We start from the raw sequence: 56346 nt of genomic DNA, 5'->3' as shown, positions 1-56346 counted from the left end.
GGTCGAGGGCCGCCAGGAACATCGTCAGCATCAGGCTGATGACGATGGTGCGGACCTCGTCCTGCGACAGCGGCACCGGCGGCGCGATGGAGGGCGCATCATCGACGCTGATGACTTCGCTCGGAAGCCGGGACAGCTCCTCGGCGATATCGTCAGGCAAAGTCTGGATATCGGCAGAACCGCTCTGCCGGTCGAACTTGTTCATCTCGCTCGGACGTCGTGGGGCGGCGCAACGCCGCAAAGGATTCGTTCTATGCAGCCCAATGTAGACAGCAAAGTTCTTCCCAGGCAGACGCCGCGGCGCATGGGTGCATCCCGCCCCCGGGCCATCCCGAAGACGTGATCGCCGCGCAAGACCTGACGGCGGTTCAGTCCTTCGGACGTCGCTTCAGGCGAGCCCGCTTCGGCAGCAGGGCCGGCCATTGCACGATGTGGTCCTCGAGCTCCTCGTCCGGGATCTCGTCCTCGCTGCCTTCGACCCGGCCGCGCACGGAGACGCCGGCGTCATGCACGGTGTTGGGATCACCGGAGACCAGCGGATGCCACCAATAGAGATCGCGCCCTTCGGCGACGAGCTTGTAGCCGCAGCTCGGCGGCAGCCAGTTCAGGGTGCGGACATTGGCCGGGGTCAGGCGGACGCAGTCAGGAACCTTGTCGGAGCGATTCGGATAGTCCTTGCAGGCACAGCTCATCCCATCGAGCAGCTTGCAGCCGATATGGGTGAAATAGATCTGCCCGGTGTCCTCGTCCTCGAGCTTGTTCAGGCAGCAGCGCCCGCAACCGTCGCACAGGCTCTCCCATTCGCCCGCCGACATCTCTTCCAACGTCTTGGTTTTCCAGAAGAATCCCTCCTGGCCTGAAGGTCGTTTGGGAACTGCGGTCATGCGCCTCAACAAAGGTTCGAAAGAGCTACGGCTTAAGCCATCTAGGGCGTGCGGCCGGGGTGGTGCAAGCAAGGCGCCTTTGAGGCCCGTAATGACCCGGGGTCAATTAGGCCTGTTGTTCAAAATCGCGAGCCTGACCATTGGTTTATGGGCCCCGCTCGGCTAGAAGGAACAGCAAGTCCCTCGGATGCTGGCCGGGCGCCTTGGGTTTGCCGCAACATTCCCTCAAGACGTCTCGATGCCGCCCCCGGCCGGGTGCTTGAACGCTTTCGAACCAAGCCTCAAGGGTTCTAGGTGCGCCAGATCATACCACCGCATTGGAAGCAGAAGGTCCGGAATTTCTTCCTGGACCTCGATGCGCGCATCGACTCCTCGCTGTTCTCCTCGGCCAAGGGCATCCGCGAGCTCTACGAGCGCTACTCGACCTTCATGGACCGCTTCTATGTCGGACGCTGGAAGCGCTGGGTGTTCATCGAGCCGCTGTCGGAGGCCGCCACCCTCGGCCTCGGCGGCCTGGTCGTGATGCTCACCCTCGCCATCCCCGCCTTCCGCGAGACCGCGGACGAGGACTGGCTGAAGAAATCCGATCTCGCCGTGAGCTTCCTCGACCGCTACGGCAACCCGATCGGCAGCCGCGGCATCAAGCACAACGACTCGATTCCGCTGGAAGACTTTCCGGACGTGCTGATCAAGGCGACGCTGGCGACCGAGGACCGCCGCTTCTACGAGCATTTCGGCATCGATATCGCCGGCACCGCGCGCGCGCTCGTCACCAACGCGCAAGCCGGCGGCGTCCGCCAGGGCGGCTCGTCGATCACCCAGCAGCTCGCCAAGAACCTGTTCCTGAGCAACGAGCGCACCATCGAGCGCAAGGTCAACGAAGCCTTCCTCGCGGTCTGGCTGGAATGGCGCCTGACCAAAAACGAGATCCTCAAGCTGTATCTGGACCGCGCCTATATGGGCGGCGGCACTTTCGGCGTCGACGGCGCGGCGCATTTCTACTTCAACAAATCCGCGCGCGACGTGACCTTGGCGGAAGCCGCGATGCTCGCCGGCCTGTTCAAGGCCCCGACCAAATACGCACCGCACATCAACCTGCCCGCCGCCCGCGCCCGCGCCAACGTCGTGCTCGACAACCTCGTCGATGCCGGCTTCATGACCGAGGGCCAGGTGTTCGGCGCCCGCCGCAACCCGGCCTTCGCGGTCGACCGCCGCGACGAGGCTTCGCCGAACTACTATCTCGACTACGCCTTCGACGAGATGCGCAAGCTGGTCGACACTTTCCCGAAGTCCTACACCGAGCGCGTCTTCGTGGTGCGCCTCGCCATCGACACCAACGTGCAGAAGGCCGCGGAAGACGCGGTCGAGAACCAGCTGCGCCAGTTCGGCCGCGATTATCACGCGACGCAGGCCGCGACCGTGGTCTCCGACCTCGACGGCGGCATCCGCGCCATGGTCGGCGGCCGCGACTACGGCGCCAGCCAGTTCAACCGCGCCACCGACGCCTACCGCCAGCCGGGCTCGTCGTTCAAGCCTTACGTCTACACTACCGCGCTGCTGAACGGTTTTACGCCGAACTCGATCGTGGTCGACGGCCCGGTCTGCATCGGCAATTGGTGCCCGCAGAACTATGGCCATTCCTATTCCGGCTCGGTGACCCTGACGCAGGCGATCACGCGCTCGATCAACGTCGTGCCGGTGAAGCTGTCGATCGCGATCGGCCAGAAGGAGCAGCCGAAGGCGCCGAACCCGGCCAAGATCGGCCGCGCCAAGATCGTCGAGGTCGCGCGCCGCTTCGGCCTCAAGGCGCCGCTGCCCGACACGCCGTCGCTGCCGATCGGCTCGGACGAAGTCACCGTGCTCGAGCACGCGGTCGCCTACGCGACCTTCCCCAACCGCGGCAAGGCGGTGACGCCGCATTCGGTGCTCGAAGTGCGCACCGGCGCCGGCGACCTCGTCTGGCGCTGGGACCGCGACGGCCCGAAGCCGCGGCAGGCGATCCCCGCCTCCGTCGCCGCCGACATGGCCGGCATGATGAGCCACGTCGTCAGCGAAGGCACCGCGCGCCGCGCCGCGCTCGACGGCATTCCGACCGCGGGCAAGACCGGCACGACCAATGCGTATCGCGACGCCTGGTTCGTCGGCTACACCGGCAATTTCACCTGCGCGGTCTGGTACGGCAACGACGACTACTCGCCGACCAACCGCATGACCGGCGGCTCGCTGCCGGCGCAGACCTGGCACGACATCATGCTCGCGGCGCATCAGGGCGTCGAGGTCCGGGAAATCCCCGGCATCGGCATGGGCCAGAAGCTGCCGCCGCAGCACGTGAGCAACGCGCAGGCCAATGCGGCGCCGAAGGTGCTGGAGACCAAGCCGGGTCCGCCGCCGGTGCTGACCAAGCGCGGCGCCGACATTTTGGTGCGCGTCGAGAAGCTGCTGGATGACGCCGCCAAGACGGCAAAGAAATCGGCGGATGCCGACACCAAGGCGGCCAGGCCGCCCTCGGCGACGAGCGCGCTCGCCTTCCCGCAGAACTATGCGGAAGAGAATGCCAACGCCTCCGCCCCGCGCAAGAACTGATCGAAACAAGTGCGGCTGATCCTGATCACATTGACGGCCCTTCTGCTCGCGACGGTGGTGGGCCTCGGCGCAACCTGGATGACGACGACGCGCGGCACCGAGATCGGCGCGCTGACCATCGGCGCCTGGACCGCACGGCCGCGCACCGGCACCGCCGACGTCGATCCCTATTCGCGTGCCACCATCGTGCGCAACGGCGAGCTGCCGATCGGCACCGGCGACGGCGTCGCCTTCACCGCCACCACCGACGACAAGAAGAAGGCGCTCGACGGCCGCTGCGACGTGATCGTCTCCGGCGTGACGCCGCCGGCGCGGTTCTGGACGCTGACGCTGTACGACCGCAAGGGCCACCTCGTCGCCAACTCGCTGGCCCGCTACGGTTTCACCAGCCAGGAGATCGTGCGCCAGTCCGACGGCTCGTTCGAGATCCGCATCGCTTCGCGCTCGCGCGCCGGCAACTGGCTGCCGACCGGCGGCATCGAGCGTTACGCCCTGATGCTGCGCCTCTACGACACGCCGGTGGGCGTTGCGACGCGCACCCAGCGCGATGCGCCGATGCCGACGATTTCGACGGTGGGCTGCTCATGATCCGCCTCCTGTTCACCGTCGTTGCCGGCGTGGTGCTGGGCCTCGTGGTCCACCTCGTCAGCGTGCTGGCGCTGCCGCGGATCGCGACGCAGGATGCCTATTCGCGACTGACGCCGATGACGAAGCTCAACGGCGTCAGCCAGCTTCCCCTCGCCGATCCCAACACTTCACCCATGCCGTTCATGGACCCGGCCTTTGCGCTGGCGATCTGCCGCTACGACCTCACAAGCGGACCGATCAAGCTGACGGTGCCGGTGAGCCAGGCCTACACCTCGGTGTCGTTCTACACCCGCAACGAGATCGCCTATTACGCCATCAACGACCGCTCGGCGGGCCGCAAGGTGATCGAGCTCGACCTGATGACGGAAGCGCAGCACAACGAGCTGCCCGAGGACGAAGAGGTCACTGCGGCCGACCGCCTGATCATCGACTCCCCCAGCACCACCGGCCTGATCGTGATGAAAGCGCTCGCCCCCGAGCCCGGCCTGATGCAGCAGGCGCAGGCAACGCTTGCAGCCGCGAGCTGCGGCCCGCAGACCGAACAGCCCACCAAGGCCGAGGCCCCGCGCGGCCGGCGCTGAGCGCGGCTGGTTCGGCGGCCCTCAAAACAAAAATCTGAAAAACAACCCCATGCACAGTAGGGACGTTGAGATCATCGGGCTTGTGCGTGGGCTCCTAAGCGCGCCCGGCGCCCAAATGTCGGCTCAGTGTCCAACAGCGGCGCGAAAGTGGCCGCGACTGAACTGCCACTTCCGGGACGCCCGCATTGCAACAGGAAACCCTATGCGGTCTTCAGCGGCGCGGTGAGCGCCAGCGCCGCCACGGCATCCGCTATTCCCGGCGAATCTGCATAGGTAACCATGTGACCGGCATCCTCCACCAAGTGTAGCATGGAGCGGGGCAACGCCTCGTGCAGGCGGCGCGACTGGTCGGCCTCGATGAGCCGGTCACTCTTCCCATGCACGATCCTGACGGGACACCGGATACCCTGATACTGAAGCTGCAATTGCGCAGCAGCGGGAATAAGGAACGCGCTCTCCTCGGCTGCCGCCCTCAACTGCTTGGGCCGGAGAGCCAACGAGATCGGAAATTCATTCTTGAATTCCGGCGGAATGGCACGCGGCGCGAACAGCGTGCGCATCAGCTTCGGCGCGATAGCCCACGATATGATCGGCGAGATCGTGTAGCGCATAAGATCGCCCAGCAGCGGCAGTGCCGGACCTGACATGAGCCAAAAGTCCATCCGAGAGGTTGGAAAATAGTAGCCGGACACAAGCACCAGCCCGCTCACGGCATAACCGCTTCTCAGCGCCAGCGCGATTGCCACCAGCGTTCCCCAGGAGTGGCCGAGCACCACGGGATTGCGCACTCCGAGCTGATCAAGGGCCTTCGCGAACAAGGAAGCTTGCGTTGTGGGCGTCCAGATGCGCGTGCGCGGACGGTCGCTGTAGCCAAACCCTGGCCGGTCGAAGCAAACAACGCGATAGTTGCGGGCCAGGCGGTCGACCAACCCGCTGAGGACGAGATCCTGAACCATGGTGCCATTTCCGTGGAGCAGTACCACGCAAGGCGCGGCGGCATCGCCCCGTTCGATATAGTGAAGGCGCACTCCGTCGCACACGGTGAAGATGCCGATAGGCGGATTCCTTCGCTCCGCTGTCACCTGAAACGTGATGTTGCAGAGGATAAGAAAGACAAGTCCTGCCAAAACGATCAGCAGAACGGCTTCAGTTGTCGACATGGTGTCAACCTCCATTCCCGATCGCGGGTCCCTCGGATTGGCGGCATCGCGCCCTCTAAGGGCTGCTGATTCCGCTCCCTTCTAGCCAAAAGAACCGTGATCGACCCGTGCGTGATCCGCGTTGCGTCCATCCTTTGCCGCAGCGGGCACGGCTTGCAGTTATCGTCCCGGCAGAGCCGTGAGCTCTCGGAGCGGCTCGATGCGCCAGAACGGATATGCCGCCAATTCTTTCGAGTGCTGCCCGAACATATCGACCCGTCTGGTTGTAAACTCCATAATGACGGGGAAAAATTCAGTTGGTGACCTGATCGTCGCAAGTCTCAGGCCGAAATCGAAAGCAAATTGCACGTTGGCCTGAGCTATCTCGAGAAGCTTTGCTTGGTACGCCTGCATGTTTGCCGTGGCTAAGGCAAAGCCTTTCATTGGATCGCTATTAATCATTCTCCGACTGAGGTCATCTGGCAGGGCATCCACCCGAGACTCAATGACAGGAACCTCGGGTCTAGGATCGTCATGAAGTTTAAGAGGTGGTTCAATCGAGGCTGCCGCAACAGAGCGAGGTCCATTCTCTTTCGAGCTTTTAACAATGGCCTGCTTGTTCCGTTGGGCCCGCGCGGCCGTTTTCGGATTGGGGGCGCGCTTTGACGCTGGTGGCGGTTTGCGTTTGCTCATCTGACGCTCCAAAGAATATGGGGGGCGACCACACAGTCATTTCTGAACGGACAACAGGCTTTGTGATGTGGCGTTCCAAACCCGCGAATTGTTGGAGTTCCGCATGAACTGAGACACGCAGGTTCTGCGACGTGGGCGTTGATTTCAGGTAGCAACTCCAACCAACAAACGTCTAGCTGGCGATCTTCCAGACTATGCTCAATGGGCGTCGGCCTGAGAACAATTAGCTCTCCGCTCGTTGTGCTTTGCGGCGACTACGCAAACATTCATGCCTTGATCGCGAGGCCTCCTCGTATCGAACCTTCGGAGAGCAGCATCGGTTGCGGCTGTTGATGGGCCGCATCGCTGCAGCAATTTGAATGTTCTCGCCACTAGCAGTTCGTGGTGGAGGCTTTGCGAGATCGTCCGGAGGACATTGTTGGTTCCGGTAGCTTCGGATCGGGCGGAGGCGTCGCCTTGACCAATCGAGCATGGGCGCTCAAAGGTTCTAGATCTCTCGAAAAATCTGCGGCCCCTATCGAGTTGAAAGCCTGAAAGGTGACTTCATCCCGCAGGCACATGGCGCGCCGCGCTGGCGGATAGAGGCGGCAAGCTGATCCGGAAGCTCGGCGACGTGCTCGAGGACAACCTGAGCGCCCTTGCAATAGGCCAAGTGGCCTAGTCATGAAGGGGAGCGAGGGTAAACTGGAAGACGGCGCCCCGCGGTGTATTCAGGGTGACCCACAATCGTCCGCCATGAGCCGCAATGATCGACCGACAGATGGCAAGCCCCATGCCTAGGCCGTTGGGCTTGGTCGTGTAAAACGCGTCGAAAGCACGTTCCGCATTCGTCGGCTCGAGCCCCGGGCCTGAATCCCGTACAGCGACGAGCACGCCGCCTGCAACATCCCTTTCGGTACTGATCTGCAACTCCCGCTTGCCATCCTCAAGGCTGTTCATGGCTTCCACGGCATTGAGGATCAGATTAAGGAGCACCTGCTGCAGCTGAATGCGCTCACCTTCGATTTGCGGCAGGTCCTCAGCGAGTTGTATCTGTACCGAGATTCCATGCCTCACCGCCTCGCTCCGGACCATGGCGATGACGTCCAGAACGGCTGCGTTGACGTCGAGCCGACTTTTGGGCAACGGCGCTTTCCTGACCATAGCGCGGATCCGGTGGACGATGTCGCCGGCTCGTTGGCAATCTGTGACAATGTGGTGGAGGGACTCGCGGCCCTTGTCCAGGTTTGGTGGGTCCGCGGCGAGCCAGTTCAAGGCGGCGTCGGCGTTAGTAAGCGCAGCCGAGATCGGCTGATTGATCTCATGGGCAATCGAGGCCGTCAGCTGCCCCATTGTGGCTACGCGACTGACATGAGCGAGCTCGACCTGTGTCTTCTGGCGTTCGATAATGCCTTTCTTGAAAACATTGACCGCGGCCGCCATTGCGCCGATTTCGTCACGCCGATCAATTCCAGGCACGTCGATGCTCGTGTCTCCCTTGGCAAGCGCCGCCATAGCCCCGGTCATGCCTGTGATCGGCCGCGCGATCGCGCGTGTGAGTAGTATGCCCATCAACACTGCGATCATGAGCGAGGCTGCGGCGCCCATCACGGTTGCCGTATATGCAGTAGCGTATGCCAACTTCTGGACGGCGTCACGCCTTGCCAACAGATCGCGCTCAACCTGCTCGATTTCCCTCGCCTTGCCGCGGATTGCGTCCATGGCAGCTTTGCCGGTCGCCCCCTCCAACGTGCGCGCCTGCTCCCGAGTCGTGGGATGCGCCATCAGCGCGATCTCCCGCTCAGCGGTCTCGACGCGCCAAGTCATCGCCAGCTTGTTCAATTCATCTAGACGACCTTGCTGGTCTGGGTTATCCGAAGTCTGTTCTTTCAATTTTCGGATTGCCGCGCTGAAGTCGGCGCCGCCTCTGCGGTACGGGTCCAAGAACTTCTCGTCGCCGCTGATCAAATAGCCGCGTAAACTAGTTTGTTGATCCAGCGCTGCGGCTACTGCCGCCTCTAACGTGTCCAACACGTCAGTGGTATGGACCCGCCGGTTTTTGGCCTCTTCGATCAGGCTAAGTCTGTCGTAGACTATTGCGCCGCTCACGAATATGACCGCTACCACGGCGGCAAATGCCGCCATCAATTTGTGCAAAATCAGTAAACTCGAAAACTGGGGCACTTGACCCTCAAGGCCGAAGTCCGCGACCGACCAGACAGCTAGCTCAAGCTTGCTCCCAAGCGATGGCATTCGCAAGAATTGGTATGGGACCGGGACGGGGCAAAGCGGCGCAGCCTCCGGAGTGGAGCGCAGTCAGTGTGTCTCGTCGGGCGTCGCCCAGGCGCCGAAGAAAGCCGTCGCTTCTCCTGCCTTGCAGAAGGAATTCGATGGCTTCATCGAGAAGTTTCGTGCGGCGCTGCCTAGCCGGCCAGCATGAGCTTGGTCGGGTCACCTGTCGGAAGCAGGCGTCTTCGTTGCTCTGGGGGGTAACGGCAGCCACGGGCCAATTCCGGGCTCGGCATCGCGGCAAATCCTCTTCTATTCGATTACTTCGTCAACGCGGGTCAAGGCCGAGGCCCCGCGCGGCCGGCGCTGAGCGGGGCTGTTTAGGCGTTCGCAAAACAAAAGCGAGAAAACAACCCCATGCACAGTAGCAGGGGCATCTCCCTCAGACGCCGGAACTCGCCGTTTCGGCTCTCATCGCCGCCTGATGCATATCGATGACCGCCACCGCGATGAACGTAATCGCGACGCAGGAAGCGATGACGGCGAAGAACACGGTCGCACCGTAGTTGAGCGCGAATGTCCCGACATAAGCGCTGACAATGGCCCCCGCCCGGCCGAAGCCGGCTGCCGCACCGACACCGGTCGACCGGACGTTGGTCGGATAGATGTGGGCCGCCAGCGCATAGAGAGAGCCCTGCGCGCCGAGCAGACAGAAGCCTTCGATGCACAAGAGAGCCATGAGCAACGGCTGGGTTTCGGTCGATAGCGGTATCGATGCCAGGATCATCGCGCCGATGGTTGCCGCGCCGGCAACAGTCAGGATCGCAACGCGCGTCCCATACCTGCCGATCGCCCAACCGGTGACGATGCAGCCACCGACACCGCCGAAGTTGAACAGTGCCAGACCGAAGCTCGCCGTCTGCACGTCAAAACCCTTGCCGGTCAAAAGAGTGGGAGTCCACGCGTAGAGGACGTAGACCGGCAACAAACAGAAGAAGAACGCGATCCAGAGCGCGGTCGTCGTACGACGAAATCCGGCAGCGAACAATGCGGTGAGCGAAGCACGTTCGACGCCGACGTCGCGCCGGTCGATGAAGGCTTTGGAAGCGGCAGCGGTCTCGTCCAGGATCCGAACGGATTTCGCCACCCTTTCCATGTCGGCGCCACGCGCCAACAGATATTGCGGCGATTCCGGCAGTGCGAATGTCAGGATCGCGGCGACGATCACCGGCAACACGCCGCTGACCACGAAGAGCATGCGCCAACCATATTCGGGCTGCAGCTGAGCGGCGATCAGGCCGCCAATCATGCCTCCGATGGGGATGCAGACAATGCCCAGCATCACGGAAAGACTGCGATTTCGCCTAGGCGTGAATTCCGCGATCAACGCGGTCGCCGCCGGAAGGGCACCGCCAAGTCCAAGGCCCGCCAGGAAACGATACAGGCCGACCTCGCCGACACCATGAGCGACCGCAATCGCGAAGGTCGCCGCACCAAACAGGAAGACGGATGCGATGAGGGCAACCTTGCGTCCGAGCCAGTCGCCGACGACACCCCCGATCGGGGTGCCGATCGTCATGCCCACGAAGCCCAACGCGAGGGCCGGAGCGAAATCGCTGCGCGTGACGCTCCACTCCTTGATCATCGATGGTATGGCGAAGCCGAGAATTTGATTGTCCAGACCGTCGAGGACGATAGCGAGAGCGCAGAGGAGCAGCACCTGCTTTCGCGAGGCGTTCCACGTCCCCTCCTCTGCGAGCGAACCGATGTCGATAACCCGCTGCTGCGGCGTATCCAGGACCTGTGTCGTCATGTTCGCTCTCCCCCTTTTGTAAACGCTTTCGAATATCTCTGCTCGGGCGGCCGCAACTCGGCCGCCCGATTCTCGCCAGGCACGTTCGTCCGCGGTTGCAGTCAGGCAGCCGTCGTCACGTCCGCCTCATTCGCCTTCGACCGGGCGGCTTCCATTCGGGCCGCGGCCAACGTGTTGGCGAGCAGACACGCGATGGTCATCGGCCCGACGCCACCCGGGACGGGCGTGATCGCGCCGGCGACCTCAATTGCCTCGTCGAAAGCGACATCGCCGACAAGCTTCTCGGCTCCTGAACCGGACTTGATGCGAGTGATGCCGACGTCGATGACCGTCGCGCCCGGCTTGATGAAATGACCGCGGATCAGGCCCGGAACGCCGGTTGCGACAACGAGGATGTCGGCTTCCCTGCAGCGCCGTTCCAGATCGGTGGTCCGAACGTGCGCGATGGAGACCGTGCACATCTCTTGCAACAGCAACCGCGCCATCGGCCGGCCCACGACGTTCGATGCTCCGACGACCAGTGCTCCGAAGCCGGCGATGTCGTCGTGCACCGATTTGATCAAACGCAGGATGCCTAGAGGCGTGCACGGAACCAGGGCACCTTCCATTCCGGCGGCCGTCCGCCCCACGTTCAACGGATTGAATCCATCGACATCCTTGTCGGGCCGGATAGCCGTCACGACGCGTGCGGCATCGATCTGCGAGGGCAACGGAAACTGAACCAATATCCCGCTCACCGCGGGATCGCGGTTCAACTGCTCGATCAGGTCGAGCAACAGTCGCTCCGGCGTGTCCGCAGCGAGCACGAACCGGCGTGATCGCATGCCAACAGCTTCGGTCTGCCGCACCTTGTTCGAGACATAGACGTGGCTGGCGGGGTCGTCGCCGATCAGCACGACGGCCAACTCCGGGACCGCCGCGCCGCCGGCAACCAGGGCGGCGACGCCTTTGGCCACGTCATTCCGGACCTCGGCAGCGAGCGCCCTTCCATCGATGATGCGCGCGGACATGGGCAGGTCAGACCTTGGAGAGATCAGCGCGCCGGTTGTCCTTCTTGTAGGGCGCCGGCGCCACCTTGGCGCGGATCTGCTTTTGCCGACGTCCGGGCTCGCCCCAGACAACGACGACCTCATTGCCAATCTCGGAATGATCGACGTCGATGGTGCAGAGCGACAACATTTCGCGGAAGAAGTAGCTATATCCCCGCGACGTCGTCACGCCGACGTCCTTTCCGCCACTCAGCACGCGGTCGGCGTACATGAAGCCGCGCTGGTCGCGAGGCATCTCCATGTACTGGTACGGCTCATGCTCCTTCTGAAAGAGGGAGGCGTGCACGTCGGCCACGTCGTCTCCGTTCCAGACGAGCGTGCGGATCACGCGCTTTGGATGGGCAACTTCGTCCTTGAGCGCCGCGCGTCCGATGAAGTCATGATCGAACTTGATGTTCTTGGCCCAGCCCAGCTCGACCGGGCTCCGGTACCAGTCGCGGACGTCGTCCGATTGGAAGCTGCCTGCGATGTTGAAGGTCGAGGCGAACCCCGGCATCGCTGCGCGGAACTCATCCTGATACTCCTTCATGTCCTCGTCGAAGATCGCGGGCATGTAGTCGGTGACGATCGTCGGGAAGCAGGCCTCGAGGTGGTTGATGAAGATCGCGCGGCCGCCGATCCGGCGCAGGCCGAACTCCTGGCCGGCAGCGACGATGGCGTCGTAGACGGCCGCCGCCTGCCCCATCGGCCCTTGAAGCTCGAAGCCGATCTCGCCGGACATGCCCTGCCGCAGCGCGAGCATCTTGCAGCCGGCAATCTCGATCTCGCCCGAATGCATGAACTTGACGTCTCGCAGCGATTGCTTCGCGACCTTTTCAAGGAGCGCGAGCGATGTCGGCCCCTGGACCTGGAAATTGAACCAGTCATCGGCTGCGGACGTCACCTTGTAGTCGCCGTGCCGGCGGATGTAGTCGACCCAGAATGTGCCGCGCCCGAACAACATGAACTCGTCTTCGGACAACCGCGTGAGGATGCCCTCGGCGATGACTTTTCCCTGCTTTGTCGTATGGACGACGTGCTTGGACTGACGGATGTCGAACTTCTGGAAGCTGTTGACGGAAGTATCCGAGAAAAGCTTCAGGGCATCGGGTCCCTTGAAGCGCCGCTCCCAGAGGAACGACCAGTCGCCGATGGCGCAGGTCTCCTTCCACGACATGCTCTCGTCGATCCAGTCGGTGTATTCGGGAAGGCCCCAACGCGAGGTGAAATAGCCTTCGGGGGTCTTGCGCATACCCTTGGGGGTCAACATTGTCGTGCTCCGTTTCTCAATTGGAGAAGACGATCGTTCGATCGCCGTTGATGATGACGCGGTCCTCGAGGAAGAGATGGACCGCGCGCGAGAGGACGCGCCGTTCGATGTCGCGCCCCTTCCGGACCAGATCGTCCGGCGTATCGCGGTGGCTGACGCGCTCGACGTCCTGTTCGATGATCGGACCTTCGTCCAGATCGCTCGTCGCGAAGTGCGCGGTCGCTCCGATGAGCTTCACGCCACGCGCGTGCGCCTGGTGGTAGGGTTTTGCGCCCTTGAACCCCGGCAGGAAGCTGTGGTGGATGTTGATGCAACGGCCATGGAGATGGCGCGAGAGATCGTCCGAGAGGATCTGCATGTAACGCGCGAGAACGACGAGATCGGCATTCGTCGTCGCGACAAGTGCCTTGATCTGCGCTTCCTGCTCCATCTTCGTTTCCTTCGTAACCGGAAGGTGATGGAAAGGGATGTCGCCGACGAGGCTCACGGCAAGGGCCGAACGCGGATGGTTGGAAACGATCCCGACGACGTCCATCTGGAGCTCGCCGAGCCTGTGGCGATAGAGGAGATCGCCCAGGCAATGATCGAATTTGGAGACGAACAGAAGCACGCGCTTGCGTTCGGCCTGGGATCGGAGCTTCCACTCCATGCCGAACCTTCGGGCGATGATCTCAAGGCCTGCTCGCGCCTTCTGCGCGCCCTCGTCCGACAGTGTGACACCGACTCTCATGAAGAAGCGTTCGCTCATGATCTCGTCGACCTGCGCCGCCTCGATGATGTTGCCGCCGTTCTCGAACAGACAGCGCGAAACGTCGGCCACGATCCCGGGCACATCGCGGCATGACAGGGTCAGGATGTATTGAGAGCTTCCAGCAAGTTCAGGCTGCATCTGCGGACGATTCCTCGCGCCACGCGCGGTCGTGGTCCGACGCACCGACGGGTGAGCGGATGTGGGAAAGGTTGAGAGGCGGACTGAGGAAGGGAACCGGACCAGCCTGTGCGGCCGGCGACCTACGGCTTTGATTTCACTCCCGAAGTCACCCCTGCGGGTGTTGGAGGAGACCATCGCGCATAAAGCCGTCATTGAAAATCCGGTATTATTCAATACAAGCTATCAATGTGATGGATATCAGACGGCTGGACCTGAACCTTCTTCTGCTGCTCGACGGGCTCTTCCGCACCCAGAACCTGTCGGCGCTCTCGCGTGAGCTCGGAATGAGCCAGCCTATGGCCAGCACCGGTCTGCGCAAGCTGCGGGATTTCTTTGGCGATCCGCTGTTTCTCTCGACCGGGCGCGGCATGCGGCCAACGCCCTTCGCGGAATCAATTGCCGAAGCCGTGCGGACAGTGCTGTCCACCGTCGATCAGCAGATACTCCGCAAGCCGCGTTTCGTGCCGGAAGACAGCGACCGCGTGTTCACGGTCACAACCTCGGATATCGGCGTCCTGATTTTCATCCCGCCGATTCTCCAACGCATTCGCAGCATGGCTCCCGGAGCGAGCTTGCGGTGCCTGCCGACGTCGCACGAGGACCTCGAAGACGCGCTCGAAAGCGGCGAGATCGATCTGGCGATAGGCTATTTTCCGGACCTCGTCGGTCCGAACATCGTGACAGAGGATCTGTTCGATCATCCCTTCACCAGCATCGTCCGAAAGGATCATCCAACGATCGGTGACACCCTCTCGCTCGAACAGTTTCTCGCCGCGGACCATATCGTCGTAAACCAGCAGGGGCGCAGTCAGGAGATCTTCGAAAGGCGCGTTCGCGAGCTCAAGCTGCAACGCCGCGTCGTGCTGCACCTGCCGCATTTCATGAGCGTGCCGCAATTGATTGCGACGAGCGACATGATCTCCACCGTGCCGTTCTCGCTCGGGGCCTGGTACGCGAACGCGGGGCTGAAGCTGCTGCCCCCGCCGGTCTCGATACCTCTCATCGAGTTGAAGCAGCACTGGCACCGGCGGATGGACAACGAACCCGCCGTGCGATGGCTTCAAACGATCGTGGCCGAGGAGCTCCGGGACCGCGACCCCGCGCTGGCGATGTCGGCCGATTATGCCAAGTCGCGCGCCAAAGCCGCGGCACCCATCGCCGGGCGGTCTGCGGCAACGACGGCGTCACGGCGGCGGTAAGCGCGCGTCACGAAGAGTTCACCATTTGGAGGAAACCGCGCCAGTCCGCGCGTACCGGCTACATCAGCGGGGAAAGTGTAGTGAACGCGGTCTTGGCATTTAACGCTGCTGGAAAGATCAAGACCCTGAGCTGTGGTCCGCCAGCACCAACTCATGCGTCATGTCGTCTTTGACGCGGTGCCTTTCAATGAGGGGCGCCGGCGACCATTTCATCCATATTCCGGTGCCAGACGCCAGCTCGCGGCGCGGGTGGCCGGCTCGTCGACCCAGGCTTCCCGCGCGAACCATGCGTGATCGGTGCGGCAGATCGGACACCGGGTGCGGGAGAAAAACACCGCGCGGCGTCCAAAGCTCTCGCGATCGGTCTTGATGCCGGTGGGAATCGCGTGTCCGGTTTGTGGACATTTGACCATGACCATTCCCATGTTGCCCTCCCTTGCGATTTGTCTTTGTTGTGGTTTGCAGAAAGACACCGGCCGGCTGGAATGCGCCTCTCGTCGGTGTGAGGCCTGAGAGGCATCGCGCACCTTGTTGGTCGAGCATGGGGCAGTGGGGCGTGCTCGCTCAGTTGGGCGTGTTCCAACCAGCCGGATCTCCTCCTCAGACGAATCCGAATGTGAAATTGAACGCGCTTTTAGCCGCCTGGGTGGAGGACCCTGGTGAAATGCTTCCTGATCGGCTCACCCGTTTCCGTCGCGAGCTTCTGGGCAAGCGCCCACAATTCCCTGTTCTGGTCAGAGGCGGTGTCGAAAGCCTTGCGCGCTTGCGCCGCCGACAATGTATAGGCATCGGTCGCGGACTTGCTGCCGAACAGATCGACGAAGAAATCGAGCGCAGAAGCGGCATTGGCGTTTGAGATTTCGAACACCTTGAGCCCGTAGTCGGTCGTGCATCTCGCATTGCTCGAATAGGTCTCACGCAGCGCCTGCGTCATCTCTTCCGATGCGGCCTTGATCTTCTCGCAGCCTTCCCGTGCGCGGGCGAGGCCCTGCTCGGCAAGCTCGCGCCCCACGCCGGGCAACACGACCTTCGAGAAATCCAACCATGGCATCGCGAAAACGTTCGTTCCGTTCGGCGGCAGTTTCGTTTGGCTTTCAGTCACGCAACATTTCCTTTCTCAAGCGAAAGCACTCCTCGCAACGCTCGCTTGCGTCACGAGAGCTCACGCTCTGTGTTCGATCAGATTTTGGATGAGCCTTGATCTAGCCCCGACCCGCCACGACTTTGTGCTGCGAGAAGCGGGAAGTCGGTTCGGTTTGTGACTCTCGCTCAAACTTTTTTTGAGATTGTCAACACAGACGAAGGTATGTCGGGCGAATGACTGTGCACAACAGGGATATCGCGAGGGGCAGGAAGTTCCTTCCTTAGCGCAAGCCTTGCAAAGGAGCCCCGCGCTGGCTGCGTTGGGATGCGCTACGTTGCGCAAGAACGGACATCACGCGACGTGCCTGCAACGGGAGCCTCAAGCCGCCTGCCCTTCTGCTTCACCCTGCCTATCGCTCACTTTCGGACAAACGAAACCGGCGGAGTGTGCTGGCGGAGTTCCTGAACGGCCCTTTCAGTAGCTTGTGCTCATCATCGCGTAGATCGCGCCGATCGCGGTGAAAGGCATGGTTCGCCCAACTCTCTCACCGCTGCGTTTGCCGCGCTCCGGAAATTGGAACCCCTTATGGTGTTACCCATACGCATTTTGCAATTGTGCCACATAGCGCTTGAATCTAAGTCCTGAATGATGGCGTAAGGCAAAACGCGCCTCGCGGTCGCGTGTGTTCGGAGTTTTATTTTTGAAATTGAGAGCTTCCGCAGCTGAATTGGATTTCGGAGCGCGAAGCGTACGCGGTTTCAAACAAAGTTCGAGTTTGCCGTCCTATGCCGCTCGAAATGCGGTTCGCGGTGGGCTACCGTGACGCATCCCAGCGGAATTGGTAACCGACTTCTCGCCGCCCTACCGGCGGCAGATCTCGGTCTGCTAGCACCCGAGCTGGAGATGGTCGCGCTCGATCGGGACGCGGTCATCTCGCGGGCGGGTGACCAGACCGAGCACGTCCTCTTCCCTCATAGTGGGGCCATTTCGGTGATGATCGACATGGCGAACGGGGAGACGGTCGCCAGCGCTGCGATAGGGCGCGAGGGAGCAGTAGGCACCCTTTCCGTGCTGGGGCCGTCCCCTGCGGCCCTTACCGCCATCGTTCGTGCCGCCGGCACCGCCTCGCGGATCCCCGTATCGCGATTCCACGCGGCTTTTAGCCGTAGCCCCGCGATCCGCCACGCTGTCCAGCTTCACTTCAAGGCAATGCTGATACAGCTACAAATCGGTGGAGCCTGCAATGCGCTGCATCCGGTCCAAGCCCGCATGGCACGCTGGCTGCTCCATCTTCACGACCGCGTCGACCACGACGTCCTCCCGCTCACGCAGGAGACGCTTTCGCAAATACTGGGTGTGCGACGGACGACGGTGACGCTCCTGATGCGCAATCTGCGTGCTTCCGGAGCGATCAGATCTGAGCGGCGAGGCGAAATCGAGATCGACCCATCTCGGCTCGCAGAGGTGGCGTGCGAATGCCGCGACACCATGCGTCTCGAAGTCGACGATATCTTTTCTATCGATCCAGCCTGAACTCGCGTTTGGTTCTGCCGAGGCAGATTTGACCGTGACGATGACCGGTTTAGCCCGAAGAGCCGACGCCAGAGCGAGGAACGACATCCGGCGCTAGGGGCCAGAGGTCGACAAGGCGCGCGGGCTGTTGTCGTCGCAGCGCTTGATTACCGCTCCTCGGTCGGATGCACCCATTTGTAGGGCGTGATGCTTTGCGTGGCTGTCAGCTTGATCATGTGGACGGGCGGCGCGGAACGTCCCTTTCGGCACGACCGGCACTTGAGCGAAGCTTCCAGCTTCCAGATCGGCGTATCGCGGGGACGGCGGATTGCGTCGAGCGGCAGGCTCGCGCGCGCCTTGCACCTGTTGCACTCGACCTCGAGCCAGCCCATGCCGCCGTTCAGGCATTGGCCGATCGTCGGCGAGGGTTGTGAGGGACCACCGTAACCTTCCATGCGGACCGACCAGGCTTCGGCTTCGGCCCGATCAGCCTCGCGAACCGCCTTCCTGGCCTCCTCGCGCGCGTGCTTGGCCGAAATTTCCGCACCCAGAATCCGGCCGCCCCAGATGACCTCGCGTGATTTGGTGCTCATGCCGTCATCAAAGCTGCGCCCGACGGCGCTGGCAAATTATCGATCGCTAGTAGGTTGGATCCGCAATTCGATACTGCGGGTCGTGGGTGTGGAAAACCGAGGCTGAAGATCCCGTGGCGAAGCCGCGGCGCCGAGGGCTTGGCGTGGCACCGAAGGCCTGGCATGGCAGCAGCTGTCAGGCAACAGTAGGACGCAACTTCAAATCGCTTGCGCCGTTGAAGCCGCGCGTCTCGCGAGTTATCGATCCACCAAACCCGCCTTCCATCGGAGGAATGCATGAGCACCATCACCGGCGGCTGTCACTGCGGCGCAATCCGTTACGAGGTCGAGGGCGAGGCGATCGTGCATGCGCTGTGCCATTGCCGCGATTGCCGGCTCCACGCCGGCGCTCCGGTGGTCGGCTGGACGATGTATGCGGAGAGCGCGCTCAAGGTGACCAAGGGCGAGCCGAAGGTGTACCGCTCCTCTGAACATGTCCGGCGGCACTTTTGCGCCAATTGCGGCACCGGCCTGTTCTACGACAATGCCAGCCTGATGCCCGGGATCATCGATATCCAGAGCGCGACCTATGACGATCCCGAGGCCGTGCCGCCGACGATGCACATCCAGGTCGCCGAGCGCCTGCGCTGGATGGAGCACGCGCACGAACTGCCGACGTTCGACCGCTTTCCGCCGCAGCCGTAAGCGCGAGACATCATCGACGGCTCGGCCTCGCCGTCAGCCTTTCGTGCTTGCAGTCTTGTCCAGCGCGGCGCGCAGGCCGTTCGCGAGCTTGACCGCGTCGTCGTTGGCCCAGAAGTGCATGAAGAACAGCCGCGGCTGCTCGTCCAGCATGTGGCTATGCAGCGCCGTGACCTCGATGCCGTGCGTGCGCAGCGCCACGATCACCGGATTCACCTCGTCGCTGGTCAGCACGAAATCGCCGGTGATGGCAGCCTTGCCTGCTCCGGTCGGCTGGAAGTTGATGGCGATCGCAACGCCCATCGCACCGACGGGGGTCAGCAGCATGCCGTCCTCCGTGATCGGGTCGCGCCGCTTGACGTTGAACTGGTAGACGCCGCCGTTGGCCTGCCCCTTGACGCCGATGACCTGATCGAGCTTTGCGGTGTCGAGGTCGATGGCAGGCGGCGGGCCCGCCGGCGCCGCGACCGTCAAGGGGGTTTTGCTTTCGGCCAGCGCATCGTGGATCGCCGAGGCCAGCTTGACGGGATCGCCGTGTCCGGCGACGTGCATGTAAAACGTCGCCGGGCTCGCGCGCAGCAGATGATTGTGCACGGCGGTGATCTCCAGACCGCTCGCGATCATCTTCGCCATCACGGGATTGATCTCGGTCTCGAGGAGCACGAGGTCGCCCATGACCATGGCACCGCCATGCGCGGGCTTGAACGCGAGCCAGCCCCCGAGCGCCAGCGCCGGCTTGATCGTCACCCCGTCCAAGGTCACGGTGAGATCGGTGCGGGGAAAGCTGTAGCGGTGGACATCGTCCGCAACGGCGGGCTTGCGGCCCAGCGTCTCGTCGACCTTCTTCCAGTCGGGATCCTGCGCATGAGCGCCCGCGATGAAGCAGGCACCGACGCCGATCAGCGCCAAAATTGTCTTTCGCATTGAACTGCTCCCTAAGCTTGGATTTCAGGCTCCTGTGCCCCGGGGTTCACTTCTGCTCCTTGATCTGGCCGCTGCTATCCATGACAAGCCGCACCTCCTTGCCGTTCTTCACGGCTTTTGCGGTCGTGCCCTCGGCTGTCGATTTGATGTCGCTGACCTGCGTGTAGCCGGCCGCCTGGATTTTGGCGACGACCTCCTCTTGTGTCAGAGCGCGTGCACTCGACAGCCCGCTGGCGATCGCCAGAAAGAGGATTGTGTGAAAGATGACCTTTGTCCGCATGACATTCTCCTGGCGTCTCCTGCCCCAGGTGAAGTCGTTCGGCGCGGCGCGACGAGATGATGCCAACGCGCTTCGGCGCGGCCGCCGTGCACGAATGAAAAATCCCGATTTGTCTGATGAGATTGGGAAACGATGACATGCTGCGTCCTTGGTGATCAGGACGCGATGCTTGGGCATGTCGCCTCGCGGGGAGATCGCAAATCCCCGTCGCGACGAATAGAAACCCGGGTGGCCCAGCTGTCAACCGGCGCATCGCCGAGGCGCGTCACGAAGAGTTCACTCGGAACGGAACCGCGCCAACCGGCATCTTGAAACGACCGGACGATCTCATTAGGGTTCGTCACGTGGGGACGAAGCAGACTCCCCGTGAGACCCCGGTCCAAGCTCTGCGCAGCACGCCATTCGTGGAGCTTGCGCATGGACACCGACTTCTCTTCCCGCAATGTTATCGCCATCCTCTCACGCGGAGACGCCGCCGCCCGCCAGGATGCAACGCCGCACAACAGCCGCTTCGTCCGCGTCTTCGAAGCGCTCGCCGCCGTCGGCATCGACGCGCGTCCCGTGATCTACGACGAGAGCTTTGCCGACGCAGTCCGCGATCAACTGCTGGCGGCCGAGGGCGTGCTGGTCTGGGTCGATCCGATCCACCAGGGCAAGACGCGCGCCGAGCTCGATGCCCTGCTGCGCGACGTCGCCGCGCAGGGACCGTGGGTGAGCGCCCATCCCGACGTAATCCAGAAGATGGGCGTCAAGGAGGTGCTTTACCGAACGCGCCACCTGGGCTGGGGGACCGATACGCATCGCTATGACACCGCCGCTGCGTTCCGCGCCGAATTTCCCCCGCGCCTTCGGGCGGACGGCCCCCGCGTGCTCAAGCAAAATCGCGGCAATGGCGGCCAAGGCGTCTGGAAGGTCGAAGCGCTTCCGCACACGACCGAGACGGTTCGCGTGCTCCATGCCCAGCGCGGGAGCCGGCCCGAGGACATCAGGTTCGACGATCTGGTGGCGCGCTGCGCACCGTATTTCGGCTGGGGCGGCTGCATCATCGACCAGGCGTTTCAACCTCGCCTGCCCGACGGAATGATCCGCTGCTACATGAGCGGCGCCAGCGTCGCGGGCTTTGGGCACCAACTGATCAAGGCCTTGATCCCACCGCCTCCGGAAGGCCCCGACGCGCCCGAGGCGCAGCCGGGCCCGCGGATCATGCACGGCCCTGATGCCCCGCCGTTCCGGGCGCTGCGAAGGTCGATGGAGGATGAATGGACGCCGCAGATGGTGGAAACGCTCGGCATCGATGAATCGTCCCTGCCGGTGATCTGGGATGCGGATTTCCTGTACGGGCCGCGCGATGCGGCGGGCGCCGACACCTACGTGCTGTGCGAGATCAACGCGAGCTCCTGCTTTGCGATCCCCGAGGAGGCGCCGGCGGCGATCGCACGAACGGTGACGCACCGCCTGCTGCGGAGCCAGGAGACACGGTCCGGCTGAGCCAAAGCCCGGGAAGCCGGACAACGTCTAGCGATCCTATTCGGCCGCTTGCGGAGCGCGCATGCCGTTTTCCGTTTCAACGGCATATTCGTCAACGAGCGCCGGTTGCTCGCCATCAGGCAGCCCCCGCCCCTTCACCAGCCCGAAAATCGCCGGGATCACGATCAGCGTCAGCAGTGTCGAGGAGATCATCCCGCCGATCATCGGCAGCGCGATGCGCTGCATGATCTCCGAGCCAGCACCGGTGCTCCACATGATCGGCAGCAGGCCCGCCATGATGGCGACAACCGTCATCATCTTGGGCCGGACGCGCTCGACCGCGCCCACCATGATGGCGTCATGGAGATCGCGCCGGGTGAAGACCCCGCCCTCGGCCTCGCGCCTCGCCTTCATCTCGGCCAGCGCGTGATCGAGGTAGATCAGCATCACGACGCCGGTCTCGGCGGCAACGCCGGCGAGCGCGATGAAGCCGACGGCGACCGCGACGGACAGATTGAAGCCGAACCACCACATCATCCAGATGCCGCCGACCAGCGCGAACGGCAGCGACAGCATCACGATCAGCGTCTCGGTCAGCGCCCTGAAGTTCAGATACAGCAGCAGGAAGATGATCGTCAGCGTCACCGGCACGACGATCTTCAGGCGCGCGGCCGCGCGCTGGAGATATTCGTACTGGCCGCTCCAGACGACATAGGTGCCGGCGGGAAACTGGATGCTCTCCGTCACCGCGCGTTGCGCGTCCGCGACGTAGCTGCCGATGTCGCGATCGCGGATGTCGACGTAGATGTAGGTCGCCAGCTGGCCGTTCTCGGTGCGGATCGACGTCGGCCCGCGCGCCGGCTCGACCTTCGCCACCTCGCCGAGCGGCACGGCGCCGCCCGCCGGCATCGGCACCAGGATATCGCCAGCGATCGCCTTGGGATTGTCGCGCAGGTCACGCGGATAGCGCATGTTCACCGTGAACCGCTGCCGGCCCTCCACGGTCGTCGTCACCGTCTGCCCGCCGAGCGCGGCCGCGATGGTGTCCTGAACGTCCTGGATCAAAATGCCGTAGCGGGCGAGCGCCTCGCGGTCCGGAACGATCTCGAGATAGTAGCCGCCGATGCCGCGCTCGGCGTAAGCCGAGGACGTGCCCGGAACGGTCTTGATCACCCGCTCGACCTGCCGCGCCAGCCGGTCGATCTCGACGAGGTCGGTGCCCATGACCTTGACGCCGACAGGCGTGCGGATGCCGGTGGAGAGCATGTCGATGCGCGCCTTGATCGGCATGGTCCAGGCGTTGGAGACACCGGGAAACTGCAGCGCCTTGTCCATCTCCGCAATCAGACTGTCGACGGTGACGCCGGAGCGCCACTGCTCCTTCGGCTTCAGATTGACCACCGTCTCGAACATTTCGGTCGGCGCCGGATCGGTCGCGGTCGCCGCCCGTCCGGCCTTGCCGTAGACGGAGGCGACTTCGGGGAACGACTTGATGATGCGGTCCTGAATCTGCATCAGCTCGGCCGCCTTGGTGACGGAGATGCCGGGCAGCGTCGTCGGCATGTAGAGCAGCGTGCCCTCGTACAGCGCCGGCATGAACTCGGTGCCGAGCTGCCGCGCCGGCCATGTCGTGACGGCAAGGACTGCGACCGAGGCCAGGATCACCAGCGTCCTGGCGCGAAGCACGCCCTTGATCACGGGCCGGTAGATCCAGATCAGGAAACGATTGATGACATTTTTGCTCTCCGGCACGATCCGGCCGCGGACGAAGATCACCATCAGCGCCGGCACCAGGGTGACCGACAAGAGGGCCGCGGCCGCCATCGAGAACGTCTTGGTGAACGCCAGCGGGCTGAACAGCCGTCCCTCCTGCGATTCCAGCGTGAAGATCGGCATGAACGACACGGTGATGATCAGCAGGCTGAAGAACAGCGCGGGGCCGACCTCGGACGCGGCGTCGATCAGGATCTGCACGCGCGATTGGCCGGGCCCGGCGCGTTCGAGATGCTTGTGGGCGTTCTCGATCATGACGATCGCGGCATCAACCATGGCGCCGATCGCAATCGCGATGCCACCGAGACTCATGATGTTGGAGCCGAGACCGAGCAGCTTCATGGCACCGAACGCCATCAGCACACCGACCGGCAGCATCAGGATCGCGACCAGCGCGCTGCGGACGTGCAGCAGGAACACGATGCAGACCAGCGCGACGACGACGCTCTCCTCGAACAGCGTGTGCTTGAGCGTGTCGATGGCCGCGTAGATCAGGTTGGAGCGATCGTAGACCGGCACGATCTCGATCGATTTCGGCAGGCTGCTCGCGATCTCCTTGAAGCGCTTCTTGACGTTCTCGATGACGTCGAGCGCATTGACGCCGAAGCGCTGCAGCACGATGCCGCTGGCGACCTCGCCCTCACCATTCAGCTCGGTGATGCCCCTGCGCTCGTCCGGTCCAAGCTCGACATTGGCGACGTCGTGCAGCAGCACCGGCGTTCCGCCGGAGGTCTTCAGCACGATGTTGCCGAGATCGTTGATGCTCTTGATATAGCCCTTGCCACGGATGACATATTCGAACTCGGCGAGCTCGACGGTGCGTCCGCCGACGTCGGCGTTGCTGGCGCGGATCGCCTCACGAATTTTCTGCATGCTGATGCCGCGGTCGCGCATCCGCTGCGGGTCGAGCACCACATTGTACTGCTTGACGAAGCCGCCGATGCTGGCGACCTCGGCGACGCCTTCGGCCTTGGCCAGCGCGAATTTCAGATTCCAGTCCTGGATTGTGCGGGTGTCTGCCAAGTTCAATTCCTTCGACAGGACCGCATACTGGTAGACCCAGCCGACGCCGGTGGCGTCGGGGCCGATGGTCGGGGTGACGCCGGCGGGCAGTCGCGACGAGGCGCCGTTGAGGAATTCCAGCACGCGTGAGCGCGCCCAATAGATGTCGGTGCCGTCCTCGAAGATCACATAGACGAACGAGGCGCCGAAGAAGGAGAAGCCGCGCACCACTTTCGATTTCGGCACGGTCAGCATCGCCGTGGTCAGGGGATAGGTGACCTGGTCCTCGATCACCTGCGGCGCCTGACCGGGATATTCGGTGTAGACGATGACCTGGGTGTCGGAGAGATCCGGGATTGCATCCAGCGGCAGATGGATCAGCGCATAGAGACCGGCGGCAGCCGCAAAGCCGGTGCCGAACAGCACCAGCAGCAAATTGCGCGCCGACCAGGCGATGATGCGGGCGATCATTTGTGCTCTCCCGTCGCATGGCCCGCATCTGACGGCTGAGGCGCTCCCTCCGCAAACCCCTTGAGCGCGGCCTTCAGATTGCTTTCCGCATCGATCAGGAAGGTGGCGGATGTGACCACCGCCTCGCCATCGGCAAGTCCGTCGCGCACCTCGATGTAGCCGCCGCCGCGCCGGCCGAGCTTCACCTCCCGCGGCTCGAAGCGCCCTTCGCCCTTGTCGACGAGGACGGCCTGCCGCGTGCCGGTGTCGAGCACCGAACTATCCTGGATCGCCAGCACGGGCGCGCTATCGGCCGTGTCGATCTCGGCATCGACATACATGTCCGGCAGCAGCGCCGCATCGGGATTGGCGAGCTCGATCCGGACGCGAACCGTCCTGGTGTCGCGGTTCACCTGCGGATAGACCACGGCGATCTTGCCGCTGAAGATACGGCCGGGAAAGCTGCGCGCGCGCACCGCCACGGACTGCCCTACCGCGATGTTGCCGAGATCGCGCTCGGCGACGTCGGCCAACGCCCAGACCTGCGAGATATCGGCGATCCTGAACAGCACGTCGCCGGGATTGGCGCGCATGCCGTCGATCGCGCTGCGCTCGAGCACGATGCCGTCGCGCGGCGCCGACCAATGCACGGTGAGGGGCGCAACGCGCGTCCGCTCCATCTCGGCGATGACCTGTTCGGGTACGTCGAGATTGACCAGCCGTTGCCGCGAGCCGCGGCCGTACATCTCGACGCCGCCCACCGTCTTCGAGGTGATGGTCGCGAGATATTCCGCCGCGGCGGACGCCACCGCCGAACTGTAGATCTCCATCAGCGGCTGGCCCGCCTTCACCCGCGTGCCGGTGGTGACGTCGGCGACTTTCTGCACGAAGCTTTCGGCACGCATCGCGATGACAGAGACGCGGCGCTCGTCGAGCTGGATCGTGCCGGGCGCCCTCACCGCGACGCGGATCGCGCGCCGCCGGACGGGCTCGGACTTGACGCCGGTGCGCTGGATCTTGCCCGGCGACAGCTTCACCGTGCCGTCGTCGGTCTCGTCGCCTTCGTAGACGGGGATATAGTTCATCCCCATCGGGTCCTTCTTCGGCACCGGCGAGGTGTCGGGCAGGCCCATGGGGTTGCGGTAATAGAGGATTTTTCGCGCGGAAGCGGCTTGCGCTGGCTTCGGTGCCACTGCAGTCGCCTCACCGTCCTCATAGACCGGCAGATAGTCCCGGCCGCGGTCGTCCCGCTTCGGAGTGGCAGACCAGAGCGGCGCGCCGCTGGGATCGCGATAGTAGAGCGGGGTCCGGTCCGCCTGGGCCGCAGCCGGGGTCGCCTCGGCATGAACGGACCAGCGACCGTGGTTCGAGAACCAGTACGCACCCAAAACCAGGCCGCCGCCCAGCGCGAGTGTTGTCAGGAGACGCAGCGTCTTCATGGTGTGCCTTCGCGCGGCGTGCGCGCATCCATGTGAATGGGACAGAGGAGTTCGGACGCCGCGCGCGGCGTCCGCACGCTCACTTGGTCGCCGTGACGATCACCTTGCCGGTGACGGTCTCGGACTCGCCCTGGACCTTGGCCGACAGCGTCACCTGGTAGCGGCCGGCCATCGGCAGGTCCGTCCGGAAGGCGTAGACGCCCGGCTCTTTCGACGGCAGCGGCGCCACCGCCGATTCCATCTCGGCCATCCCGTCCGGGGCCATGTCGACGCGGGTCTTGAAGATGACGGCGTCCGCCACCGGCTTGCCGGTCTGCTTGTTGGTCAGGCGAACCGAGAGCGTAACGTCGTCGCCCTTCTTCATTTGCGTGGTGACGGCCTCGAAGGCGTAGTCGCCGGCGCCCGCCATCGCCGCGGAGGCGGCAAGCGAAAGGGTGGCGGCGAGCGCCGCGGTGGTGAATTTGGAGAGCATTGTCCTGTCCTCATGATCTGATCTTTCGCCGTGGCGCTTGAAGCGCACACGTCAGTCGTCGTCGCGCGCAAACGTGCTGCGCGCGTTCGGCTGTTGCGAGATCAGATTCGAGGAGGTCGGAAGGGAGGACTGCTGCCGCGGACGGAGACGACCTGATGCTCAGGGATGGCGATCGTGCTCACCGCTACGGCGAAATGCCCGAAGACGACGGGCCTGATGGCATCGAGCGCGATGGTGCCGCCGACGCAGCAGAAGCCCATCCCGCATTTGTAGCCGCCGGTCTGGGACGGCGTCCCCTTCATGTCGGGGCAGCAATCGTCCATCGCCATGTCGCCAGCCGCGCTCATGTGCATGGTCGCCTGCATGTCGTCCGACGACATGGCAAGCCCGGATGCGGACGCGCCAACGGGCAGCATCGCCAGGGATATGGCGATTGCGAATGCCAGGATGGTACGAACGAGGCGCATCTTTATCGAGTTACCTTATCAAGGTCGCAGCGTATCCCTCGTAGCATATCCCAGTGCCGGTGGCGCTTGTTGATCCGGATCAAGCATTCGTGAGCAGGGCCAGCCGGTACCGGCCCTGCCGCCGGCCCGGCTCAGATCTTCGGGATCTTCGCCCGCTCCACCACGCCGGTCCATTTGGCGATCTCGGTCCCGATCAGCTTCTTCATCTCCTCCGGCGAGCTGCCGCGGACCTCGCCGCCGACGGCCGTCTCCAGACGCTGCCTGAGCTCGGGATCCCCGAGCGCCTCCAGAGTCGCGGCATTGAGCGCGGCGATGATGGCAGGCGGCGTTCCCTTGGGCGCCAGCAGGCCGGCCCAGGTGCGCACGTCGTAGCCCTTGATGCCGGCTTCCTGCACGGTCGGAACATCAGGCAACAGCGCGGTGCGCGTCGGCGAAGTCACGGCCAAGCCACGGATCGCGCCGCTCTGGATCTGCGGGGCCAGCAGCACGGGCGTGCCGACGATGACGGGAACGTCGCCACCGAGCAGCGCGGTGACGGATTGGGAATCGCCGCGATACGGCACGTGCACGATCTCGATGCCGGCGGTGGCGTTGAGCAATTCGCCGGCAAGATGATGCGTGCTGCCGAAACCGACCGATCCGAAGCTGAGTGAACCCGGCTTTGCCTTGGCCATGGCAATGAGCTCACTCAGCGATTTTGCGGGGTAATCGTTGCGCACGGCGATGACGAGCGCGTAGTAGACCAGCGTCGAGATCATCTCGAAGCTCTCGGCCGGCTGATAGGCGAGGCTCTTGTAGGTCGCCGCGGAAATCGCGTGCGCGCCGGTGACGAGGCCGAGCGTATAACCGTCGGGCGCCGCCTTGGCGACCGCATCCGCCGCGATGTTGCCGCCGGCACCCGGCTTGGCCTCGACGATGATGGGCTGCCCGAGCTTCTTCGACAGCCCGTCGGCAATGATGCGCGAGAGCGTGTCGGCAGCGCCGCCGGCGGCAAAGCCATGCAGCAGGCGGATCGGGCGCGACGGATAATTGTCCGCCGATGCCGGGATGGTCGCGAGACAACCACCAAGCAGAAAAATGGCCGCAGCAAGCCGCTTCATCCGACGCATGGATGCATCCTCCCTTTGATTGTTATGTCGTTGGCCGCGCGTGCGGCGATCTTCCGTTAGAACTCAAATCCGCTAGCGCGCGAACTCCGTGCATTCAGGCGATGGCGGCATGCCCCAGACGTCGCGCGGCAGCCCGACCCAGACTTTTGGCCGCTGCGGACGATCGCGATGCCAGGGACGCGGCTCGAAATAGCCGAGCTCTTCGTCCACCATCCGGTCGAGGTCATGAAACAACTCGACCAGATGCCCATCGGGATTGCGGTGATAGATCGCCGTGTTGTGGCCCGGGCCGTGACGCACCGGTCCCCAGAGCACCGGGAGCTTGTGACGCGCGAGATGGTCGCAGGCCCGATGCATGTGCTCGGGGCCCCGCAGCTCGAAAGCAAAGTGATGCAGACCGCGGCCAGGCGCGAGCGCGAAGTTGAGCGTGTGATGCTCGAAGCCGCTGCGCATGAAGACGAAGCGGTCCTCGATCCAGTCGGAGACCCGCAGCCCCATTACGTTCGCGTAGAACTCCGAAGCGGCTTTGGGATCGGGCGTACGGAGCGCGACGTGGCCGAGCTTGGCCACAGCAAGCCCGCCGATCCGCTCCTGGGCGGGCGTCGGGGTCCAGCCCTGGATCAGCTCGAAGCGTGTGCCTTCGGGATCGGCAAACGACAGCAGCCGGGACACACCCGGCAGGGGATCGCTCCGCAGCTCGGGCCGCAAGTCCGCCTGCTTGAGCGCGGCGCCCAGCGCCTCGATCTGGACCTGCGGGGAGATCTCGAAGGCGATGCTGCTCAGCGCGGCATCGCCGGGCTCGATCACGAGCGAGAGCTGCTCGGAATCGCTGGCGAGGAAAATGCGGTTTCCATCGCGGGCAACGAGGCCAAGTCCGATCACGCCGCGATAATAGTCGAGCAGCCGCTCCGGATCGGGCGAGGTGAAGGTCGCGTGTCGCAGCCGGGTGAAGCGTGCAATGGGTGCTTGTGTGCTCATCGTGCGGTTCACCCCCTCATGGAATCATGATGATCTTGCCGAGCGCGGAGCCCTGCTCCAGCAGCGTATGGGCCTTCCTGACCTCGTCGAGCTTCAGCACCGCCGAGATCGCCGGCTTGATCGCGTTGCGGCTCAAGGCCTCGATCACGCTGCGCATCAGGGCACGGCGTCCGTCACGATCGTGGTCGTAGATGTGGAAGGAGAAGCAGCGTATCGCCGGACAGATGTCGAGATGATCGCGCATCGCCGCCATCAGATTCTCTTCCGGCAATCCGGCGAAGGCGTTGTAGGACAATAGCGTGCCCCATTTGCCGAGCGCGCCGAGATAAGAGGTGAACTCGGGACCGCAGACGTGATCGAGCACGAGGCCGACGCCCTCGCCATCCGTCAGTTCGCGGGTGCGCGCCACGACATCCTCGCTTCGGTAGAAGATGACATGATCGGCGCCGTTCGCCCTGGCGAATGCAGCCTTCTCTTCGGTGGAGACCGTGCCGATGACGGTCATCCCGGCAAGCTTGGCCAGTTGCACCAGCGCCGTGCCGACGCCGCCGGCTGCGCCGATCACGAGCGCGCTTGCAGGCGCGCGGGGATGGCGGCATTCGTGCAGCAGCGCGTAAGCGACCTGATAGTTCGACAGGCACACGGCCGCCTGCAGATCGACATTGTCGGGCAGCGCGTGCACGGCATCCGCGGGCGCGACCACGTAATCGGCGTAGCAGCCGCCGCGCTGGGCCAGATCGCGGGCGCTGAGCAGCACCTTCTGGCCGAGGGCAAGTCCCTCGACGCCGGACCCGAGCGCAGAAATGCGCCCCGCAACATCGTTGCCGGGATTGGCCGGCAACGGCGGCATCCATTTGTAGACGCCGCGCCGGATCAGCACGTCGGGTTGACCGACCCCGAACGCCTCGGCCCGGATTTGCACCTGGCCGGCTCCGGGCACAGGCACCGGAAGCTCGACCACCTCGAGTGCATCCGGCCCACCCGGCTGACGCACCAGCACCGCCCTCATGTCTTCACGCGCTCCCTAGATCATATTTTCGAAAATCATACCGTTTACGAAAATTATTGCAAGATGCTCGTTAGCGCGGCATGTTGAGGCATCGATTCAGCGACAGATCCCCATGCCCGAGAGCGCCATCCGCCCCCGCAAGGAATTCGGCAAGACCATCGCCGCCGACATCACGCATCGGCTGCGCGAGGAGATCATTGCCTGCGCGCTTCCGCCCGGCGAGCCTTTGCGCTTCGACGTGCTGCGCGAACGGTTCGGCGCGAGTTTCACGACGCTGCGCGAGGCGCTGACCGCACTTGCCGCGGAAGGCCTGGTCGACGCCCAGGAGCAGCGCGGCTTTCGCGTCGCGCCGGTCAGCCGCCAGGATCTGGTGGAGGTTACTGATGCGCGGGTGCTGATCGAGATGGAATTGATCCGCCGCTCGATCGCGCGCGGCGATGACGATTGGGAAATCGCAGTGATCTCGACGCTGCACAGATTGAAGCGAATCGAGCAGCGCGATCCCGAGCATCCCCTGCGCGATCCCGAGTGGAAGATCGCGCATCGCCAGTTCCATCAGGCCCTCGTCTCCGCCTGCGGCTCGGCGACGCTGCTCGCCATTCGCGCCGAGCTGTTCGATCGTGCCGAACGCTACCGGCATCTCTCCGCCAATTTCAGGCCGCGCCCGCGCGATAAGGCCGGCGAGCACCAGGCCATCATGCAGGCCGCCATCTCGCGCAACGCAGATCTCGCCGTGCAGCTGATCGAAGCGCATATCCGCTCGACCTCCGACAACGTCGCCAAATACGCCGGCCATCTGCTCGACGCCGAATAGACGACCTGCATTTTGACGCGGCGGGCTTGCGCCCGGCTTCATTTTCGAAAATAATACACCCTATCGAAAATAGGAACCCTTGGGGCGAAACCATGAAGCTGCTGTCGTTCTTGGACGGAAATCGGGAAAGCTGGGGCGCCGTTGTCGAAAACCGCGTGGTGGATCTGGGCCGCGCCCTGCCCCGGTACCCGACGCTTGCGGACTTTCTCGGCAGCGATGACTACGCCAGGCGCGAGGCGATCGTCGCCGGGCACAAGCCGACGTTGGCGCTGAGCGACGTCAAGTATCTGCCGGTGATTCCGCGGCCCGAGAAGATCGTCTGCGCCGTGCGCAACTATCTCGACCACCACAATGAAGCCGTGGCGTTCGGCATGAAGCGCGAGATTACGGAATTCCCGCCGATCTTCCTGCGGGTCTGGCGTTCCCAGGTTGCGCACAACGCGCCGGTGATCCGGCCGAAGGTCTCGGACAATTTCGACTGGGAGGGCGAGCTCGCCGTCGTCATCGGCAAGGGCGGCCGTCACATCAGCCAGGCCGACGCATGGAATCATGTGGCGGGCTATTCGATCTACAACGACGTCAGCGTGCGCGACTGGCAGCGCCACGCGCAGCAAATCGCTTCGGGCAAGAACTTCGTCGGCACCGGCCCGTTCGGACCGTGGCTGGTCACGCCGGACGAGATCGGCGATCCCACCAAGCTCAAGCTCGAAACGCGCGTCAACGGCGCGACCGTGCAGTCCTCCGACACCTCGATGCTGATCTTCTCGATCCCGCGGCTGATCGAATATTGCTCGACCATTTTCGATCTCGTCCCCGGCGACGTCATCGCGACCGGCACGCCGGCCGGCGTCGGCTTCACCCGCAAGCCGCCGATCTTCCTTAAAGCCGGCGATGTGGTCGAGGTCGAGATCGAGAACATCGGCGTGCTCAGCAATCCCGTCGTGAACGAAGCGTAGGGCCGCCGATGTCCTACGATATTCGCAAGACCGCGCTCGGCGTCGAGACCATCTGGCATGAGCGCGGGCCCCGGCTGGAAAAGCCGCTGCTGGTCGGAACCGCCGTCGCGGTGATCCGCAATCCCTTCGCCGGCCGCTATGAGCCGGACCTGATGCCGTTCCAGGCGTCCTTGCGTCAGCTCGGGCGCGAGCTTGCGAGCGCGCTGATCGCACAGCTCGGCGGCGCCGAGCGCATCGAAGCCTATGGCAAAGGCATCATCGTCGGCGAGGACGGCGAGCTCGAGCAAGGCGCCGTCTGGCATGAAGCCGGCGGCCATGGCATGCGCGAGGTACTGGGACAACCGAAGGCGATCGTGCCGGCGGCGAAGACCATCGGCGGTCCCGGCACCCGCCTGATGGTGCCTCTGGGCCACATCCATGCCGCCTATGTCCGCAGCCATTTCGGCACCGCGGAGATGACGCTGTGGGATGCCCCGCGGCGCGACGAGATCGCCTTCGGCCTCGTGATGGCGACCGGCGGCCGCCCCCACGCGCGCATCGGCGGCCTCAAGGCGTCGGAGATCTCCGTGCATGACGGGCAGCGGTGAGGTGTCGGCGCGCACTCAGTGCGCGCCGCAGCGGCAGCGCTCGTAATCGGCGGGATCGTGGCTGTTGATGATGCTCACGCGATCGCCGTGATCGCGCTTCAGCGCGCGCAGCCGTTCCTGGTTGGCGATCCGCATGTCGCGGTCCATGTCGCCGCGGCGTTGGAAGTAGCCGAGCATCAACGGCATGCGCGGCGACGCGTCGAGCTGGGCATGGTGGAAGTAGCTGTCGCCGGCATGCAGCAACCAGCCATCGCCCGAGCGCACCGCGATGCCGCAATGGCCGAGCGTGTGGCCGGCAAGCGGGATCATCAGGATGTCCGCCTCCTTGTCGCCGAGCGCGCGCACGCCCTTGAAGCCGAACCAGTCCTCGCCGGCTTCACCGTAGAATTGCCAGCGCGGACCGTGGCTCCACTGCCCCGTGACATAGCGGCCTTCCGGCGGCGCGGGCTTGCGCAGCACCGCCATGTCGTATTCCGCGCGGTGGACGTGGATCGCGGCATCGGGAAAGTCGGGCACGCCGCCGGCATGATCGCGGTCGAGATGCGTCAGCAGCACGTGACGCACGTCGTTCGGTGAATAGCCGAGCGCCCTCACCTGCTCGGCCGCCGTCTCCGCGGGATCCAGCTTTGGCGCGGTCTGCCGCACCCAGCGCCGCCCCAGCCGCTCAGGCGATGCGATGTCATCGAGGCCGATCCCGGTGTCGACCAAAGCCAGCCCGTCATTCGTCTCCATCAGCAGGCAGTGGCAGACCAGGCGGGCGCGCTGGAACAAGCTGCCGCTACCGTTCACCAGGCGGCGGCCGATCGGGCACATCGTGCCGGTGTTGAGATGGTGGATCTTCATCGCGTATCCCTGCCGGTGTTCGTGAGCAGGACGCTCTTGTCATGGCTCGATCCATAGGTAAAATATCGAATATTGATACTATCTCTAGGCCAATCCTATGGATATCCGCGAGCTTCGCTACTTCGCCGCCGTCTACCGCGAGCGCAATCTGACCGCGGCGGCGCGGGCCTGCTTCGTGTCGCAGCCGTCGATCTCGACTGCGATCACCAATCTGGAGGCGGAGCTCGGCACCACGCTGTTCATTCGGCACAAGAAGGGCGTCGCGCCCACTGCCTCGGCCGAGCAGTTTCATACGCTGGCGCGCCGCATTATCGACGAGGCCGATGCCGCGCGCAGCCTGTTCAAAAAGCCTATCACGAAGACCACGGTGACGCTGGGCCTGATGCGCACGCTCGACGTGCCCCGGACCATCGCGCTCTTGAAACCGCTGACGGCGCGTAGCGACATCGCGCTTCGCCTCGTCGGCAGCGAAGAGCGCGCAGACGCGCGGATCATCGCCAAGACCATGGTGCGCGATGACGAGCATTTCGTCGCGATGTGGAGCGAGCGCTATGTCGCCGCGTTGCCGCCGTCGCACCCGCTGACGCTGAAGGACAAGCTCCGGGCTGCCGACCTCGCCGGCGTGCCGCTGATCGACCGCTGTCATTGTGAACAGAACGCATTCTTCGGCCGCAATGCGCAGCGGCGCCAGACCGCGGCGATCGCGCAATCGGAGGATTGGGCCATCGCGCTGGTCGCCGCCGGCGTCGGCATCGCCATCGTCCCGGAAGGCGTGGCGAAGGGCAATCTTGATGTCGCGGTGCGCGAGATCGAGGTCAAGGTGAAGCGCGAGGTCGGCCTCGCCTACCGCGCCTCGGTGCCGCTGGCGGATGCGCTGAAGGAGTTTGTCGGGAAGCTGCAGAAGCAGCGGCGGCCGGATCGAACCAAGCGCCGGGTCGGCGCGCGCAAAAAGCTCAGCCCTTCGAGATGACCGCACGCCCATAGGGCGGTTGCGCCTGGACCGGCGGGTTGGCGGTCTGGGCGGCGAGCTCGCCGATCAGGCGGTCGGCGTCGGCGGCCATGCCGTCGGGGGCATGGATCACCAAGCGCTCCAGCGCCCAGCGGTAGGAAGAGATCCGCTGCTCCAGGCATTGCTGCACCCACTGCACGATCAGCGAGTTCTCCTGCATGCGCGCCACCGCGTCGTCCCTCTCCCTCGGCGAGAGCGCGGAGACGCGCGCCATGCTGGCGTCGCGCTTCCGGTCGAGATCGATGACGCGGATCGCGGACGCGAAGAACGGCTCGAAGCGGGTGATGTCGTTGCGCACGTCCTCGATCAGCTGCGCATAGCGCGAGGAATGCGAGCGGTGCGGCTCGTCGATCAGTGTGCGACCATACATGGTACGGTCGAACACGATCTTCTGCCGCCAGGGCGAAGGCATCGCCTTGTAGTCGCCGAACACGCTCTTCCATGCGGGGCGTGACAGCGGCGGCTCGATCATGGGATAGGCGAGGTCGCGCAGCTGGCGCTCCTCGTCGGTGAGCTGGAATTGCGAGGGACCCAGGCCGACGCTGCCGGTGGCTTCGGCCCCCAACCAGCGATGCATATCGTCGCTGCGCATGTCAGCGCGGGTGCGGCCGAAATCGCCGCCGCTACAGGCCCCGAGCGTCGCAGCCAGCAGCGTGAGCAGGACGGCCGATAGAACAGACCGGATCTGGCGGATGGTGTCCGGCATTGCAAAAGCCCGAAATCAGCGACGGCGACGACGGCGCCCCGGCGCTGTGCCCTGCTCCGGCCCGTGATCGCCGCTGGTTTCGTCTACCTCGCGCTCGATACGGATGACGGGAAGGATCAGGATCGTTCCCATGTCCGCGCGCGGAGCCACATCCCCCGACGAGCCCACCCGGCGACCGGCCGGAAATTCAATGATGGTCCCCATGTCAGCTCTCTTCAATTGCCGCGCGACCAGGCGCGCTCATGCAACATGCATTCATTAAGATCAGTTCATGGTTAACGGGGTGTAAACGTCGCGGTCGGACCGTAGCCGCACGGGCCGGCCGCGACGTCCCGCTGCGGCACGAGATCGCTTCAAATCAAGCGTTCGGCTTCACACCTCGTTTTCCTTAACGAGCCTTTAAAGGAGCCTGCGATAGGCTGGCGAGCAGTATCTCTTCCAGGTCGCGTATCTCTCCATGACCAAGTCGCTGTTTCCCGGATTCGACGGGCTGATGTCCCTCTCCCGTCGCGAAGGCGTCGATGTTCGGCCGACGCTGCTGCGCGTGCTGACCGACCTCTATGTGCAGACGCGCATCCACAGCGACGACGAGCAGCGCCAATTTACCGAGCTTGCAACGCGGCTGATCGACCAGGTCGACGATGCGACCCGCGCAGCCATCAAGGCCAAGCTCGCAATCTATCCGTCGACGCCCGTCCCGGTCCTGCAAAAGCTCGGGCTGGTCGCCGCGCAGGAAGGCCGCAGGGTTCCGCTCGCCCGCGAGATCGCCACGCCCGCACCCGCCCCCTCGCCGGCCCGCACGCCGACCGACGCCGAGCTGCGCATGGCCGCCAACATGGCGATGCAGCCGACGGACGCCGCCGAGATCCACGACATGTTCTTCCACGCCGGCGCCTCCGAGCGCGCGCTGATCCTGCACAACCTGGCGCAGACCCCGCTGAAGGCCGCGCCCCGCATTCCGACCGTGCGCGCCAAGCGCGCGATTCAGATCCTGGAGATGGCGGCGATCGCGGGCGACGTCGACAATTTTACCCTCGAGCTCGGCGACAGCCTGATCCTGCCCTCGCGCGTCGCGGCCCAGATCGTCGACGATGCCGGCGGCGAGGCGCTCGCGGTCGCCGCGCGCGCGCTCGACATGCCGAGCCCGAACTTCCAGCGCATCCTGCTGTTCTTCAAGCCGGAGATCGGCACGTCCGTGAACGAGGTGTACCGGCTGTCGCGGCTCTACGACCGCCTCAGTGACCGTTCGGCGCTGGTGATGCTGGCAGCCTGGCGCGGCTCGACGCTCGCCGTTACGCGCGCAAAGTACCAGCCGTCACTGCACGATGGCGAACGCCAGCGCGCCCGCGCGGGGGCAAGCCAGATCCGGCCGGGCGTGCAGCCCGGCGCGGTGCCGCGTCGCACCGGCACCGACGGGTCATCGGAGCGGTAGCGCAGACGGTTTAGCCCGTAGCCCGGATGGAGCGCAGCGTAATCCGGGTCTCCGTCACTCGTGGCGGAAGTCCCGGATTACGCTTCGCTCCATCCGGGCTACAAGGCTGGGTGTTGGGCTCGCAACGACGGAAGAGCAGCAGTTACGTCTTCGCCAGTTCCAGAAAATGCCGCCCGCCGCGATCCTCGGTCTCGACGATCCAGGCGTCCGGATCGAAGCGGATTTCCTTGGCGAGACGCTCCTCGATCGTGTGCTCGGGCAGGGGTTGCTGCGCGACCGGCACGAAGAAGCGATCGACAGGACGGCCGTCGTCATAGACGGTCTGCGGCGCCGGCGCGTAGAGCATCGCATGGCCGTCGAGCAACGACACCTTCACGAACACCGCGCCCGCCTCCTCGGCCCCGCGACGACGCACCGCGCCGAACACGCCCTCGGTCTGGCACCGGCGCAGGTAGGCCGCGACCCATATGTTGGATTTCAAACGCATGAGTCGAACGATAGGCCAGCGTGACGCGCGCCGCCAGTCTCAGCGTCCGATTGTCACGCCTTGCTTACACGTTGCCCGCCGTTGATCTGGCGCGCAACGAGATATGACAGCGGCATCGCAAGCGCGAATCCCACGGCGACTGCATAGGGGATGTTCCTGATCGCGTCGGCGGCGAAACTCGGCACCATCAGCACGACGATCAGGCTGACGCCCGCCAGCGTCGTGCCCAACATAATCCAGACCAGAACCGAGACCTTGAACATGACAATCTCTCTTCTTCGTTGAAGATGAGCGATCATGTTCCCCAACGCTGTCGACCGTCATTGATCCCAAGCAAATCGCCCGCGCGCGGGCGCGGCTTGGTCTGCGGCGCGCGATGGCCGGAATTGATCGGCGTCAATGACAGCGGGATGCGCGTTATTCGACGGGATGGCCGATCGCGGCGCCGAGCTCGCGCAGCAGCCGGTCGGACAGCTGGCCAGTGACCTGCATCTTGTGCTCGCGCTCGAACTTCTGGATCGCGGACTGGGTCTCACCGCTCATCGTGCCCGTGATCTTCAAATTGCCGTAGCCATATTCGGACAGCGCGCGCTGCACGCCGGCGATACGCCGTGCGGCCGGGCTCTGCGGCACCGGAATCGGCGCGGGCGGACGCATGGCGGACGGCGGCGTCGAGGTCGTCGCCTTGACCAGATTGGTCATGGGATCACTGCCCGCCCGCGGCGTCGATGCGGTCGCCTCGACGGGCTTTTCGGGCGGCTTCTCGGCGGCTCGCTCGGCAGGTTTCGGCTCGGCGCGGAACTCCGTCGCGCGCGGCTCCAGCGGCGAGGTATCGGCGCCGACCGGGCGCGGACGCGGCATTGGGTTCGACAGCGCCACGGCGGACGGCGCGGGAAGATTGATCACGGTGCCGAACATCGGCGCCGGATGGCGGCCGGTCTGCAGGAACAGCGCATTGGCAACGATCGCGCCGATCGCGGCGACGGCGACGAGACCGGCCAGCGTGTCCTTCGGGCTGTGCAGCAGCACGCGCATCACGAGGTTGCGCTCGGTCTCGACATCGATGACCGCGGCCTTCGCGCCACGGCGGCGCGGAGCGGCTTCGTCCTTGGCAGACTTCTTAGGCACTTTTCTTCACCAGAGCGGGTTGGTCCTGAGACTGGTCGTGAGTTTGGTCCTGAAGGTCCTGGCGCAGCACCGGCGTCAGCGTCGCGACCTTGCTCTCGACCGGCTTGACTTGCGGCGGCGTGTAGACGAGCGGCAGCCTGACGGTGACGGCGGTGCCCTCTCCCAACCTGCTTTGTACCGTCAATTCGCCGAGATGCAACGCCACGAGACTCTTCACGATCGAAAGTCCGAGGCCGGTTCCCTCGTGACGGCGCTGATAGGTCTTGCCCGCCTGGAAGAACGGCGCGCCGATGCGCTTGAGATCATCGGGCGCGATGCCGACGCCGGTGTCGCTGATGCGCAGCGTCAGCTGCGAACCCGACACGGCAGCGGTTACCGAGACCTGACCGCCGCGCTCGGTGAACTTGATGGCGTTGGCGACGAGATTGAGCACGATCTGCTTGAATGCCCTGGGATCGCCGGTCATGACAGGCAGATCCTGCGGCGCATCGGTGATGAGGTCGATGCCGTTCTCCCGCGCCTTCAGCGCCAAGAGATTGCAGCAATGCAATAGCGAGGCGCGAGGCGCGAACGGCTCGGACGCGATCTCGAAATTGCCCGACTCCATCTTGGACATGTCCAGGATGCCGTTGACGACCGACAGCAGATGCTGGCCGGAATCGTTGATGAGCTGGGCATATTCCTGGCGCTGGGCCGCGCCCAGCATCAGAGTCTGCTCCTGCGCGATCATCTCGGAGAAGCCGATGATGGCGTTCAGCGGCGTGCGCAGCTCGTGGCTCATGGTGGCGAGGAAGCGCGTCTTGGCGGCATCGGCAGCTTCCGCGGCACTGCGCGCCTGATCCAGCGCCTGCTCGGACAGCTTGTGGTCGGTGACGTCGCGCATCACGGCGACGACTTCGGCCTCGCGCATGACGTCGCCATGAGGATTCTGGCCGATATCCCGGTCGAGCGGGCGGCAGCGCATCTCGACCCAGAGGAAATCGACCTGACCGCGCTCCGAACCGTCGGGCTCTCGCCGCAGCCGGAACTCGATGCTGCGCACATCGCCGCGCGCGCCATCGGAGAGCGCGGTGAGATAGGCCGGGCGATCGGCGACATGGACGCGGTCGAACAGGCCATGCCCGAGCAGTTGCGCCACCGGCGTGCCGAGCATGGCTTCCGCCGCGGGCGAGATGAATTGCACCGCACCGTTGCGCCGATGCCGCGAGACGACGTCGCTCATGTTGCGGGCGAGCAGGCGATAACGCTCCTCCTCACGCGAGAGCAGCGCCACGCTGGTGCGCGCCAGCGATTCCGCGCCGAAGGCAAGGCCGGCGGCATAGAGCGTCGCCGAGACGACGCCGCACGCCATCAGCACGCCGCGTTCAGCAGGGCTGGTGTCTGCAACCGGCAGCCAGCCGAGCTGGCCGACGAGGATCAGGAGTCCTGCACAGGACAGTGCGAGCAAGGATGCAAAGGCCGCGACGCGGCGCGAGGCCGACAGCGCGGCTTCGAGGGGAACCACGACCAGCCAGACCGCGGCGAATGATTCGATGCCGCCCGTGGTGCCCGCGACCGCCATGATCAGGCCGGCGAGCGCCAGTGACGACAGCACATGGGCGCCTTCATAGCGGCCGGTGCGCGACAGGAACCAGGACAGCAGGATCGGCGCGATCAGCCAGGCGAACGCGGCGACCTCGACCGCGCTCGGCGCGCCACGCATGGCGAGATAGACCGGGAATGCGGCAAAGGCGGCCAGGCTGCCGAGCAGCCGCGGCGCCATGAAGGCACGATGACGCGCCCGCATCAGCGCATCGTAACGCGCGGAGGGATGCAGCAGTGCATCGAGACAATCGCGGATGATACTCAAAACTGTCACGGGTCTCGCGCTTCGGCTCAATCGTCTTTTGGAAGACGCGCCGCAACGCCTCCTTGTCGTTGAGCCACCGTGTCAGAGCGACCTTAAACGAGTGCTAAGGCGGCTCGGTGTGCGGCCGGACGCCGGGACATCGCGGGGCTTTTTAGACGATTTGGCGACGTCTTCGGCGAGGATGGTGAACACAGGGTTTCACGCCTCCCGGCATGGTTTCGAATTGGTGGATATGCGTGCCAGCGAAATCACGGGCGCCGGCGTCAATCGAAAATTTACGACACCGTCGATCTCGAAGAATTTTGCGTAAATTTTCCGCGAATTAAGCTCAAGGCAATCACTTGCGATTTATCGAGAGTTGCTAGGTCCGACATCCGCGGAGTTCGCCGTGGACGGGATCGAACGTACAGGTCGCTAAGATGCGCTTTCTGCTCCGCATCACATTCTGGCTCGGGCTGGTGCTGGTGCTCCTGCCCAGGGACAAGACGCCCGAATCGGACAAGCTGCCGCAGATCGGTGCTGCCGATGCGGTGCAGGCTGCGACCGCGGCCGTCTCCGACATGACCCAGTTCTGCAAGCGCCAGCCGGCGGCCTGCGAGGTCGGCGGACAGGCCGCGACCATCATCGGCCAGCGCGCCCAGGACGGGGCGCGCAAGATCTACCAGATCATCAACGACAAGAAAGAGCAGATCTCCAACGACAAAAACGAGAAGAACGACAAGAACGACAAGAAGGCGCCCGACCATACCGGCTCGATCGCGATGGCTGGCGAAGGCGATGCCGCATCGGCCGAGGCGCCGCGCGATACCCTGAGCCAGGACGACCTCGCGCTGGAATGGCGCGGCCCGGCGGCGGCGAATTAGCGCCCAAACCCTATCGATTTCATCTCCTCGCATCCTTATATTGGCCCTAACGGGAACACGGGCCAACATGACGACGATCGACGAAATCAGGGATAATTTCGAGCTTCTGGACGAGTGGGACGACCGCTACCGGTACGTCATCGAGCTCGGCCGTACCCTGGAACCGATGCCCGAGGCGGAACACTCCGCCGAGAACAAGGTCAACGGCTGCGTCAGCCAGGTCTGGCTCCAGAAGCTGGTCGACCGCGGCCATGGCGCGCCGATCCTGAAATATCGCGGCGACAGCGACGCGCATATCGTGCGCGGGCTGGTCGCGATCGTGCTCTCGCTCTATTCGGGCCGCACGCCGCAGCAGATCCTCGATACCGACGCGATCGCGGTGTTCAACGAGTTCGGCTTTCGCGATCACCTGACGCCGCAGCGCTCCAACGGCCTGCGCTCGATGGTCGAGCGCATCAAGACCGATGCGAAAGAGGCGCTGGCGGAAGCGTCGTAAGAAGCTCTCGTAGGGTGGGCAAAGCGGCTTGTCCGCCGTAGCTCGAAGAGCGAAGGCGGAAGCGTGCCCACGATTTGCGTGTGACTGGTGAGAATTCGTGGGCACGTCGCGCAAGCACGCGCCTTTGCCCACCCTACCAGAGCTGGCCGAGCGAGCGACTCTACTTTCCCTTCTTCCGCTGCTGCTGTCCGAGGCCCATCTGCTTGGCCAATTGCGAGCGCGCCACCGCATAGTTCGGCGCGACCATGGGGTAGTCGGCCGGCAGGCCCCATTTCTCGCGGTATTGCTCCGGCGTCATGTTGTATTGCGTGCGCAGATGGCGCTTCAGCGACTTGAAGCGCTTGCCGTCTTCCAGGCAGACCAGATAATCGGGCGCGATCGACTTCTTCAGCGAGACCGCCGGCTTGGCCGGTTCGAGCGGCGCGGTCTCGGTGCGACCTGACGACACCCGCACCAGGGCGCCATGCACCTGGCTGATCAGATTCGGAATCTCCGTCGCAGGCGTCGGATTGTTGCTGAGATAGGCCGACACGATGCTCGCTGTCAGCTCGATGAAATTCTTTGCCCCAGCGTCCGACATCGGCCCGCCCCTCCACTTGCGCCTCACGGGATAGACGACGCCGAACTATTCCGTGTCAACAGGACGTTCGGCTGAAACAAGGCGATGACCGACACGGTGGCGACAACGGCGCTCTAGTTCTGCGCGGCAGAGCTCAGGACCGCTGGTCGAGATGGGCGCGCAGCTCGTCGATCGAGGCAAAGCGCATCATGCCCTCCGGCATCTGCGCTTCGATCGAGCCGTCGGAATAGAGCGAATAGGCCATGCCGTCGACGATTCCGGATTTGAGCACGGTGACGGGCGGCTGCTCGACAGGTGGCGGTGGAGGCGGCGGCGGCTCGGGTGCAGGCGGAGCGGCCTCCGCAAAGGTCGATGGCGAGCGCGGCGGCGGCCGGCGCAAGGCGGCCGGCGGCTCCGGCGGACGCATGCGGTCCGGCTTCGGCCAGGCATCGTCGAAGCTTGCAGGCGGAGTATCCAGGGCCTCACCGGGCTCCGCAGGGAGCTGCGGCGGCGCGTCCTCGATGGCCTTCGCCTCCGCACGCTCCCGTTCCTTACGCGAGGTCGAGGCGAACAACAGGTTGCGCCGGCGCGGCGCTTCCGGAGCCGCGGGCGGCGTTGGAGCTTCCGGCACCGGCGGCGTCTCGACACGCGGACGCTCGCGCGCGGCGGCTTCGCTCTGCCACGGCGGCGGGCCTGCGGCGGGCGGCGGCGACGGTGGCGGCTCGATCCTTGCCTCGCCCCTTGCCGCCGCAGCGGGCATCGGCTCGGGCGCAGCAGCGCCAGGCACGGCAAGGCCCGGCCCGGATGCGGCGAGGCCCGGCAGCACGGGCCTGACCCGAACCTCGGACGGCGCACCGGCCAGCCGGCGCGCGAGGCCCTTCAGTTCCGTGACCACGACATAGAGGCCGGCCAGTAACAATCCGGAGCAGACGGCGATCGTGCCCGAGATTATGAGGGGGCTGCCGAGGCTGAACTCCCTGACGGAGAAGCCAAACAGGATCGAAAGGAAGCCCGCCACGACGGCGAAAATCCCCGCGATCAACAATGCCAGATTCATCGAACTCACCCCCGGTCGCCATCCACACGCGACAACCGCTACGCCACGATACCGTCATCCGGTGTTCCACGCCAACGAGGAATTGTCGGTAGCGTTCCTAAAGGGAAGGAAATCAGGGACTTATTCACATTCCCTTCAGCTACGGCTCGCTACTGCTTAGACTGCTCTCAAGTAACCCGGAATTGCTGCGTCGCATCAGGAATTTAGCCATAATGCCCAATTACTTGGTAATGGAACTGCGCTATAGGGAGTCCGGGGTTGAGGCCCGCGCGCACCAGCAGGGCCAAGAGGGGATTCCGGGGCACCGATAGCCATGACATCCATCACGACTGCGGCGATCGACACGCCTCTGCGGCGCTCGGTCGAACGGACTTGCGACGATCTCGCCATGCTGGTGCTGGCCGCGGTCGCGGTCATTGCGGGCCTGACGTTCCGCGACTACGGCCTCGGCTGGGACGACTACACCCACGCTGAATATGCCGATTTGCTGCTGCGCATGTTCGGTTCCGGCTTCAAGGACACCGCGGCGCTCTCCTTCGCCAATCTCTACATGTATGGCGGCGGCTTCGACATGGTCGCGGCCCTCCTGCACAAGATCATTCCGCTCGAGCTGTTCGAGACGCGACGTCTGGTCGGCGCCATCGTCGGCGTGGTCGGACTTGCGGTGACGTGGCGGCTCGGCCGCCGCATCGGCGGACCCCTTGCCGGTCTTGCCTCGCTGCTGCTGCTCGCGCTGTGCCCGATCTTCTACGGCCACATGTTCATGAATCCGAAGGATGCGCCCTTCGCGGTGGCCATGATCATCCTGATGCTCGGCCTGGTCCGGCTCGCCGAGGAATATCCCAAGCCGTCGCCGCGCACGATCCTGATCGTCGGCCTGGGTGCCGGCCTTTCGCTGGGCTGCCGCGTTCTCGGCGGGCTTGCGCTGGTCTACGCCGTGCTCGGCTTCATCCCGCTGTTCCTGGAGGAACTGCGCAGCGAGGGCCTGCGCGAGTCGGTCCGCCGCTTCGCCCATGTCGTCTATGTGCTGCTGCCTGGCCTCGCGTTCGGCTACCTCGTGATGGGCCTGATCTGGCCGTGGTCGATCATGGAGCCCGGCAATCCCTTCGAGGCGCTGACCTACTTCTCGCACTTCTTCGAGAAGCCGTGGAAGGAGATGTTCGACGGTGCGATCGTGTCCGTGCCCGACATGCCCTGGTCCTATCTGCCGACGCTGTTCGCGCTGCAGCTGCCCGAGGTGATGCTGGTGCTGACGGCCGGCGCCGTGGTCGGCACCTTCGCCATGCTGCCGCGAAGCGAAGTGCCGGCGCGGCGCAAGACCATCATGCTGATGCTGACGCTCGCCGCAACCCTGCCGCTTGCGATCGCGATGGTGAAGCGGCCGGCGCTGTACAACGGCATCCGCCATTTCGTGTTCGTGATCCCGCCGATGGCGGTGCTCGGCGGCGTCGCCTTCGCCTGGGCCATGGAGCGCCTGCGCGCCAATCACCGCACCTGGCAGCCGGTCGTGCTCGCCACGTTCTGCTTTGGCCTCGCGCTCTCGCTCGCCGAGATGATCCGGCTGCATCCCTATCAGTACACCCACTTCAACCACATCGCCGGCACCGTGCGCGGCGCCGACGACCGCTTCATGCTGGACTATTGGGGCCTCGCGCTGAAGCAGGCCTCGGATGAGCTGCGCGAGCAGATCGTCGAACGCCAGGAAGTGCCGCCGACCAATCGCAAATGGAAGGTCGCGGTCTGCGGTCCGCAGCGCCCCGCCCAGGTCGCGCTCGGGCCCGACTTCACCATCGGCTGGGATTCCAACGCGGCCGATTTCGCGATGACGCTCGGCGAGTTCTACTGCAAGGGCCTCACCGCGCCCGTGATGGTCGAGATCAAGCGCGACGACGTGGTGTTCGCCCGCGTCTACGACATCCGCGGCCGCAGTATTTCCAGCCTGCTCTCGATCCCGGCGCCGTAATATTCTTCTCCCGTAGCCCGGATGAGCGAAGCGACATCCGGGATCCCTCTCAGAGCGGTCCCGCATGTCGCTCCGCTCATGCGGGCTACGCTTGACTGCCGCGCGCTTGTCGCGCCTTGCTGCTTGCCACGAGCGGTACTACGCTCCCTCCCCGCAACAACGATGTTCGGAGAGATCAGCCATGTCGCCAGCGGAAGCGCGCCTGAAGGAAGTGCCGTCTGATATGACGGAGGCCGAGTGGCAGCAACGGGTCAATCTCGCCGCCTGCTACCGCCTTGTCGCGCTGTACGGTTGGGACGATCTGGTCGACACCCACATCTCCGCGCGCGTGCCCGGCCCCGACCATCATTTTCTCATCAATCCCTATGGGCTGATGTTCGACGAGATCACGGCCTCGAGCCTCGTCAAGGTCGATTTGCACGGCAACCAGCTGTCCGAGAGCGAATACAGCATCAACCCGGCGGGCTTCACCATCCATTCGGCGATCCACGAGGTGCGCGAGGACGCGATCTGCGTGCTGCATCTCCACACGCTCGACGGCACCGCGGTGTCGAGCAGCGCTGAAGGCCTGCTGCCGCTGAACCAGACCGCCCAGCTCGTCACCCACGACCTCGCCTATCATGACTATGAAGGCATCGCGCTCGATCACGACGAGCGGCCGCGGCTGCAGAAGGATCTCGGCGACCACAACCACATGCTGCTGCGCAATCACGGCACGCTCACCGTCGGTCGCTCGGTCGCCTCCGCCTTCGAGCGCATGTACCACCTCGAGCGCGCCTGCTCGATGCAGGTGCGCACGCGCGCGCTCGGCACGCCGGTCTACCCGGTCGACGATACCGCGATCGACAAGAACACCGAGCTGCTCGCCAACCGCGACCGCGCCGAGCTGCGCGCCACCAACCTCGTGTGGCCGCCGCTGCTGCGCAAGCTCGACCGCGAGCTCCCGGGCTACCGGTCTTGAGATTTTCGGGATTTGGTGTAGGGTAGCGCCCAACTAACCTCTACGCCTTTTGGAATGAAACGCCGCCCAATTCCGGGCGGCGTTTTTATTTTGGGCCGGTGGTCGCCACGACAGCAGAGCCGTAGGGTGGGCAAAGCGCAGCGTGCCCACGTTCTTTCGCGTTTGGTGAGAGATGGTGGGCACGGCGCTTTGCGCCTTTGCCCACCCTACGGCACCGTGCCCTACTTCACCTCCGCCAACGCCGCGAGGATGCGGGCCCATGAGCGGATGCCTTTCTGGAAGCTTCTCAAATCGTACTTCTCGTTCGGCGAATGGATGTTGTCGTCGTCCAATCCAAAACCGACCAGCAGCGAGTCGAGGCCAAGCGTGCGCTTGAAGTCGGCGACGATCGGGATCGAGGCGCCGGAGCCCATCAGCACGGTCTCCTTGCCCCATTCCTCCGTCAGCGCCTTGCTGGCGGCGGCGAGCGGCTTCATGTTCCAGTCGAGCGCGACGGCGGGCGCGGCGGAATGGTCGCCGAACTCGACCTTGCAGTCGCCGGGAATGCGCGCCGTCACGTAGTCGCGGAAGGCCTTGCGGATCTTTTGCGGGTCCTGCCCTTCGACCAGGCGGAACGAGACCTTGGCTGAAGCATGCGACGGGATCACCGTCTTGGAGCCCTCGCCGATATAGCCGCCCCAGATGCCGTTGACGTCGCAGGTCGGGCGCGATGAGGCCTGCTCGATCAGGAGGCGCCCCTTCTCGCCGGCCGGTATCGACAGGCCGATCGGTTTGAGGAACATCTCCGGCGTCAGGTTGAGCTTCTTCCACTGCTCCAGGATATCAGGCGGCAGATCCTTCACGCCGTCATAGAAGCCGGGAATCGTGATGCGGTTGTCGTCGTCGAACAGGCCGCCCAGAATTTTCGTCAGCACCCGGATCGGGTTCATCGCGCTGCCGCCGAACACGCCGGAATGCAGGTCGCGATTGGCGGCGGTGATCTTCAGCTCCTCGTAGAGCAGGCCGCGCAGTGAGGTCGTGATCGCCGGCGTGTTCCGGTCCCACATGCCGGTGTCGCAGACCAGCACGTAGTCGGCTTTGAGTTCGTCCTTGTTGGCCTCGATGAAGGGCACGAAGTTCTTCGAGCCGACCTCCTCCTCGCCTTCGATCAGGAACGTGATGTCGACCGGCAGCGAGCCCGTCACCTTCTTCCAGGCGCGGCAGGCTTCGACGAACGTCATCACCTGGCCCTTGTCGTCCTCGGCGCCGCGCGCGACGATGATCTTGCGGCCGTCGGCATGGTCGGTGACGACAGGCTCGAACGGCGGACGGTGCCAGAGATCGAGCGGGTCGACCGGCTGCACGTCGTAATGGCCGTAGAAGATCACATGCGGCCGCCCACCGGCTCCGGTCTTGCCGACGATGGCGGGATGGCCCGCGGTCGGCCTCACTTCAGTGGCGACGCCGAGGCTCGCGATATCCTTGGCGAGATGCTCGGCCGCCGCCTTGCAATCCCCGGCGAAGGCCGGATCGGCGGAGATCGACTTGATCCGGAGCAGCGCGAACAGGCGCTCCAGGCTGTTGTCGAAATCCTTGTCGATGTGGTCGAGCACGGATTGAAGCTGCGCATTGGCCATGGTCGTTGGTCCTGACGTTCGAGTCTCAAGAGGTACCGGGTTTTAGCGCCGTCGCGGGCTCGGAGCCAGCCGCAACGGGCGGATGCCGGATGTGCCATGCAAGACTACCTGCAAGAACGGCGGTCGCGAGGAGATTGTTGCCCCACGCCTGGAGGACAGTTGGAAACCACGGCAGCGCCAGCAGCATGAGAATTCCGGCTGCGCCGAGGGCGAGCCAGGTTCCGAGACGCACATTCGGCCGCTCGTCGAAGGCGGCGCGATGCATCAGCACCGTCATCGGGAAGAACAGCCACATGAAGTAGTATTGCCGAGCCAAAGGCGAGGCCACCGTGATCAGGCAGAACAGGATGGCGAGCTCCTCGGCATCCGAGCGCGCCGTTCGCCGCGCTTGCTGCGGCATGATCGCGACGAAGCCGAGCCCGAGCAAGGCCGACAGCACCAGCACGATCCAGTTCGCCGTCCTGTAATCGACGTCGATGATGTTCATCGTGCGCGGCGGCTTGCCGGGATCCTCCAGATTGAAGTTGATCGGACGGACCAGGCGGTGCGTGACGGCGATGAGGGACTGGTTGACCCACGACCAGTTCTGCTCGTCACGCTGGCCAAAGCCCTTTTCCGAGCTCGTTCCGACCATGCCCTGATACCAGGTCGCAAGCTCGGCCGCGTTGCGCTCGAAGCCGCGGATCGGCGCTGGCACGACATAGAGCAGGATGCCGGTGAAGGCGACCGTGGCGGCGGCCGCCGCCCATTTCCGCCGCCAGACCAGATACGGCAGGACCGCGATCGGAAACACCTTGATGGCAGCGGCGAGCGCGAACATGAAGCCCGCTAGCCAGGGACGTTGATGCCGCAAGCTCCAGAAACCGTAGAGCATCATGGCCAGCAGGACGAGGTTCGGCTGGCCGAGGTCGAACATGTCGAACACGAACGGCACGGTGACGACGGCAGGCAGCGCCTCCAGCCAGCGGCCGGGGCTGCGCCCCGAGCCGGCCATGACCTGGGAGAACGTCCCGGTGTACCACCACGCCACGGCATTCAGGATCGACAGGACGACATAGAGCGGGATCTTGCCGAACCAGCTCGGGATCGCCAGCAGGATCGCCGGCAGCGGCGGATAGATGAACTCGAAATACTCGACGGCCGTGGCGGGATAGAGTGGCTTACCCTGCAGGACCTGTTGCCCGGCCCACAACCACAGCGGGTAATCCTTGGTCTTGCCGCTGCCGAAGATCTCGGGAACGAGCACGTCGGCGGTGAGCAGGACGCAGCAGAACAGAAACAACAGGTCCAGCGGCGCGCGCAGCGACAGGCGTCTGGGCGCGTCAGGCTTGGCTAACGGAGCGGGCGGGGTCACGGGGTGGTCCTGTGCGGCGGCGAACAGGACGTAGCAGACCGGCGCAGGCTTGGAGAGCCCCTCACCTGAAATTGTACCGGGTGGTGATCGGACTTACCTGCGAGGTCAGGCATCGCGTTTGGCTTCTTGGTGGCGGTCTGCGCACGCCTCGTCCTTCGAGACGACCGCTCCGCGGTCTCCTCAGGATGAGGCTAAACAGCATCGGCGCCCGTTGAAATGGCTGCTACGCGCTCCGCCCTCATCCTGGGGAGCCCGCCAAAGCGGGCGTCTCGAAGGATGGCCGCAAGGACGCCGCTGCTCACATGCGATCGCCCTGCCCCACGAACGGAGCGAGGTCGGTCGCACCAAGCGGAAGCGGATTGCCTGAAATGAGGTCTTTGGCGTGGCTACCGCCGCAGCAATCCGCCGAGCGCGCCGCGGACCAGCGTGCGGCCGATCGAGCCGCCAAGCTGGCCGCCGACCGACTTGCCGATATTGGCGGCCATGCCGCCGATCACCTGGTTGGTGACCGATCGCGTCACGTCCCGCGCAATGACCTGGCCGGTCGACAGGCGGCCGCGCTTGACGTTGGTGCCGAAGATAGTGCCGACGATCGAGCCGATCTGGCCGAGGAGCCCTCCGCCATTTCCGCCTGCCGAACCGTCCGCTGTGGCCGCTGTGCCGGCGATGCGCTTCTGGATCATCTCGTAAGCGGACTCTTCATCGACCGCGGTGTCGTATTTGCCCTTCACCGGGCTCGCAGCCATGATCGCCTTGCGCTCGTCCGGCGTGATCGGCCCGATGCGAGCCGACGGCGGCCGGATCAGCACCTGCTCCACCATCGCCGGCGTGCCGTTGCCCTCGAGGAAGGACACCAGCGCTTCGCCCTTGCCGAGCTCCATGATCACCTTGGCGGTGTCGAGCTTCGGGTTGGGCCGGAAGGTCTGGGCCGCAGCGGCGACCGCCTTCTGGTCCCGCGGGGTGAAGGCGCGCAGCGCGTGCTGCACCCGGTTGCCGAGTTGTCCGAGCACGCGGTCGGGGACGTCGACCGGGTTTTGCGTCACGAAGTAGACGCCGACGCCCTTGGAGCGGATCAGGCGGACCACCTGCTCGATCTTGTCCATCAGCGCCTTGGGCGCATCGTTGAACAGCAGATGCGCCTCGTCGAAGAAGAACACGAGCTTTGGCTTGGGCAGATCGCCGGCCTCGGGCAGCTCCTCGAACAGCTCCGACAACATCCACAGCAGGAATGTCGCGTAAAGCCTGGGGTTCTGCAGCAGCTTGTCGGCGACCAGGATGTTGACCATGCCGCGGCCGTCGCGGTCGGTCTTCATGAAGTCCTTCAGCGTCAGCGCCGGTTCGCCGAAGAATTTGGTGCCGCCCTGGTTCTCCAGCACCAGCAGCTGGCGCTGGATGGTGCCGACGGTGGCCTTGGTGACGTTGCCGAACCCCTGCGCGGCCTTGCGGATGGCGGCGAGCGGATCCTCCCCCACGTCCGCCCCCTTCTTCGCGCTATCGGGCACAATGGCGTCGAGCAGTGCGCGCAGATCCTTCATGTCGATGAGGGTCAGCCCGTTGTCGTCAGCGACACGGAAGGCGACGTTGAGCACGCCTTCCTGCACGTCGTTGAGGTCGAGCATGCGCGCGAGCAGAAGCGGCCCCATTTCCGTGACGGTCGCGCGCACCGGGTGGCCCTGCTCGCCGAACACGTCCCAGAACACTGTCGAGAACTGGTCGGGCTGGAAATTCAGCCCCATTTCGGAAGCGCGCTTGAGGATGAAGTCTTTGGCCTCGCCAACCTCGGAGATGCCGGAGAGGTCGCCCTTGATGTCCGCCGCGAAGACCGGAACACCGGCGCGTGCAAATCCTTCCGCCATCACTTGCAGCGTCACGGTCTTGCCGGTTCCGGTTGCGCCCGTGACGAGGCCGTGGCGATTGGCGAGCGCCAGCGTCAGCCATGCCTGCTCGTCTCCCTTGCCGACGAAGATCCTGTCGTCGGTATCGCCGAGCTTGCTGTCCTGTGCGGTCATTATTCTCTCTGATCTCTCTGCCGGGTTTCGCGTATTGAAACTCAAATGCACCAGTTCCGTAGTTTAACGCATGTTGCGCGCCGATTAAAACGGTTCAACACGGCCGAACATGCGACATAGTCGGAAACGGACGGACGACATCAGCCGAAAGTAGGAACGAGGCGTTCGCAACGCGGCAATTTTTCGCCGATTCCAACTCCGCTCTTGCATCGCTGCAACACTTTTCGCGCGTTCGAAGGTGAATCGCGGCGACGCGTGCGTTCATCGCTTGAATTTCACATCACACCGGCTCAAGATCATTTTCGAAAGAAATACTCCGGCAAGCAAACCGGCTGAGGGGCGGGCCTTATGGACGAGCTGATCGGGCGGCTGGCGACAAACGCCAGCATAGATAGTGCTGTCGCTGAAAAGAGCGTCGGCATCATCCTGGGCTTCCTCCGCAACGAGGGTCCTTCCGACAGCGTGCAGGCCCTGATCGATCAGATCCCCGGAGCGGAAGCCGCGATCGAGGCATCCAGGAGCGGCGGCGGACTGTCGCGGCTGATGGGCGGCGGCTTGATGGCTGTCGGCACGCGCCTGAGGGGCCTCGGACTTGGCATGTCGGAGATTCAAAACGTCGCCCGTGAACTTTTCCGCTTCGGCCGAGACAAAATCGGAGCAGATCAGATGGGCAAGATCGTTGCGGGGACGCCGGGCCTCAGCCAGTTCGCCTGAAGCTTTGGCAATTCATATCGAGTATCATGACATATCCGATCTCCGAGATTGAGGGCCTGTCGGTCTTTGCCGCCAACAAGTTGAAGGCGCAGGGCATCCGCACCACCGACGGGCTGCTCGAGGCGGCCGGCACGGTGAAGGGCCGCAAGGCGCTTTCCGCCAAGACCGGCATCAGCGAGCAGCTGCTGCTGGAATGGGCCAACGTCTCCGACTACATGCGTATTCCCGGCATGGGTCGGGCCAAGGTCGGCCTGGTCCGCGCCGCCGGCGTCACCACCGTGCGCGAGCTCGCCTATCGGAATCCGGCAAGGCTCGCCCAGAGCATGCGCGACGCCAACGAAAAGAAGAAGCTGCTCCGCATCCTGCCTTCCGAGAAGTCGGTCGGCGACATCATCGCCAAGGCGAAGAAGCTGCAGCCGAAGATTACGTATTAGTTCACTTGCTCTCTCCGTCATCCTGAAGTGCGAAACACGGGACGCAAAGCGTCCCCGTGGAGAGCCTCGAAGGATGCACGGCCACCGCCACATCCGCACGGAGAGAGCCGGGCCGTCGCCCTTCGAGGTTCGCCGAAGAGGCGAGCGCCTCAGGGTGACGGTCTCAGACCAGGGTTGTGCTGCGCCCTTCCGTCTTGACTCCCCCTCCCCGACCGCGCAAAGCGGGCGGCATGAATGCCTCGCCCTCCCCATCCGTCCCGCCGGCCGGCTCGGCCGGGCCAGATGCGCTGCGGAAACTGCTGGAACGACCGATCCCGGCGGTGATGGGCGTGCTCAACGTCACCCCGGATTCCTTTTCCGATGGCGGCGAGTTCATCGCGCCCGAGCAGGCGCTCGCACGGGCGCGGGCGATGATCGCGGATGGCGTCGACATCATCGATATCGGCGCCGAATCCACCCGGCCCTACAAGGGCGCGAAGGCCGTCACGGCGGACGACGAGCTCGCCCGGCTGAAGCCGGTGTTGGCGGGCGTGGTCGCGCTCGGCGTGCCGGTGTCGATCGATAGCATGAAGGCCGAGGTGGTGGCCTACGCGCTCGACCAGGGCGCGGCGATCGCCAACGACGTCTGGGGCCTGCAACGCGACGCCGCCATTGCGCCGCTGGTGGCCGCGAGAGGCGTTCCCGTCATCGTCATGCACAACCGCGACGACGCCGATCCCGCCATCGACATCATCACGGACATGAAGACGTTCTTCCTGCGCTCGCTGGATATCGCCGCAAAGGCCGGCATCGCGCGCGACAAGATCGTGCTCGATCCCGGCATCGGCTTCGGCAAGACTGCCGAGCAGAGCATGACCGCGCTGGCGCGCTTGCGCGAATTCGAGATGTTCGGCCTGCCGATCCTCGTCGGTGCCTCGCGAAAACGCTTCATCGCTTCGGTGTCGCCATCGGAGCCGAAGGACCGGCTCGCCGGCTCGATCGCCGCGCACCTGATCGCCGCACAGCGCGGCGCAAAGATCATCCGGACCCATGACGTCGCCGAGACCTTGCAGGCGCTGCGGGTGGCGAACGCAATCGAGGGCAAGCAATGACCGATACGATTTTCGTCACCGGCCTGTCGATCCACGCCCGCCACGGCGTGATGGATCACGAGACCGAAGTCGGCCAGCGCTTCGTCATCGATCTCGAACTCTATACCGACCTGTCGGAGCCCTCGCGCAGCGACCGGCTCGCCGACACCGTGTCCTATGCCGACGTCGTGGCGACGACGACGGCAGCGTTCAAGAATACCAATTACAAGCTTCTGGAGCGCGCCGCCGGCGCGGTGGCCGACGCCATCCTGTCGCACTTCCCGCGTATCCGCGCCGTGAAGGTCACCGTGCACAAGCCGCATGCGCCGATCGCCGCGATCTTCGACGATGTCGGCATCATGCTGACCCGCTCGCGGCACCCCTGATGGCAAGCGTGCTGATCGCACTCGGCGGCAATGTCGGCGATGTCCGCGCGACATTCGCCAAGGCGATCGCGCACATCTGCGGCATGGCGCAAGGCGCCCTGATCGCGCGGTCCTCGGACTATGCCACGCCGCCCTGGGGCGACGAAGAGCAGGATCCCTTCATCAATGCCTGCATCGAGATCGAGACCGACCTCGATCCGCATGCGCTGCTGTTCGTGCTGCAGAAGGTCGAGCAGAAATTCGGCCGCACGCGGAACAAGGAGCGGCGCTGGGGCCCGCGCACGCTCGATCTCGACATGATCGCCTATGACGATGTCAGCTTGCAGAAGCCGGACCTGACCTTGCCGCATCCGCGCCTGTTCGAGCGCGCTTTCGTGCTGGTGCCGCTGGCCGAGATTGCACCCGACCGCGTGATCTCGGGCATTCCAGTGCGTGACGGGCTCGCCAGCGTCTCGACGCAAGGCATTGAGCGGCTTCCGGATACCGGTTAATCAAAAACAACCGTTTGCAGGGGCGGCCCGCCGTGGCAATTTCGCCTGCGAATAACGATACGTTTGGGAGCCCTTGGCCGCATGACCTCCGTGACTGACGACCTGCCGCTGGCGGCCGATTTTCCCAAGACGACCGTCGAGGATTGGCGCAAGCTGGTCGACGGCGTGCTGAAGGGCGCGCCGTTCGAGAAGCTGGTCGGCAAGACCTATGACGGACTCAAGATCGATCCGCTCTATCCGCGCGCCAAGGATGTCGCGCCCGTCGTGGGTCGACCAGCCGCCGCACCCTGGCAAATCATCCAGCGGATCGACCATCCCGACGCGGCGCTCGCGAATGCACAGGCGTTGCAGGATCTGGAGAACGGCGCGACCGGGTTCGCGCTGGTGTTCGCCGGCGGCAGCGGCGCTCACGGGTTCGGTCTGGAACCTTCGGCCGAAGCCATCGCAAGGGTCTTGAAGGACATCCATCTCGATGCCGGCATCGGCCTCGAGCTTCAGATCGGACCGCAATCGCGGATGGCCGCGATCCATGTCGCGGAATATGTGAAGAGCAGCGGCCTCGATCCCGCCGCCTGCAACATCCGCTTCGGGCTCGATCCGCTCGCGGCGGGCGCGGTGTGGGGCCACAGTCCCTATTCCTGGGAGGAGATCGCCCCTGCCGTCACCGGCGCGATCAAGGGCCTCGCCGGGCTTGGTTTCACGGGACCGTTCGCGTCCGCCGACGGACGCGTGATCCACGATGCCGGCGGCTCCGAGGTGCAGGAGCTCGCCTTCGTGCTCGCCTGCGGCGTCGCTTATCTGCGTGCGATCGAAGGCGCCGGCATTCCGCTCGAAGCCGCGCAGGGCATGGTCTATGCGCGGCTTGCCGCAGATGCCGACCAGTTCCTGACCATGGCGAAATTCCGCGCGCTGCGGCTGTTGTGGGCGCGCATCGAGACAGCGTGCGGGCTCACGCCCAAACCGCTGTTCATCGCCGCCGACACGGCCTGGCGCATGCTGACGCAGCGCGACCCTTACGTGAACATGCTGCGCGCGACCATCGCGACATTCGCGGCGGGGCTGGCCGGCGCCAACGCGATCACCGTGCTGCCGCATACGCTGGCCCTCGGCCTGCCCGATCCGTTCGCGCGCCGTGTGGCGCGCAATACGCAGCTCCTGCTGGTGGAAGAGAGCAACCTCGCCAAGGTCTCTGATCCCGCGGCCGGCGCAGGCGGCATCGAGACGCTGACCGCGCAGCTTTGTGAGGCGGCCTGGACCCTATTCCAGGAGAGCGAGACAGCCGGCGGTGCGTTTGCCGCGCTTCAGCAAGGCCTGTTTCAGGGCAAGGTCGCGGCCGCGCGAAAAGCGCGCGACGCCAACATCGCAAAGCGTCGTGACGTGCTGACCGGCGCCAGCGAGTTTCCGAACCTGCACGAGAGCGAGACCGCGGTGCTGAAAGCGACGCCGGTCGGGCTGGCACCGTACGGCGAGCAGAAATACAAGTTCGATCCGCTGCCGCCGATCCGGCTGGCGGAACCGTTCGAGGCGCTGCGTGACAAATCCGACGCGGCGCTGAAGGCGCGGGGCTCCCGGCCGAAAGTGTTCCTGGCCAATCTCGGCACGGCCGCCGATTTCACGGCGCGCGCGACCTTTGCCAAGAGCTTCTTCGAAGCCGGCGGCATCGAAGCCCTCGATAGCGAGGGCTTTGCCGATGCGGCCAAGGTGGCTGCAGCGTTCAAGGCCTCGGGCGCCGAGCTTGCCTGTCTTTGTTCCAACGACAAGGTCTATGCGGAACACGCCGAAGCTGCAGCGAAGGCCCTGCAAACGGCCGGCGGTCGACATATCTATCTGGCAGGCCGCCCGACTGAGGCCGAGGCGGCGCTGCGGGCCGCCGGCGTCACGGGTTTTGTCTTCGCCGGAGGCGATGCGCTTGCCACTCTGCAAGACGCCTATCGACGGATGGAACAGAAATGACCGAACCAGGCAAACCAGTTCTCACCGGCGGCTGCCAATGCGGGGCCGTGCGCTTTGGCGTCACGACCGCGCCAACCAGGATTTCGATCTGTCACTGCCGCATGTGCCAGAAGGCGGCCGGCGCGCCGTTCGCGTCCTTTGCCGACATCAACAAGACCGACTTTGCCTGGACCAAGGGGCAGCCGTCGTTCTTCCGCTCCTCCACCATCGCCGAACGCGGCTTTTGCGCCGGCTGCGGCACGCCGCTGAGCTTCGGCCGCATCGACGGCGACCGGATCGAGATCATGACCGGCGCGTTCGACCGTCCTGACCAGATTATTCCGACACGACAGTTCGGCACCGAATCCCGCCTCGGCTGGGTGGTGGGCATCGCCAATCTGCCGAGCCAGACCACGCAACAGAATTACGGACCGGAGAAGATGGCGACCATCGTCAGCCATCAGCATCCGGAT

56 protein-coding genes (2 of these 56 cut by a window edge) are annotated in these 56346 nt (G+C 64.5%); 23 read left to right on the top strand and 33 right to left on the bottom strand.

What is annotated here, in order from left to right:
* Positions 1 to 205, bottom strand: the 5' end (the start) of a protein-coding gene (locus GGD65_RS29080; RefSeq protein WP_183237409.1) for an MDR family MFS transporter. The gene continues 1379 nt to the left of window position 1, outside the view; only the first 205 of its 1584 coding nucleotides appear in the window; it begins with the start codon at positions 203 to 205; its stop codon lies off the left edge, out of view.
* 163 nt (positions 206 to 368) lie between these two features.
* On the bottom strand, positions 369 to 884 hold the full coding sequence (locus tag GGD65_RS29075) for a YcgN family cysteine cluster protein (RefSeq protein WP_018315810.1): 516 nt from the start codon (positions 882 to 884) through the stop codon (positions 369 to 371).
* Positions 885 to 1178: 294 nt separating this feature from the next.
* On the opposite strand from GGD65_RS29075, the gene GGD65_RS29070 reads away from it, so the two are divergent.
* Genes GGD65_RS29070 through GGD65_RS29060 form a run of 3 tightly spaced genes read left to right on the top strand, consistent with a single transcriptional unit; the run spans position 1179 to position 4636 of the window.
* The gene (locus tag GGD65_RS29070; RefSeq protein ID WP_018315809.1) at positions 1179 to 3467 is read left to right on the top strand and encodes a transglycosylase domain-containing protein; all 2289 of its coding nucleotides are present in this window, start codon (positions 1179 to 1181) and stop codon (positions 3465 to 3467) included.
* Between the two features lie 9 nt (positions 3468 to 3476).
* Positions 3477 to 4055, top strand: coding sequence for a DUF1214 domain-containing protein (locus GGD65_RS29065; RefSeq protein ID WP_018315808.1), 579 nt, complete (start codon positions 3477 to 3479; stop codon positions 4053 to 4055).
* Positions 4052 to 4636, top strand: a complete 585-nt coding sequence (locus GGD65_RS29060; RefSeq protein WP_183237408.1) for a DUF1254 domain-containing protein — start codon at positions 4052 to 4054, stop codon at positions 4634 to 4636. Before GGD65_RS29065 ends, GGD65_RS29060 begins: the two co-directional genes overlap by 4 nt.
* Positions 4637 to 4836: 200 nt before the next feature.
* On the opposite strand, the gene GGD65_RS29055 is transcribed toward GGD65_RS29060, so the two are convergent.
* The 7 genes from GGD65_RS29055 to purU form a co-directional block, all read right to left on the bottom strand.
* Positions 4837 to 5796 (bottom strand): alpha/beta fold hydrolase, encoded by a 960-nt coding sequence (locus tag GGD65_RS29055; RefSeq protein ID WP_183237407.1) that lies wholly within the window; start codon positions 5794 to 5796, stop codon positions 4837 to 4839.
* A gap of 159 nt (positions 5797 to 5955) precedes the next feature.
* Complete coding sequence (locus tag GGD65_RS29050) at positions 5956 to 6468, bottom strand: phasin family protein (RefSeq protein WP_183237406.1); 513 nt, start codon at positions 6466 to 6468, stop codon at positions 5956 to 5958.
* A 657-nt stretch (positions 6469 to 7125) separates the two neighbouring features.
* Positions 7126 to 8631, bottom strand: a complete 1506-nt coding sequence (locus tag GGD65_RS29045; RefSeq protein ID WP_183237405.1) for a CHASE3 domain-containing protein — start codon at positions 8629 to 8631, stop codon at positions 7126 to 7128.
* A 487-nt stretch (positions 8632 to 9118) separates the two neighbouring features.
* A complete protein-coding gene (locus GGD65_RS29040) occupies positions 9119 to 10489 on the bottom strand; it encodes an MFS transporter (protein ID WP_183237404.1) in 1371 nt (456 codons plus the stop codon).
* Positions 10490 to 10590: 101 nt separating this feature from the next.
* Positions 10591 to 11499, bottom strand: coding sequence for a bifunctional 5,10-methylenetetrahydrofolate dehydrogenase/5,10-methenyltetrahydrofolate cyclohydrolase (locus GGD65_RS29035; protein WP_183237403.1), 909 nt, complete (start codon positions 11497 to 11499; stop codon positions 10591 to 10593).
* 7 nt (positions 11500 to 11506) lie between these two features.
* Positions 11507 to 12787, bottom strand: a complete 1281-nt coding sequence (locus tag GGD65_RS29030) for an aminomethyl transferase family protein (RefSeq protein ID WP_246783425.1) — start codon at positions 12785 to 12787, stop codon at positions 11507 to 11509.
* 16 nt (positions 12788 to 12803) lie between these two features.
* A complete protein-coding gene (gene purU / locus GGD65_RS29025) occupies positions 12804 to 13676 on the bottom strand; it encodes a formyltetrahydrofolate deformylase (RefSeq protein ID WP_018315797.1) in 873 nt (290 codons plus the stop codon).
* 233 nt (positions 13677 to 13909) lie between these two features.
* Here purU and GGD65_RS29020 point away from each other — a divergent pair, with 233 nt between their 5' ends.
* Entirely contained in the window at positions 13910 to 14917 is a 1008-nt protein-coding gene (locus tag GGD65_RS29020) for a LysR family transcriptional regulator (RefSeq protein WP_179734442.1), read from the top strand.
* A 209-nt stretch (positions 14918 to 15126) separates the two neighbouring features.
* On the opposite strand, the gene GGD65_RS29015 is transcribed toward GGD65_RS29020, so the two are convergent.
* Entirely contained in the window at positions 15127 to 15342 is a 216-nt protein-coding gene (locus GGD65_RS29015) for a hypothetical protein (RefSeq protein WP_092256539.1), read from the bottom strand.
* A gap of 209 nt (positions 15343 to 15551) precedes the next feature.
* Positions 15552 to 16019 (bottom strand): phasin family protein, encoded by a 468-nt coding sequence (locus GGD65_RS40350; RefSeq protein ID WP_143109050.1) that lies wholly within the window; start codon positions 16017 to 16019, stop codon positions 15552 to 15554.
* A gap of 885 nt (positions 16020 to 16904) precedes the next feature.
* Here GGD65_RS40350 and GGD65_RS29005 point away from each other — a divergent pair.
* Complete coding sequence (locus tag GGD65_RS29005) at positions 16905 to 17534, top strand: Crp/Fnr family transcriptional regulator (RefSeq protein WP_246783424.1); 630 nt, start codon at positions 16905 to 16907, stop codon at positions 17532 to 17534.
* A 146-nt stretch (positions 17535 to 17680) separates the two neighbouring features.
* Here GGD65_RS29005 and GGD65_RS29000 read toward each other — a convergent pair whose 3' ends face one another.
* The gene (locus GGD65_RS29000) at positions 17681 to 18106 is read right to left on the bottom strand and encodes a hypothetical protein (protein ID WP_018315792.1); all 426 of its coding nucleotides are present in this window, start codon (positions 18104 to 18106) and stop codon (positions 17681 to 17683) included.
* A 276-nt stretch (positions 18107 to 18382) separates the two neighbouring features.
* Between GGD65_RS29000 and GGD65_RS28995 the strand changes: the two genes are divergently transcribed.
* Positions 18383 to 18790, top strand: coding sequence for a GFA family protein (locus GGD65_RS28995; protein WP_018315791.1), 408 nt, complete (start codon positions 18383 to 18385; stop codon positions 18788 to 18790).
* 33 nt (positions 18791 to 18823) lie between these two features.
* Here the strand turns inward: GGD65_RS28995 and GGD65_RS28990 are convergent, their stop codons facing one another.
* Positions 18824 to 19711: a DUF1259 domain-containing protein gene (locus tag GGD65_RS28990; protein WP_183237402.1), complete on the bottom strand. Its 888-nt coding sequence runs from the start codon at positions 19709 to 19711 to the stop codon at positions 18824 to 18826.
* Between the two features lie 46 nt (positions 19712 to 19757).
* Positions 19758 to 19991 carry a hypothetical protein gene (locus tag GGD65_RS28985; RefSeq protein WP_183237444.1) on the bottom strand — a complete coding sequence of 78 codons (234 nt, stop codon included), beginning with the start codon at positions 19989 to 19991 and terminating at the stop codon, positions 19758 to 19760.
* A gap of 417 nt (positions 19992 to 20408) precedes the next feature.
* Between GGD65_RS28985 and GGD65_RS28980 the strand changes: the two genes are divergently transcribed.
* Complete coding sequence (locus GGD65_RS28980; RefSeq protein WP_183237401.1) at positions 20409 to 21479, top strand: Cj0069 family protein; 1071 nt, start codon at positions 20409 to 20411, stop codon at positions 21477 to 21479.
* A gap of 36 nt (positions 21480 to 21515) precedes the next feature.
* On the opposite strand, the gene GGD65_RS28975 is transcribed toward GGD65_RS28980, so the two are convergent.
* The 7 genes from GGD65_RS28975 to GGD65_RS28945 all read right to left on the bottom strand — a co-directional run bounded on the left by GGD65_RS28975 (position 21516) and on the right by GGD65_RS28945 (position 30157).
* Entirely contained in the window at positions 21516 to 24704 is a 3189-nt protein-coding gene (locus GGD65_RS28975) for an efflux RND transporter permease subunit (RefSeq protein WP_183237400.1), read from the bottom strand.
* Complete coding sequence (locus tag GGD65_RS28970) at positions 24701 to 26122, bottom strand: efflux RND transporter periplasmic adaptor subunit (RefSeq protein ID WP_183237399.1); 1422 nt, start codon at positions 26120 to 26122, stop codon at positions 24701 to 24703. The genes GGD65_RS28975 and GGD65_RS28970 overlap by 4 nt, the downstream gene beginning before the upstream one ends.
* Positions 26123 to 26201: 79 nt before the next feature.
* On the bottom strand, positions 26202 to 26594 hold the full coding sequence (locus GGD65_RS28965) for a FixH family protein (protein WP_092256564.1): 393 nt from the start codon (positions 26592 to 26594) through the stop codon (positions 26202 to 26204).
* A 101-nt stretch (positions 26595 to 26695) separates the two neighbouring features.
* Positions 26696 to 27061, bottom strand: a complete 366-nt coding sequence (locus tag GGD65_RS28960) for a hypothetical protein (RefSeq protein WP_183237398.1) — start codon at positions 27059 to 27061, stop codon at positions 26696 to 26698.
* Positions 27062 to 27192: 131 nt separating this feature from the next.
* Entirely contained in the window at positions 27193 to 28170 is a 978-nt protein-coding gene (locus GGD65_RS28955) for a tripartite tricarboxylate transporter substrate binding protein (RefSeq protein WP_179734065.1), read from the bottom strand.
* 72 nt (positions 28171 to 28242) lie between these two features.
* Positions 28243 to 29148: a VOC family protein gene (locus GGD65_RS28950; RefSeq protein WP_183237397.1), complete on the bottom strand. Its 906-nt coding sequence runs from the start codon at positions 29146 to 29148 to the stop codon at positions 28243 to 28245.
* 16 nt (positions 29149 to 29164) lie between these two features.
* On the bottom strand, positions 29165 to 30157 hold the full coding sequence (locus tag GGD65_RS28945) for a zinc-dependent alcohol dehydrogenase family protein (RefSeq protein WP_183237396.1): 993 nt from the start codon (positions 30155 to 30157) through the stop codon (positions 29165 to 29167).
* A gap of 112 nt (positions 30158 to 30269) precedes the next feature.
* On the opposite strand from GGD65_RS28945, the gene GGD65_RS28940 reads away from it, so the two are divergent.
* The 3 genes from GGD65_RS28940 (at position 30270) to GGD65_RS28930 (ending at position 32514) form a co-directional block, all read left to right on the top strand.
* Positions 30270 to 30971 (top strand): GntR family transcriptional regulator, encoded by a 702-nt coding sequence (locus tag GGD65_RS28940; RefSeq protein ID WP_183237395.1) that lies wholly within the window; start codon positions 30270 to 30272, stop codon positions 30969 to 30971.
* Between the two features lie 92 nt (positions 30972 to 31063).
* Positions 31064 to 31927: a fumarylacetoacetate hydrolase family protein gene (locus tag GGD65_RS28935; protein WP_018315779.1), complete on the top strand. Its 864-nt coding sequence runs from the start codon at positions 31064 to 31066 to the stop codon at positions 31925 to 31927.
* 8 nt (positions 31928 to 31935) lie between these two features.
* A complete protein-coding gene (locus GGD65_RS28930) occupies positions 31936 to 32514 on the top strand; it encodes an amino acid synthesis family protein (protein WP_018315778.1) in 579 nt (192 codons plus the stop codon).
* 15 nt (positions 32515 to 32529) lie between these two features.
* Here GGD65_RS28930 and GGD65_RS28925 read toward each other — a convergent pair whose 3' ends face one another.
* Positions 32530 to 33357: an MBL fold metallo-hydrolase gene (locus GGD65_RS28925; RefSeq protein WP_179734053.1), complete on the bottom strand. Its 828-nt coding sequence runs from the start codon at positions 33355 to 33357 to the stop codon at positions 32530 to 32532.
* A gap of 97 nt (positions 33358 to 33454) precedes the next feature.
* On the opposite strand from GGD65_RS28925, the gene GGD65_RS28920 reads away from it, so the two are divergent.
* On the top strand, positions 33455 to 34327 hold the full coding sequence (locus GGD65_RS28920; protein WP_183237394.1) for a LysR family transcriptional regulator: 873 nt from the start codon (positions 33455 to 33457) through the stop codon (positions 34325 to 34327).
* Here the strand turns inward: GGD65_RS28920 and GGD65_RS28915 are convergent.
* Positions 34311 to 35072 (bottom strand): hypothetical protein, encoded by a 762-nt coding sequence (locus tag GGD65_RS28915; RefSeq protein WP_179734049.1) that lies wholly within the window; start codon positions 35070 to 35072, stop codon positions 34311 to 34313. The two genes, GGD65_RS28920 and GGD65_RS28915, sit on opposite strands and share 17 nt — an antisense overlap.
* Positions 35073 to 35087: 15 nt before the next feature.
* Positions 35088 to 35276: a hypothetical protein gene (locus tag GGD65_RS28910; RefSeq protein ID WP_179734048.1), complete on the bottom strand. Its 189-nt coding sequence runs from the start codon at positions 35274 to 35276 to the stop codon at positions 35088 to 35090.
* A 253-nt stretch (positions 35277 to 35529) separates the two neighbouring features.
* Here GGD65_RS28910 and GGD65_RS28905 point away from each other — a divergent pair, with 253 nt between their 5' ends.
* Positions 35530 to 36504 carry a DUF2336 domain-containing protein gene (locus tag GGD65_RS28905; protein WP_183237393.1) on the top strand — a complete coding sequence of 325 codons (975 nt, stop codon included), beginning with the start codon at positions 35530 to 35532 and terminating at the stop codon, positions 36502 to 36504.
* 142 nt (positions 36505 to 36646) lie between these two features.
* Here GGD65_RS28905 and GGD65_RS28900 read toward each other — a convergent pair whose 3' ends face one another.
* The 4 genes from GGD65_RS28900 to GGD65_RS28885 all read right to left on the bottom strand — a co-directional run bounded on the left by GGD65_RS28900 (position 36647) and on the right by GGD65_RS28885 (position 39977).
* Positions 36647 to 36991 (bottom strand): DUF1491 family protein, encoded by a 345-nt coding sequence (locus tag GGD65_RS28900; RefSeq protein WP_018315768.1) that lies wholly within the window; start codon positions 36989 to 36991, stop codon positions 36647 to 36649.
* Between the two features lie 53 nt (positions 36992 to 37044).
* A complete protein-coding gene (locus tag GGD65_RS28895) occupies positions 37045 to 37254 on the bottom strand; it encodes a hypothetical protein (protein WP_026201548.1) in 210 nt (69 codons plus the stop codon).
* A gap of 154 nt (positions 37255 to 37408) precedes the next feature.
* Entirely contained in the window at positions 37409 to 38119 is a 711-nt protein-coding gene (locus GGD65_RS28890) for a peptidoglycan-binding domain-containing protein (RefSeq protein WP_018315766.1), read from the bottom strand.
* The gene (locus tag GGD65_RS28885; protein ID WP_183237392.1) at positions 38112 to 39977 is read right to left on the bottom strand and encodes an ATP-binding protein; all 1866 of its coding nucleotides are present in this window, start codon (positions 39975 to 39977) and stop codon (positions 38112 to 38114) included. The genes GGD65_RS28890 and GGD65_RS28885 overlap by 8 nt, the downstream gene beginning before the upstream one ends.
* A gap of 410 nt (positions 39978 to 40387) precedes the next feature.
* Between GGD65_RS28885 and GGD65_RS28880 the strand changes: the two genes are divergently transcribed.
* Complete coding sequence (locus tag GGD65_RS28880) at positions 40388 to 40831, top strand: DUF5330 domain-containing protein (protein WP_092256623.1); 444 nt, start codon at positions 40388 to 40390, stop codon at positions 40829 to 40831.
* Positions 40832 to 40898: 67 nt separating this feature from the next.
* Complete coding sequence (locus GGD65_RS28875; protein ID WP_092256626.1) at positions 40899 to 41327, top strand: SufE family protein; 429 nt, start codon at positions 40899 to 40901, stop codon at positions 41325 to 41327.
* Between the two features lie 160 nt (positions 41328 to 41487).
* Here the strand turns inward: GGD65_RS28875 and GGD65_RS28870 are convergent, their stop codons facing one another.
* Together GGD65_RS28870 and GGD65_RS28865 are read right to left on the bottom strand one after the other, a co-directional pair.
* Entirely contained in the window at positions 41488 to 41907 is a 420-nt protein-coding gene (locus tag GGD65_RS28870; RefSeq protein ID WP_018315761.1) for a MucR family transcriptional regulator, read from the bottom strand.
* Positions 41908 to 42040: 133 nt separating this feature from the next.
* Positions 42041 to 42943, bottom strand: a complete 903-nt coding sequence (locus GGD65_RS28865; RefSeq protein WP_179734040.1) for a DUF308 domain-containing protein — start codon at positions 42941 to 42943, stop codon at positions 42041 to 42043.
* Positions 42944 to 43256: 313 nt separating this feature from the next.
* Between GGD65_RS28865 and GGD65_RS28860 the strand changes: the two genes are divergently transcribed.
* Together GGD65_RS28860 and GGD65_RS28855 are read left to right on the top strand one after the other, a co-directional pair.
* Complete coding sequence (locus GGD65_RS28860) at positions 43257 to 44906, top strand: glycosyltransferase family 39 protein (RefSeq protein ID WP_183237391.1); 1650 nt, start codon at positions 43257 to 43259, stop codon at positions 44904 to 44906.
* Between the two features lie 181 nt (positions 44907 to 45087).
* Positions 45088 to 45867 (top strand): class II aldolase/adducin family protein, encoded by a 780-nt coding sequence (locus GGD65_RS28855; protein WP_092256635.1) that lies wholly within the window; start codon positions 45088 to 45090, stop codon positions 45865 to 45867.
* Positions 45868 to 46088: 221 nt separating this feature from the next.
* On the opposite strand, the gene GGD65_RS28850 is transcribed toward GGD65_RS28855, so the two are convergent.
* From GGD65_RS28850 to GGD65_RS28840, 3 genes are all read right to left on the bottom strand, one after another.
* Complete coding sequence (locus tag GGD65_RS28850) at positions 46089 to 47483, bottom strand: M20/M25/M40 family metallo-hydrolase (RefSeq protein ID WP_091953233.1); 1395 nt, start codon at positions 47481 to 47483, stop codon at positions 46089 to 46091.
* Positions 47484 to 47508: 25 nt separating this feature from the next.
* Positions 47509 to 48837 (bottom strand): glycosyltransferase family 87 protein, encoded by a 1329-nt coding sequence (locus GGD65_RS28845; RefSeq protein ID WP_183237390.1) that lies wholly within the window; start codon positions 48835 to 48837, stop codon positions 47509 to 47511.
* A gap of 386 nt (positions 48838 to 49223) precedes the next feature.
* Positions 49224 to 50846 carry a helicase HerA-like domain-containing protein gene (locus GGD65_RS28840; protein ID WP_183237389.1) on the bottom strand — a complete coding sequence of 541 codons (1623 nt, stop codon included), beginning with the start codon at positions 50844 to 50846 and terminating at the stop codon, positions 49224 to 49226.
* Positions 50847 to 51194: 348 nt separating this feature from the next.
* Between GGD65_RS28840 and GGD65_RS28835 the strand changes: the two genes are divergently transcribed.
* The 7 genes from GGD65_RS28835 to GGD65_RS28805 form a co-directional block, all read left to right on the top strand.
* A complete protein-coding gene (locus GGD65_RS28835) occupies positions 51195 to 51560 on the top strand; it encodes a DUF2267 domain-containing protein (RefSeq protein WP_183237388.1) in 366 nt (121 codons plus the stop codon).
* Between the two features lie 26 nt (positions 51561 to 51586).
* Positions 51587 to 51994 (top strand): DUF4332 domain-containing protein, encoded by a 408-nt coding sequence (locus tag GGD65_RS28830; protein WP_018315752.1) that lies wholly within the window; start codon positions 51587 to 51589, stop codon positions 51992 to 51994.
* 230 nt (positions 51995 to 52224) lie between these two features.
* Entirely contained in the window at positions 52225 to 53085 is an 861-nt protein-coding gene (gene folP, locus GGD65_RS28825) for a dihydropteroate synthase (RefSeq protein WP_183237387.1), read from the top strand.
* Positions 53082 to 53450 (top strand): dihydroneopterin aldolase, encoded by a 369-nt coding sequence (folB, locus tag GGD65_RS28820; protein WP_018315750.1) that lies wholly within the window; start codon positions 53082 to 53084, stop codon positions 53448 to 53450. The genes folP and folB overlap by 4 nt, the downstream gene beginning before the upstream one ends.
* On the top strand, positions 53450 to 53941 hold the full coding sequence (folK, locus tag GGD65_RS28815) for a 2-amino-4-hydroxy-6-hydroxymethyldihydropteridine diphosphokinase (protein ID WP_183237386.1): 492 nt from the start codon (positions 53450 to 53452) through the stop codon (positions 53939 to 53941). Before folB ends, folK begins: the two co-directional genes overlap by 1 nt.
* A gap of 81 nt (positions 53942 to 54022) precedes the next feature.
* Positions 54023 to 55894 carry a methylmalonyl-CoA mutase family protein gene (locus GGD65_RS28810; protein ID WP_183237385.1) on the top strand — a complete coding sequence of 624 codons (1872 nt, stop codon included), beginning with the start codon at positions 54023 to 54025 and terminating at the stop codon, positions 55892 to 55894.
* A protein-coding gene (locus GGD65_RS28805) for a GFA family protein (protein ID WP_018315747.1) crosses the window boundary here: on the top strand, positions 55891 to 56346 show its 5' portion. The gene runs 9 nt beyond the window's last position; 456 of the gene's 465 nt are visible here — the first part of the coding sequence; it begins with the start codon at positions 55891 to 55893; its stop codon lies off the right edge, out of view. Before GGD65_RS28810 ends, GGD65_RS28805 begins: the two co-directional genes overlap by 4 nt.

The sequence above is a fragment of the Bradyrhizobium sp. CIR18 genome, from assembly GCF_014198295.1.
Taxonomy (GTDB): Bacteria; Pseudomonadota; Alphaproteobacteria; order Rhizobiales; family Xanthobacteraceae; genus Bradyrhizobium.
The sequence above is the reverse complement of the archived record's forward strand: the minus strand, read 5'-3'. Positions and strand labels throughout refer to the sequence as shown.

Bases quoted from the DNA above. Each gene is read 5' to 3' on its own strand.
- GGD65_RS29075 (WP_018315810.1), bottom strand. From the start codon at position 884: ATGACCGCAGTTCCCAAACGACCTTCAGGCCAGGAGGGATTCTTCTGG.
- GGD65_RS29060 (WP_183237408.1), top strand. From the start codon at position 4,052: ATGATCCGCCTCCTGTTCACCGTCGTTGCCGGCGTGGTGCTGGGCCTC.
- GGD65_RS29055 (WP_183237407.1), bottom strand. From the start codon at position 5,796: ATGTCGACAACTGAAGCCGTTCTGCTGATCGTTTTGGCAGGACTTGTC.
- GGD65_RS29050 (WP_183237406.1), bottom strand. From the start codon at position 6,468: ATGAGCAAACGCAAACCGCCACCAGCGTCAAAGCGCGCCCCCAATCCG.
- GGD65_RS29040 (WP_183237404.1), bottom strand. From the start codon at position 10,489: ATGACGACACAGGTCCTGGATACGCCGCAGCAGCGGGTTATCGACATC.
- GGD65_RS29035 (WP_183237403.1), bottom strand. From the start codon at position 11,499: ATGTCCGCGCGCATCATCGATGGAAGGGCGCTCGCTGCCGAGGTCCGG.
- GGD65_RS29030 (WP_246783425.1), bottom strand. From the start codon at position 12,787: ATGTTGACCCCCAAGGGTATGCGCAAGACCCCCGAAGGCTATTTCACC.
- purU (WP_018315797.1), bottom strand. From the start codon at position 13,676: ATGCAGCCTGAACTTGCTGGAAGCTCTCAATACATCCTGACCCTGTCA.
- GGD65_RS29020 (WP_179734442.1), top strand. From the start codon at position 13,910: ATGGATATCAGACGGCTGGACCTGAACCTTCTTCTGCTGCTCGACGGG.
- GGD65_RS29015 (WP_092256539.1), bottom strand. From the start codon at position 15,342: ATGGGAATGGTCATGGTCAAATGTCCACAAACCGGACACGCGATTCCC.
- GGD65_RS29005 (WP_246783424.1), top strand. From the start codon at position 16,905: ATGGTCGCGCTCGATCGGGACGCGGTCATCTCGCGGGCGGGTGACCAG.
- GGD65_RS29000 (WP_018315792.1), bottom strand. From the start codon at position 18,106: ATGAGCACCAAATCACGCGAGGTCATCTGGGGCGGCCGGATTCTGGGT.
- GGD65_RS28995 (WP_018315791.1), top strand. From the start codon at position 18,383: ATGAGCACCATCACCGGCGGCTGTCACTGCGGCGCAATCCGTTACGAG.
- GGD65_RS28990 (WP_183237402.1), bottom strand. From the start codon at position 19,711: ATGCGAAAGACAATTTTGGCGCTGATCGGCGTCGGTGCCTGCTTCATC.
- GGD65_RS28985 (WP_183237444.1), bottom strand. From the start codon at position 19,991: ATGCGGACAAAGGTCATCTTTCACACAATCCTCTTTCTGGCGATCGCC.
- GGD65_RS28980 (WP_183237401.1), top strand. From the start codon at position 20,409: ATGGACACCGACTTCTCTTCCCGCAATGTTATCGCCATCCTCTCACGC.
- GGD65_RS28975 (WP_183237400.1), bottom strand. From the start codon at position 24,704: ATGATCGCCCGCATCATCGCCTGGTCGGCGCGCAATTTGCTGCTGGTG.
- GGD65_RS28970 (WP_183237399.1), bottom strand. From the start codon at position 26,122: ATGAAGACGCTGCGTCTCCTGACAACACTCGCGCTGGGCGGCGGCCTG.
- GGD65_RS28965 (WP_092256564.1), bottom strand. From the start codon at position 26,594: ATGCTCTCCAAATTCACCACCGCGGCGCTCGCCGCCACCCTTTCGCTT.
- GGD65_RS28960 (WP_183237398.1), bottom strand. From the start codon at position 27,061: ATGCGCCTCGTTCGTACCATCCTGGCATTCGCAATCGCCATATCCCTG.
- GGD65_RS28955 (WP_179734065.1), bottom strand. From the start codon at position 28,170: ATGCGTCGGATGAAGCGGCTTGCTGCGGCCATTTTTCTGCTTGGTGGT.
- GGD65_RS28950 (WP_183237397.1), bottom strand. From the start codon at position 29,148: ATGAGCACACAAGCACCCATTGCACGCTTCACCCGGCTGCGACACGCG.
- GGD65_RS28945 (WP_183237396.1), bottom strand. From the start codon at position 30,157: ATGAGGGCGGTGCTGGTGCGTCAGCCGGGTGGGCCGGATGCACTCGAG.
- GGD65_RS28940 (WP_183237395.1), top strand. From the start codon at position 30,270: ATGCCCGAGAGCGCCATCCGCCCCCGCAAGGAATTCGGCAAGACCATC.
- GGD65_RS28935 (WP_018315779.1), top strand. From the start codon at position 31,064: ATGAAGCTGCTGTCGTTCTTGGACGGAAATCGGGAAAGCTGGGGCGCC.
- GGD65_RS28930 (WP_018315778.1), top strand. From the start codon at position 31,936: ATGTCCTACGATATTCGCAAGACCGCGCTCGGCGTCGAGACCATCTGG.
- GGD65_RS28925 (WP_179734053.1), bottom strand. From the start codon at position 33,357: ATGAAGATCCACCATCTCAACACCGGCACGATGTGCCCGATCGGCCGC.
- GGD65_RS28920 (WP_183237394.1), top strand. From the start codon at position 33,455: ATGGATATCCGCGAGCTTCGCTACTTCGCCGCCGTCTACCGCGAGCGC.
- GGD65_RS28915 (WP_179734049.1), bottom strand. From the start codon at position 35,072: ATGCCGGACACCATCCGCCAGATCCGGTCTGTTCTATCGGCCGTCCTG.
- GGD65_RS28910 (WP_179734048.1), bottom strand. From the start codon at position 35,276: ATGGGGACCATCATTGAATTTCCGGCCGGTCGCCGGGTGGGCTCGTCG.
- GGD65_RS28905 (WP_183237393.1), top strand. From the start codon at position 35,530: ATGACCAAGTCGCTGTTTCCCGGATTCGACGGGCTGATGTCCCTCTCC.
- GGD65_RS28900 (WP_018315768.1), bottom strand. From the start codon at position 36,991: ATGCGTTTGAAATCCAACATATGGGTCGCGGCCTACCTGCGCCGGTGC.
- GGD65_RS28895 (WP_026201548.1), bottom strand. From the start codon at position 37,254: ATGTTCAAGGTCTCGGTTCTGGTCTGGATTATGTTGGGCACGACGCTG.
- GGD65_RS28880 (WP_092256623.1), top strand. From the start codon at position 40,388: ATGCGCTTTCTGCTCCGCATCACATTCTGGCTCGGGCTGGTGCTGGTG.
- GGD65_RS28875 (WP_092256626.1), top strand. From the start codon at position 40,899: ATGACGACGATCGACGAAATCAGGGATAATTTCGAGCTTCTGGACGAG.
- GGD65_RS28870 (WP_018315761.1), bottom strand. From the start codon at position 41,907: ATGTCGGACGCTGGGGCAAAGAATTTCATCGAGCTGACAGCGAGCATC.
- GGD65_RS28865 (WP_179734040.1), bottom strand. From the start codon at position 42,943: ATGAATCTGGCATTGTTGATCGCGGGGATTTTCGCCGTCGTGGCGGGC.
- GGD65_RS28860 (WP_183237391.1), top strand. From the start codon at position 43,257: ATGACATCCATCACGACTGCGGCGATCGACACGCCTCTGCGGCGCTCG.
- GGD65_RS28855 (WP_092256635.1), top strand. From the start codon at position 45,088: ATGTCGCCAGCGGAAGCGCGCCTGAAGGAAGTGCCGTCTGATATGACG.
- GGD65_RS28850 (WP_091953233.1), bottom strand. From the start codon at position 47,483: ATGGCCAATGCGCAGCTTCAATCCGTGCTCGACCACATCGACAAGGAT.
- GGD65_RS28840 (WP_183237389.1), bottom strand. From the start codon at position 50,846: ATGACCGCACAGGACAGCAAGCTCGGCGATACCGACGACAGGATCTTC.
- GGD65_RS28835 (WP_183237388.1), top strand. From the start codon at position 51,195: ATGGACGAGCTGATCGGGCGGCTGGCGACAAACGCCAGCATAGATAGT.
- GGD65_RS28830 (WP_018315752.1), top strand. From the start codon at position 51,587: ATGACATATCCGATCTCCGAGATTGAGGGCCTGTCGGTCTTTGCCGCC.
- folP (WP_183237387.1), top strand. From the start codon at position 52,225: ATGAATGCCTCGCCCTCCCCATCCGTCCCGCCGGCCGGCTCGGCCGGG.
- folB (WP_018315750.1), top strand. From the start codon at position 53,082: ATGACCGATACGATTTTCGTCACCGGCCTGTCGATCCACGCCCGCCAC.
- folK (WP_183237386.1), top strand. From the start codon at position 53,450: ATGGCAAGCGTGCTGATCGCACTCGGCGGCAATGTCGGCGATGTCCGC.
- GGD65_RS28810 (WP_183237385.1), top strand. From the start codon at position 54,023: ATGACCTCCGTGACTGACGACCTGCCGCTGGCGGCCGATTTTCCCAAG.